Genomic DNA, 57,671 nt, shown 5'->3' with positions numbered 1-57,671 from the left:
CAGCCTACAGTAGGAATAACCCAAAGTTCGTTTCGAATGGCGACATCACCATTTTTACGTCGATAAATATTAACCTCAGGACAAGTATCGATGAAAGGAGCTGCTAATGTGTCTTCTGGTGCGTAGCTGTATTCAAGCTCGTCACTCAGGTTGGTTTTTACATTTTCAACATGAACCCACTCACCGGCATTTACCGAGTCTAATGCGTGGCCGATTGCGGCACCATATTTAATAATGTCGTCGCCTTTAGCTATGTTAACAATGGCAACTTTATGGCCTTTATCGATATCAGTGGTAGGGGTTACTTTAATATCATCAAATTGATATAAAACTCCTTTTTCTAAAGGACTTAGCGCTATGGCAACATTATCTGTTTCATGTAATTTAATTAGTGCTTTCATTATTTATACCAACGCTTCGTTTAAGGCTGTTCTAACACCTGATTTAATGAATTTCGCTAAGGCAGAAGTTACTGCAAAAGCTAAACCATCAACTTCAGTCAGATCTTGTCCCCAATGCCAGTTAGCTGATAAAACTGCGCTAACAAGTTGCTCAATGGTGATTTCTTTGGCGTGAAATTTCTGCCAAGTTGCACTAAATAAGGTTAACCATTTATCGCTATCAACGAGTGCGATTTTTTCATCATTACGAACACCGCCGTAAAAGAATATTTGACCAGCAAGTGCATGAGCGATCATTGGCGGCACGCTGTTGTTTATTTCCACATACTTTAATAACTGAGGAACTAAGCGGGTATGGAATTTAGTCATGCTGTTTAATGAAATTGCCATTAATTGGTGATGAATATACGGGTTTTCAAAACGTTTAATCACATCTTGAGCAAAGGCTTCTAGTTCATCTTTTGGCAGGTTAAGTGTTGGAATAATTTCTGTAAAAATGAGCTTGTTGATATAGCTTGATAGTAGCTCGTCAGACATGGTTTCTTTAACAGACTCTAAACCAGCCATGTAAGCAAGTGGCACCATAGCCGTATGTGCGCCGTTTAAAATAGCCACTTTTCGTTGCTTGTACGGGTAAATATCGTCAACCACTTTTATATTTAAACTGGTGTCTTTTAAACAAAGTACGTCTTCAACTGCTTTTGGCCCTTGAATAACAAATAAGTGAAAGTATTCTGCGGTAACCATAAAGTTATCTTGGTAGCCAAGTTTTTGTTGTAATGCTTGGTGTTCATCACGAGGAAAACCGGTAACAATACGGTCAACAAGGGTTGAACAAAAATGGTTAGCATGCTCTAACCAATCGACAAAACCTTGCTCTAATTGCCATAGTTGACAATATTGCAGCAAAATTTCTTTTAATTTGTCACCATTGTAATCAATAAGCTCACAAGGGATGATGATCAAACCTGCACTGTGGGCGCCATTAAAGTGTTGAAAACGTTTATATAGCCACTGAGTAAGTTTGGCTGGAAATGCTTTAGCCGGCGCATCGGTTAACTTGTCGGTATCAACAAACTCAATGCCAGCTTCGGTGGTATTTGAGAATATCACCTTAATGGTTTCGCTTTCTGCAAGCGCCATGTATTTATCAAAATTTTTATAGATAGCGATTTCTTCGTTCACGCAATCAATAATTTCTATTTTTTCAATAGCTTTTCCGCTTTCATCAATGCCACGAATAACCGTACTATATAGGCCATCTTGTTCGTTTAATAACGGGATGGCGTCATAATCAATCGGGCGAATAATACTGATACCGGCGTTTAAATCACTTTCTCTATTTAAATGGTTAATCTGCCAATCAATAAACGCCCGTAAAAAATTACCTTCGCCAAATTGCATGATTTTAGTTGGGTAGGTTGTTGATGTTGCATTTTGTCTGTTGAGCTTTTTCATAATCCATCCAATAGCGAGTTTCTTGCACCCAAAACCAATAAGTTCTGACAGCGTAAACCAAGTGTTTAAGTAATTTTAATTTATCTTAATAGCCATTGCAAATATAAAACCTGATAATTATATGTGATTTGTATTCGGTGTTAGTGAGTTTTGTTTGAATATAGTTTTTAGATGACAAAAAATGATTTTTAATTGTTATTATCTGGTTGTGATTTTAGTTAAGAAGCAAAATTTTTATCTTTGATTTGAACTACTTGTAGACTAGCCTTGTAGGGGAGATTAGTGAGCTGGACAAAATTTGCTCGATAATATGGTAATAAATAATCATTATTGATAAAAATATATATTTTAGCGTTATAGCAATTAATCAACTTAGTGCTTCATTAGCGAGCAATTGATTATTACGTTTTGTGGTTTAAATACACTTCATTATTTAATTATCGGCTTATATCATTCAATAATATTGCTACTAAATTATTTATAATATAATGATGTGTTGAATAAATTTACTAATAAGGTCTTATATTAGGGAGCGAATCTATACGCGCTCGAATAAAAATTGTCGCACCACTAGTCTTCACCTGGTGGTAGATGAAATTGATGACGATATGAAAAGCCATTGGTGTCGGTGAAAGAGCTAATAGAAATGACACAAGTTAATGGAATCATTTTATTATCGCTGGTGTCTGATGACGCATGACTATCGATATGCTACAAGAAGCTAATATCGTCTGCATAGTTAACGCTATGGCTATTGCGCTTAATATCGTTTTAAACTAGTGGCTAGTTAACGGCAGATTGAGTATTAACGCCATGGGTGTTTAAGGCGCTGCTTGGGCAACAATTCTTGATAGATTATTTCACTGTGTATATTGGAGTTGTGTCTTAAAAAATAATCCATCCTGTATTTTCTGATAAGCATAGTAACGAAATTCTAATGGCTGGTGCTATTTGCACATTCAAATTTAATTTTATTGATGTTATAGAAAAATTGTTTGCTCATGTGTTACTCATAACTAATGCTTTGCTACTTAATTTATTGTGTCACGCTAAATAATAAGCTTGCATGGTGCTACCTGATCCGATAACTAAGTCCACGTCGCTATCAGGGGGGGAGATTTTGTTGGTTACCAAATATATACCAGAAATATCTAACGATAAAAAACGCTTTTTTTCGTTAATAACGCGAATGCCAGCGGCACCTGCAGCGTTATTGCCACCACCGTCGAACACTGAGACTTCATTCATACTACAGATATTGGTAATTTCTTCATCCAAGTAGCCAGTAATGTTAGAGTCTTAACAAAGCTTAGATATGTGATAAATGGGGAAATCGGTTGCTTTTAACATTTGCGTTGACTGTTGTCTTTTATCTGCATCAAGCTAAAGGGGACCAGTGATTTCTTAAATGTCTAAGGAAAAATTGCCGGTCATTAAAGTGCGGTAAAACTAGGTATGGCAACGTTGCCGGTAATTGCTCGGTTTTGGTGCACGTTGTTCAATAGTTTTATATAGTGCTTCACGGCGAGCGTCATTCCATAAAATCGCAGGGAGAATAATGTTATTGTTGCTGCCAAGCAAGGTCGTGTCGTGTATTTGTCCGGATACGCCAATTGATTCCCCCCTTTTAGTGCCGCGTTATTTTTTGACTTTATTTGAGCAAGTGCGTCATTAGTGGCTTGCCACCAGTCACCAAGTGCGAGCTCAGAGTATAATGGTGCAAGGCTGCAAGCGTTATACTCTGACCCTTATTCAACGATTGTATCCTTGTCGTCAGGAATAATTACTTTTACGTCCGACGTGCTTAATCGATTCTTAAATACAAAACGACTCTCTGGTTTGTTAGTCAATCTTACTGATTTGTTTGTTATCGATAACATGTTGTTTTTTGTGTTAAACGAATTTTTATGTCGATATGATTCGTCACCATATTTTGGCTGAACTATAAGGTTTAACTGAAATTAGTGGTAAAAAGCACTACTGATCAGAATTGACCTTACTTATTGGTATAGCGTCGTTATGCTTTACTAAAATGGTTATTGATATAAATATAAGTTTAAATATAATGGGTGGTATTCATATATAAATGATATTTGTGTGTAATTTATGACGTGTTAGATTCAACGTATTCAAAGGTCGCTTATCTACTGGCTTTTATAATTATTTGAAATAAATGATTATTTTGGTAGGGAGTGATTTTTATGAAGGTATCAAAACAATCTTTAACGCTATATAAATAATTGCTTCAAATATTCAGATAAACTAAAAGAGAGAACCTATTACTAATGATTAAACTACTTACAAGTATTTTATTTTTGTTATTTGCACTTGATAGCTATGCTGCGAATGATAAACCAAACATATTAGTTATTCTCGCTGATGACCTAGGTTATGGCGATGTTGGTTTTACCGGCGCTAAAGATATTTTCACGCCAAGACTTGATCAATTAGCACATGATGGTGTCATCATGAAAAATGGCTACGTAACACATCCATTTTGTGGTCCATCTCGTGCTGGACTGATCACAGGACGTTATCAATCACGTTTTGGTTTAGACATTAACTTAACTAATTCAAAGTTTGATATGCACAATGGTTTACCAAATACGGAACAAACATTTGCTAAACGCCTACAAAAATCAGGCTATACCACGGGCATTATAGGCAAATGGCATCTGGGTGGTTCATATGTTTTTCATCCCAATAATCGTGGCTTTGATTACTTCTATGGTTTTTTGTCTGGGGGGCATCGTTACTTTCCTGAACAAACAGATATGATATTGCCATTGTTACAAAATAATAAACCACGCTATGGCGCCAATGAAGGTACTTTTGAACCTTTAATGCGTAATAATAATACTGGCGAATTTAATGAGTATTTAACCACCGCATTAAGTAGAGATGCTGCAAAGTTTGTCTCGGAAGCGGAAAAACCATTCATGCTGTACCTAGCCTACAATGCCCCGCATGGACCATTGCAAGCCCCTGAAAAGACAATTGCAAAATACAGCCATATTAAAAATCAACACCGACAAATTTATGCGGCCATGATCGATGAAATGGACAGTGGTATTGGTATGGTGGTTGACGCGTTAAAGGCATCAGGAAAATTTGATAATACACTGATTTTCTTTTTGTCAGATAACGGTGGCGCTGCAACAATGACAGCGGCAAATGAAAATAGTAAAGGCAAAAGAATTTATTCATCAAGTAAGCCATTTCGTGATGGCAAAAGTAGTATGCGCGAAGGCGGTTCTCATGTGCCATTCTTTGTACACTGGCCTAAAGGTATTAAAAAAAGTGGCACATTTAACGGTTTGGTTTCTGCGTTAGATATTGCGGCAACAGCGGTGGCATTGGGCGATGGCGATACCTCAGGCAAACCATTAGAAGGGAAGAATATTATTCCTTACTTAAATGGTGATAAAAAAGGCTCACCGCATAAAGCTCTTTTTTGGCGAACAGAGCAAAATAAATGGGCAGTACGAACCGAAAAAAGCAAATATCTATTAGCTCAAAAGCAAGAAAAAGCAGAGCTTTACGATATGATTAATGATCCTTACGAGAAAAATAATATCGTTGAGCAATACCCGCAACTAAAAGCTAAAATGGCAAATCTTTGGAATGAGTGGAACCAGAAAAATATGAACAATATCTTTTTATCTGCGACTCCTTACCAGCAAAGTCGATTAGATTTTTATGAAAACTTATATAATCAATTAAAAGCTAAAGCTGAAAAAGAAGAAAAGCTCATCATAAAATAGTCTCATAATGGCTTAAAAATCGAGTAACTAAAGCATCTATCCTGACCAAGTTACTCGTTTTTAAACCCAATTCGCGATAAATCTGTACCGTTGTTACTAACATAGAAATTTTTATCGCTATTGAAGCGGCTTTTCAAGCCAAGTCAAAATCTAGCACCTAACCAAATCTAGCATATAAATTATTTCCTTCAAGTTAATAACATTATCTTCTGATCAGTCGCCGTTACTCTTTCAGTATAAAAACTATTAGTTTCAGAGCATCTATTATTCATTTTCTGGAGTGTATTTTGATGATCCGCATGGCGTTTTCAGAAAATAAAAATAAGCATTATAAACAGTATACGAATGTAAACATATGATGTATAGTATTTCTCATTAAAAAGATAATCCGCTTATTTCTGTGTAAAAAGAAATAAAGCAGAACAACGGGAGAGACCATGAAACGACATTTTTTGGCCGCATCAATTGCGTCAGTATCATTAATGGCGGCTGGCTGTAGTCAGCATGACAATGCGCAAGAATCAGCAACGCAAGCTTTGCCAGCACCTGCGGTAGAAACCTTAGCAAGTGCGCAAGCGAGTGCAATTAGCCCTTTAGAGCAGCAAGCGCGTATAAAGCTGGCAACATTAACTGAAATGATGGATAACGCGCGTTCGAAAAATATCGATGTTGCGCGAGAAGAAACCATTGTTTGGTTTGCTGAACAGTTTTTAAAATTTGCTAATTGGGATGAAGCAAACCCTGAAACGATTGAAAAAGCGTTTGGTTACGAGCGTTATTATGCCGCTAATAAAAAAGAGTTAGCTGAAAAACTTCCCGATTTTGAACGTACCAAGGTCATTGAAATACTCGACAAAGGTATTGATGTACTAGGTCAAGAGCTGGGTGGCGAAATAAAACGTCGTCCAGTGAATAAAGTCGACTGGCAAGGCACCAAAGCCGGCGACAATATGTTTATCAGTAATGGTAAGCCTATTTTCCCGTACGATTATTTTTCTAAAACCGTCGGTCAGCCGCTCACAAATACTGATGTTTACAATGATCATTTAGGCGCGTTATATCACGGCGGTGAAAATTTATATCCGGTGGATCATGACCGCGCAATTAACTCGTTTTTGGTTAAAGAAGATGGCAGTTTTGATCAAGAGCTAATGAAAGAGCTCACCGGTATTCCAGATACTAATATTGGCTTTTTGGTTTATTGGATCATGGGTATTCCGCAATGGCTAGAAGCGCAAGATCCCGAAGTGCGCAAAGGACGCTCGCTATTTACCGGTTTTGATGTTGATAACCCGTTAGCACGTGATTTGTGGGGCAAAATTATTCGTGAAACCGGGCGTTTAACCAAAGATAAAAAAGTCACCGAGTTAGGTTTTGTATTGGCGAATGAACCACATTGGTTTTCAGAAAAAGACCATTGGACCTATCGCTTTAAAGAAATGAATTCAATTTCTAGACACACCTTGGCTAAATTTCGCCAGTGGTTAGATAACAAACACCAAGGCGATATTAATCATTTAAATGCTACTTGGGGCACTAGCTATGCAAACTTTGACCAAGTTGAAATTGATATACCGCTTGATACTGCGTTAAAAGGCCAACCCATTTGGTTTGATTGGATGCGCTATAACATGGACCGTGGCACCGACTGGTTTGCTTTTATGCAGAAAGAGCTTCATTCAGTAAACCCCGAGGCAGATACACATATTAAAATTATGCCGCGTATGTTCATGGACAATTCACGCTCAGGCGGTATCGATACCGAAGCTTTGGCGGAATTAACCACTATGGTTGGTCATGATGCCAAGTCGTTTGGTAGTAAAAATATTCGTCCGGGTAAATCATCAGCATGGCTTGAAAAATACAGCTATCACTGGGGCATTGTTGCCATGTTCCACGACTTTATGGAATCGGTTGCGCCAAATAAAATTAACGTTAACTCAGAGTCGCACTTTTTATCTTCAGGTCAATGGCGTGACTTAGACACCCGTACCAGTTATGTGCGCAGTGTGTATTGGCTGGCAACATTATTGGGTATGGATGCCAACATGGGCTGGTTTTGGGCACGTGATCCAGATGGCTCACCAGAAGATCGCTTAGAAGGCGACTTAGACTTTTTCGACCCAGGTTTAGGCGGCGCCTATGCAGGTTCAAATAATATGCAGCCGCATGTTACAAACGAAGTGACCCAAGTGATGTACGACTTAAACAGTTTCTCAGAAGAAATTGTAGCCCTGCGTGAACAACGTCGACCACTGCGCTTATTTTATTCAGAAACAACCGCCATCAATATTGATGACTACATGACCCAAGGCTACAAGCTTTACGAAGAACTATTCTTTGAAGGTTTCCCGATGGGATTTGCCACGAAAAATATTATTGAAAAGCAAGATAATAGCCAATGGGATGCGATTGTTGTTTATCGAAATCACTATGTAAGCGATGAAGAATTTGCCACCATTCAAGGATATTTAAGCCAAGGCGGTACCGTGATTTTAGATAATTCAAACAGCTTGTCACTGAATGAATATGGTCAAAAACGCACAGCAAAACTAAGCGCGGGTAAAGGCAAACTAATTGTGCTTGAAACAAGCGATATTGCCAAAATTAAGCAAGCGGCACTGGCAGAAGTTAATAACAACAGCTTATCGGATGTTGTACTGACACAAGATAGCGGTGTTGCTCATAAAACAACGACATGGCGCACAGTGAAACAGCCTAATGGCAGTTATTTGGTTAACATTTTAAATGTTGGTCACCACACGGCTAAAATTGACTTATCGTTAAGAACTGGCCAAAACATGGTCATTAAAAACTTAATGACCAGCAACTCACTCAACTCAAGCTTTGAACTTGAATCTGAAGGCATTTTATTGCTAGAAGTTACGCCAAAGTAAGTTCAAATCATCTCACGCTAGTTTAAACATTTTAGGCTAGCGTGCCTTTTTATTTCATTGTTTACGCAGCATAGACAGGTTATATCGTTAACGCGCTTTGCTTATCTATAAACAATAGCTTGATGGATAGCCCTATTTGAAATTTAGGTAGCCAAATGACATTGAATTTTATCATTGCATTAAAAAATATCGTTTCACCGTTAATCATTAGACGGATAGTAATGGTTATTGCTTTTGCTTTACATCCGCCGTTATTTGCTCAAGCCGTATTAACTCAGCCTAATGTTTTATTTATTTCTATTGACGATTTACGTCCTGAAATTGGCAGCTATGGCAGTAATATTGCCGTAACACCCAATATCGATAAATTAGCTTCACAGGGGATCCAATTTAACCACGCTTATGCACAACAAGCGATATGTGGGCCATCGCGCGCGAGTGTTATGACGGGCTTACGTCCAGTTACATTGGGTGTTACTCATAATTACGTTAAATTTCGAGCAAAAATCCCTGAGGTTGTTACTATCCCGCAGTATTTTAAAGAACAAGGTTACCAAACCACCTATGTCGGCAAGATATTTCATCACGGTGATTTAGACGATGAGAAGTCGTGGAGTTGGCTACCTAAAGCAAGTTGGTTGCCTTCATCTACAGCAAAACCTGTTCGGTACGCTAATGCTGGTAATGCCCAAATACAACAAACTCACCGTAAAGCCATGTTTGCTAAATATGGGCAGCAAGCAAGATTTGGTTTGGGCAGTGGACCTGCCGTAGAAGGTGAGCCAGTTGCCGATCATATCTACCCAGACGGTTATAGTACCGAGCTTGCCATAGCCGCGTTAGCACGACTAACCGAGTCTAACCAACAGCCATTTTTCTTAGCTTTTGGTATGAAAAAGCCACACTTACCTTGGATAGCCCCCAAAAAATATTGGGATTTATATCAGCGAGATAAAATAATGCTAAGCCAAGATACGCAAGCACCTCAAAATGGTGCAACGATGGGATTACATGCTTCGTTTGAATTAAGAACGTTTTTTGATATTCCCAAACAAGGAAACATTTCTACCGAGCAAGCAAAGCAGCTAAAACACGCCTACCTCGCAACTGTGAGTTATGTTGATGCACAAATTGGAAAACTAATTGCCGCGCTAGCGAAAGAAAACTTGCTCGACAATACCATTATTGTCTTGTGGAGCGATCATGGCTATCACTTAGGCGAAAAAGGCATTTGGGGAAAAGCGACCAATTATGAAATTGCTACGCGTGTGCCACTCATATTTTGGACGCCAAAACTTGCTAAACAATATCAACAAAACGCAGCTTCTGTTCGTTCAAATGCTTTAGTTGAGCTTGTCGATATTTTTCCAACACTAACCGTACTTGCCGGGTTAGAAACACCCCAAAACCTAGATGGTATAAGTTTAGTGCCATTATTTAGCCAACCAGAGCGGCAATTAAAAACGGCAGCTTATAGTCAGTTCCCAACACCTGCGCTTAGAGAGTGGGGCGCGTACCCATTAAGAAAAGGTATGAGAGAGACTTATTTTGGTCCACTGATTGAGCAAGTTGAAGACAAGATAAAAAGCCAAGTCGGGCAGCGATGGCAGCGGGAACTTTTTGAACAACACTTAATGGCCTATGCAATGCGAACTAAGCAGTATCGTCTTATTGCTTGGCAAGATACCCGTGACTATAACAAGGCACCGATGTTTGTTGAATTATATGATCATCAAAATGACCCTAATGAAACCAATAACATCGCTGCCAGTGAGCGCACAATCGCAAGCTTATTATTAAAGCAATTAAAACAACAACGTTATCCAAACTCTCATAAATGATTTAATTCAAAGGCCAGCACATGAAAAGAAGAAGCTTTTTTAAATTAGGCGCAGCAAGTCTTGCCGCAACAGGGTTAGCACCAAGTATCGCACAGGCAAGCAGTAACAATTCAATTGCCAGTCGTAGCAAAGATAAGTGGCTGCATTTAGGCAAAGGCAAGTCGATGAAACCCAATCGACAACAAAAAAAGCACGCTGATGTTGTCGTAATTGGTGGTGGCGCCGCGGGAATTTGCGCTGCCGTGTCTGCGGCAAGAAATGGCGCTAGTGTGATTTTAGTGCAAGATAGACCGGTATTAGGAGGCAATGCCTCTAGTGAGATGCGCGTTCATCTTAATGGCGTTAATCATTTAAAAAATGGTTTGCCCGAGCGTGAAACTGGCATTATCGAAGAAATGCTATTGCATAACCGCTTTGAAAACCCACAAGAGTCTTTTCCCGTGTGGGACCATGTCTTGTATGACTTTGTTATTCGTGAGCCAAATATTGAGTTATTACTAAATACTCAAGCCATTGAAGCCATTACCAATGGTGACACGCTAGAAACGGCGCGTTGCTGGCAGTTAACCACGGAAACGGAATATTTGTTGTCGGCTAAATATTTTATTGATTGTTCCGGTGACGGTTTGCTAGCGGCTTCTGCTGGTGCGGAGTATCGTACCGGACGTGAAGGCAAAGAAGAATTTAACGAGCAGTATGCACCAGATAAACCGGATGGCTGGCAAATGGGCGCATCGTTATTAATGTCGGCAAAAGATATGGGTAAACCTATGCCTTATTCGCCGCCAAGTTGGGCAATGGAATACGATCCAGAAAAAAATGGCGCTCATCAGAAACGTAAATTTCATGCTTACCACGAAGGTATTTGGTGGATAGAGGTAGGTAGCGACGATGATATTATTGCAGATGCTGAAATTAATCGTCATAAATTAATGGCTTATTTACATGGTGTTTGGCACTACATTAAAAACTCAGGCAAGTTTCCTGAGTCTGAAAATTTAGCGTTAGACTGGGTTGGATCGTTGCCCTCAAGGCGTGAATCTCGTCGTTTTATTGGCGATTATATATTGTCTGAGCCCGATATGCTCGGCTATAAACACTTTGACGACGCGGTGGCTTTTGGGGGGTGGTCGTTAGATGAACATAACCCCGGCGGTATTGAAAACCCGACTGAGCCACCGAGCTATTTTCATGCGCATTTTGAAGAAATATATCAGTTTCCATTTCGCAGTTTATATTCAAAAAATATTGCGAATTTACTCTTTGCTGGGCGTAACGTTAGTCAAACACATATTGCTTTATCGTCGAGTCGCATTATGGCCACTTGTGCACTGCAAGGACAAGCGGTTGGCACTGCGGCAAGTTTGTGCTGCGATAAAAATGTTAGTCCGAGAGAACTTGCAAGGCATCATATTTCGCAATTACAGGAAAGTTTGTTACGTGCTGATGTTTATATTCCTAAACGCCCAGCCAATGATGATAAAGATCTTGCTAAACAAACGCTTGAATTATTTGCCTCAAGCACATCTTCAGGTGAGGCAAAACATTTAATCAATGGAATCTCTCGCGATATTGATGGCAATATCAACCATTGGCAGTCGCGCCAATTACCTGCCAATGTGCAGTTAGAATGGCAAGAACCGGTGACGATTTCACAGGTTGAAATAAAATGCGATACCAATTTACAGCGCAATATTATGATGCGAAAAGATTCTCAAAACGAAGGGATATATCGTAACAACGTACCTGAAGAAATGATGAAGTCGTTAGCGGTATTGGCACGAATAAAAGGTCAATGGCAAACCGTTGCTACCTTAGACAATAACCGCACACGGCTAATTACATTGTCGTTTGCACCCGTTTTAGCCACTGCGATAAAAATTGAGCTAATACAAACCTACGGGAAAAACCAAGCAAGACTTTATGAAGTGAGAGCTTACGCCTAATGAAGTGGCTAGTGGTTGTTGCGGTTTTACTGTGCACTAGCGCTTTTTTGATTGTGCTTGATGACTTTCAAGCACAACAGGTGCAAGTGAGTTTTGGTCATGCTGCAAATTTAACTGATAAACCCATCACTAAAATATTACGTGTTAGCAGTAGTGGGTTAAACGACGATAGCAACTATTCGATGGACGTTGAATCGGTTTATTGTGGTGAAAAAGTCTGTAAAGTTGACCCAGTTACTTTGCATTGGGACCAATTTGGCCGTTATCAAAAACTCACCTTGCGAAGTGGTATTACCCTTGAAAAAGGCCAAGGGCAGGCGTTTGAACATGCAGATTATCGCAAGCTTGATCGAATTTTAAGTGATCGGGCGAATAGCCTGCAGCTATTTTACAAAGAAGAATTGGTCGCGAAAAACAGTGGTGGCAACTCGGTTGACGCTATGTCTGGCGCAACCATCGCTATTAATAAAAACGATTATGTTGAAGGCGCAATATGGACTTGTTTTACCCTATGGCACTTTGCCAACGGTGAAATTGTCGAAAAAATACGTCGCCATAGCGGGCAGAGCAAAAGCATAAAGTCGCTTTATCAATTGGCTAGATCTACTGATGAATTTCTTAAACTTTATGCTCTTGAACAATTAACCCTAAAAAGAGCGTTCGACGGAGAAAGCGCTGATATTTTGCGCCATGGAATAAATGTTAATAGTCAAAATTATTTAATGGCTTTTATTCGATATATTGAACAATTTAATAAAGCGGATTATCAACAGCAAATCGTATTTTTGCTTGAGCATGATTTACTGCCGGTGCGTCTTTTAGCACTGCAAAGTGTGCTTAATAACAAAGCGAAAACGTCTTCAGCATTTTTACATCGTATTTCTAGTCAATTATCGCGTGATTGGCAGCATCAAGAAGTGCATTTATTCGTGCAAATATTAAAAAGTAGCCACCTTGACCAGCAAGCCATTAATAGTTTGCTTGCCGCTAAAATTGAACATTTAACGATTATTTCAGCGCGAAAACTGTATTGGTATTTGGCCGAGCAAACTTTGTCTAATGATGCTCAGCAAAAAATGCATCAATTTTATCAATTACATCAGCATCGCCTCTAATGGCAACCATTGCTATCACTGTAACATTTAAGACATCTAAAAAAGAGAATAAGGAAGGGTATTTTGAAAGCTAATCAAGTTAACCAAGCTAATCATCTTAAGCGACTATTGCTTGCAGCAAGTTGCCTATTAGCAACGATGCCAGTTTATGCGCTGGCAAAAGCAACGCTTCAACACTTGCCGTTGTCTGATCCGACTAATACAGGAAACTGGGTACTCAATACCCAAGTCAGCGATGAATTTAACAGCAGTAAAGTTGATGAAGACCGTTGGTTTATTGTCGGTAAATTTAAAGACGGCAAGCCAGAATATAAACACCCAGATAAGCCTAATAAATGGGTTTGGAAAGGCCGTGCTCCGTCGCAATTTTCAGGACGAAACTATCGCTTAGAAAATGGCAAACTTATGTTAGAAGCGCGCTGGGAGCCAGACTTTCCGTTTAGCGATGAAGTGCGCAAGCCAGTTTTTGGTGAGCCAATGAAACACGAAAACATAACCGTGCCTTGTTTTATTGGTCGTCGTGGTTTTACTTACGGCTATATTGAAATTCGAAGTAAATCGGCAGATGCCGAGATCACCAGTGCCTTTTGGTCGATGGGCGATGGCCTTGAATTTGACTTTTTTGAGTCTTTTGGTGACAGCCGAGAAGACCCTAATAAAGCACACCTTGATAGTGAATTGTGGTGGTCAATTCGCGACTGGAAAAAGCCGGTTGGCGGAAAGCCTAGCTATACCGAACGCAAGCAATTAGGTTTTAGAGTAGCTGACGATTTTCACGTTTACGGCATTGAATGGCATGAAAACGGCGTCAACTATTATATCGACGGCAAATTATTTTCCTCGGTTACTGCAGAGCAAGTTACCGAGTGGGCGCATAAAAATCGCGAAGGTCTGCCAAAAAATTATAACGGTTATGTGGCAACCAAACCGATTAACTTATGGTTAGACATGGAAACATTTGCTTGGCACGGTTACCCCAACAGTAAAGCGGATTTAGAAAAAAATAGTCCCGAAGGTAAAAAAGACGATGGCGTCGTCGACTTTGAAGTGGACTATATTCGCGTATGGCAAAAGCCGCATCAGCTTGGAAAGTAGTAAAATTATCGTAAAGAGCTAATAACCTATGGCTATCAGCTCTTTGAGTATACCGTTAAGTTTGTAACCTAACCTTTGGTGAGTGATTGATATATTTCACCACCAATAAACTTTGCACGTAAGGATTGCTGATGTTGAATACGAATAAGTTCATTCCATTTCACCATGCGTTCGCTGCGTGTAAAAGAGCCAACTTTGAGTTGCCCCGCGTTAGTTGCTACGGCTAAATGGCTAATAAAAGCATCTTCCGTTTCCCCTGAACGCGCCGACACAACAGGCAGCCAACCGGCTGATTGCGTTAAACGTATTGCATCTATGGTTTCACTTACGGTGCCAATCTGATTAAGCTTAATAAGTACGCTGTTGGCGAGTTTATTTTCAATACCGTGCTGAATGCGAACTTTGTTGGTGGTAAATAAATCGTCGCCAATAATTTGTACTTTATCGCCTATTTGTTCTGTAAGTGCTTGCCACATAGGCTCATCTGTATCAGCAAAAGGATCTTCAATTGACAATACATGATATTTTTCACACCAGTTTAAAATAAGCTGCAAAAATTGTTCAGGTGAATATGATTTGCCATCTAGTGGTAGGTGATATTTGTTATCTCGGTATAAATCACTCGCGGCAATATCTAAAGAAAGCGATACATCCTTGCCCGGTACATAATTGGCTTTTTCTATAGCTTCAATTACAAATTCAAAAATTTCTTCATGCGAATTAAAGTTTGGCCAAAAGCCGCCTTCGTCTGCACAACCGGCTAATAAGCCGCGTGCTTTCAAAAGTTTTTCACCTTGCTGATATACGTTATAGGTAACTTCTAAACATTCTTGATAGCTTTTCGCGCCATTAACAATAAGTAAAAAGTCTTGAATATCTGTGCACCACTGAGCATGAGCGCCGCCGCCAACGAGTTGAATTTCTGGCAACGGGATAAGGCTGTTATCGCAGTGATTGTCTAGCGTTTGGTATAAAGGCTGCTCTAAATGTTTTGCGTTGGCATTCGCCACGGCTAAAGAAATACCTAAAATTGCATTTGCGCCAAGGCGTGATTTATTGTCGGTACCGTCAAGCTCACACATACTTTTGTCTATCAATCGTTGCTCGCTTACATCTAAACCAACAACTAAATGTGCAAGTTCACCTTTGATATGCGCTATCGCTTGTTTAACCGATTTTCCGGCAAAGCATTTAGGGTCGCCATCACGTAATTCTATGGCTTCAAATTGCCCTGTTGATGCACCCGAAGGTACTAACCCAAAGCCTTTAACGCCATTTTCTAAAGTAACAACGGCTTCAACAGTGGGTTGACCACGAGAGTCGAATATTTGGTATGCATCGATATCTTTAATTTTCATGTTGTTGTATCTCTTTTTCTAATTCGTGATAGGTCGTTATTTTTTGAGCAAATAACGTAAGTGCAAATTTTCGTACCTGTTTTTTTTCTTGTTGGCTTAAATATTCAACAGGTGATTTTCCATCGATTCTGGCCAACATCAAAAGTGCCGTAATGTTGGCAATATGATCAAAGGGCACATCAGTTAAGTAAACAGGCGTTAGCGCCGATTGATAAGCGTTAATAAATGTCCGACTGAGTTTAAGTAGCGCAGGATCGTTAAAGTGAAAATATTTTAAAAATAGGTGATGCAACATAAAAGCAACATCAAAAGCTGGATCGCCAAACCATGCCACTTCGCAATCAATTATTTTGACATCTCCTTTTTTCACTAAAATGTTTTTAGGACTGAAATCACCATGTACTAAACATAACTTTCGTCCAGCTATCTTTTGACACAATGCCGAAATAGCAGGGCGCTGTTCTGGATAACTGTCGGCAAGTGTCTCAAAGTATGGGGCAAGCCTAAGTTCTTTGAAATTATCGTCTGAGTCAAACTGATCCTTGGCAATCGGATCAAGCCAACTTTTTTGATGAATAACGCCTAAAGCATAGCCAATAAGATGTGCGGTTTGCGAACAAAACTCTTTTTGTAATAGCCGTTTTTTCCAGTCTTGATGTTGATTTCCTAAATACTCCATCACAAACAAGTTGTCATGCTCAAATGCAGCGATCACTTTAGGCGCACATTGTGGTAATATCGTGTTCAAATACTGCAAATATCTTTGCTCATACATATTACGGTTGGTGTCGGCAAACCAATCTTGTTTGACTTTGAGTTTGGCTAATGCTTGTTTAACCACAAAGCAGTTTTCACCGTCTTGTACTAAAAAAATATCGCAACTTACGCCACCAGTAAGTGATGTAAGTTGTGTATTTTTAGACAGTTCAAACCCTTTTGCTTTCAGTAGTTCGATCATTTTGAGCCCTTATTAACGAACAGATGCGATCGATTGATGACGTAAATAGCCTTCAAATGTTGCGACACTATTTACCCCGCCGCCACAACCACTTTGATTACAGGCACCATAATTGAGTCCGTATTCAAATACATTGTGTGCATTGATCCAGCTATTACCGCCAACTAAGCTGTGGGCGAGCTTTATGGCTTTATCGCTATCGGTTGTCCAGACACTATTGGCTAAACCATACGGATTTTGGTTCGCTCGGTTAATAACTTCGTCTTCATCGCTAAATTTGAGTAAAAAGGCAACAGGCCCAAATATTTCTTCTTGCGCCCATGTATTATCGTCTGAGCCTGCTAGTAGGGTTGGTTCAATGAAATAACCGTTCGCATATTCGCCATGGGTTATTCGATTGCCGCCACAAAGCACTTTTGCACCTTGCTCTTTTGCCTCCTTAATACAATTAAGCACTTGACTAAGTTGTTTTTCGGTACAAATAGGGCCCATTTCTGCTTCTGGATGCGCACCATTAAGTACTTTAGTTGATTGATATTTTGCTTTGGCTTTATCAACAAATTCTTGGTAGATGTCTTCATGAATGTACCAGCGAGATGCGGTACAACAAACTTGTCCAGCGTTTAGGGTAACTGCACCAGATAGGTTTTCTACTGCATGATCAACATTGGCATCATTACAGACGATTGCTGCGCCTTTACCGCCAAGCTCTAATTTTGCTGGCACTAGATTTCGACCACATACTTCAGCAACATGTTTACCGACAGCGGTTGAACCAGTGAATGACATGAGTTTAATTTTTTGACTCGAAATTAGTGCTTCGCCCGCAACAGAGCCTTGACCAGGCAATATATTTACTACACCTGCGGGAAAGCCTGCTTCTTGGCATAGTTTTGCCAAATATAGACTAGACAAAGGTGTTTCAGACGCGGGTTTTACTACGACGGTGTTACCCGCAGCGAGTGCCGGCGCGATACCCCAAGCACATAAGGTCAGTGGAAAATTCCAAGGAAATACAAAACCTGCAACGCCATAAGGAAGTTTAACGACGTGACTGTCTGTTGTAGTTAGGTTGTTATTGCTGGTGTATTCAAAATCTTCAGCGACATTGGCAAAATATGAAAAGCAATCTGCAGCAAATGGCACATCAAACTCTAATGCTGCGCTAATTGGCTTGCCAACATCGATACATTCGAGTTCAGCGAGTATTTGTTCATCTCGTTGAATGAGTTGTGCAAGATTACGTAAACAACGGGTTCTTAAAGTAATGCTTTGCGTTGACCAGGCGGTAAAAGCATTTGCAGCACTGTCTATCGCTTGGTCAATATCTCGGGCACTTGCTAGAGAAACAGATGCGATTTTTTCGCTGGTAGCCGGATCAATTACATCTATTGCTTGCGCTGATGTTTGCCAATCACCATTTGAAAAAAAGGGTAATTGCATTGGTTCTAAAAAATCGAGTGTAGATTTACTTAATTTGGCTTTTGTCATTGTTATCTCCCAACTTATTCATCGAATATGGTGTGGTTTGTAATGTGCGATCTTCTTGTTGTATTTTTACTTTGCCATTATCGGATAAAAATGAAGCGGCTAAAAATAGCCGATGCAAGGCTAAAATTATCAGATTGATTGTTTCAGGGTGGTATTTACCGGTGAATTTGACTAAAAATTAGCTTTCTGTAGATGATCTTTAACCGTAATTCGTTCATTATGTGACATCAAACTAGCTTGATTTTCAGCATCATAATAAACAAATGTTGGTGAAAAATTATATCGTTATTAATAAGTTAAAATATTTTTATGAAAGCAATAAAAGAAGACGTTTTATATCAATCGGGCTCGTTTAGTGCTTACTTGTATGAAGGACCGTCTTTTGATCATCCGTATCATTTTCACGTTGAGCATGAAATTGTTTTAGTTAATAAAGGCAGTGGTACTTTATTAGTGAATGATCAAGCGTGTGAATTTAACGAAGGTGATATTTTTATATTAGGCGCTAATACACCGCACTCGTTTATTAGTGCTGAAGGTGATGAGCAAGTGCGCTCACTTGTTATTCAATTTAGCGGCACTTGCTTTGGCGAAACCTTTTTTCATATTCCGGAGTTTCGAACTATCGGCAAGTTATTAGAAAGTGCGAAATTTGGCTTAAGAATTAAAAGCAATGAATCTCACGTGGAAAAGATCATTGAAAATACCTGTATTTCTAAAGGTGCTTTGTCTGTTGTTCACTTGTTAACCTTACTAACCAATATTAGCCAGCTTGAAAACATTGAACAAATCATACCAACCCAGTCGTTTACGGGCAGCCAACTCGAGTCTCATAAACTAAATGCGGCGATAGACTGGGTAAATGCCAATTATTTTTGTAGCATTGACCTAGAAGAAATTGCGGAAATTACCAACTTAACAAAAACGGCATTTTGTCGAAGTTTTAAAAAAGCGACCAGTAAAACGTTTTTGCAATACCTAAATGACAAGCGCATTGAAGAGGCGGCAACTAGGTTAATTCAAAGTGAAGATTCAATACTAAAAGTGGCTTACGATGTTGGCTTTTCTAATATTAGTAGTTTTAACCGATACTTTAAAAAGGTTAAAGGCACGTCACCCACCCATTTTCGAGAAAACTTCCGTAAACTGGTCAACTAGCTTATTTTCAATCAACTCCCTTTTAATTCGCTTGTTGAAATTAAGGCCAACTGCCGACGATAAACTGCAGGGCTAGTTTTCATTTGCTTTTTAAAACGTCGATGAAAAAAAGCCATGTTGTTATAGCCACATAAAAAAGCAATGTCTTCTACCGCTTTATCACTATTTCTTAATAAAATGCAGGCTTGACTGATGCGATATTCATTCAGGTACGTGGTAAATGTTTTATTAAAGACTTTCTTAAAAAATTTCGAAAAAGATGAAGGGGTAAGGTGGGTTATTTTGGCTAAGTCGTCAGCGGTTATCGAGTTTTGATAGTTTTGCTCGACAAAAGCGATTAGGTTTTCAATGCGTTTTGACGCTTGATGATTAATTTCAAACTCCGCTTCGTGACTGATCTTTTCGGCGTCAATCTGGCTGAGTGCTTGTAATATCTCAATAAATTGCCATAAGCGTTCAAATGAAGATAGTCGCTTAAGGTTTTCCAGTTGCTTTACCAGTGCGTTGCTTGCTTTAGCTGAGAACAATATTCCTTGATGACTTCTATCTAATAAATTGGCAATCGATTCAAACTCTGGTTTTTGTAACCAATTCTCGCCGAGCAAGTGTTCATCCCATTGAATAAAAGTTGAGGCGACACCTAGTTCGTCGCTCACTTGTTTGTTGGCTTCACTGCGCCAACAATGTGGCAAATTACGACCAACCAGTACTAACTCACCAGCACAAAAATTTCGAATAGTATTGCCAATGTACGCAATACCTGTACCTTTTTTGATATAGGTCAATTCCCATTGTGGGTGATAATGCCAAGGCGAATTGAATTGATAATGCTCAAAATTTGCGTAATGAAAAGACTGCCTAACGTCTTTAGTTATGTGTTCTAGAACAGCTTTCATTCATTTTTCCTTTTATAAAGCTTGTTTATATTAAATGAGAATCTTCATTGATAGTCAAACATTTGCTCTGGACAAAATAGTACATGTTTTTCCAGAATGAGTATTTATAGTTGCTCTCGCTTTTACCTTATTGTTAGCTCAAGTTTAATGATGAGGTTTGAGGCTTGTATGAAAGCAAAGGTAATTGTTTCAGGGCTTAATGTGGTTGATTTATTGGTGACCTTACCAAACGAGATAAAGCTCGGCGGTAAACAACAAGTTGACCATTTAGTGATCCAAGGCGGGGCGCCGGCTGGAAATGCTGCATGTGTTATGTCGACCCTTGGCGCAGCAACTTCATTTGTGGGTTATGTTGGGCAAAGCACACTCAATAAAATTGCCATAAGTGAACTTGAGCGCTGCGCTGTTGATACTTCGTTAATGATATTAAATGAAAATCATGACCCTGCCGTCGCGCTTGTCGAAGTTAATGCTCAAAACGGCGAACGTACCGTCTTTTATTCGTTAAATAATTATCAAGCGCTTGAACAAGAAGATGTAAATGAACAATGGCTTGCTAATGTCGATTTACTTTTTGTTGATGGCTACGACATTGACGGCAATATTGAATTGCTTAAATGTGCTAAAAAACTGGGTGTTACTTCGGTATTAGATATTGAAGCCGGTGAACGCAGCAAGCTTACGGAAATGTTATCACTGGGTCAGCACTGCATTTTGCCGCTTGAATGTGCGCAATTTATTGCCCAAAGCGACGACCTTAACCAGTGCTTTGACCGGCTAGCTACCATGAGTCAAGGTCAATTAATCATTACCGATGGCGCAAACGGAAGTTGGGCGTTAACGGCAACAGGCATTGTTCATCAAAGTGCATTTAATACCACAGTTGTTGATACCACAGGCTGTGGAGATTCATTCCACGGCGCATATAGCTATGCATTATTGAACGGAAAAAAACTAGAGCAACGTATGCAATTTGCCTCAGCTTATGCCGCGATTGTTGCTCAATATTTAGGTGGACGAACTTTTCACCCAAGCGAGAACGATGTTTACAACTTTATTCAATCACAGTCTTTAGGAAACTAGCCATGAGCGTGAAATTTTTACAACGAAAAGGCATTGTACAAGATGAAATGAATGCGTTGATTACCGCAGAAAAGCCGCGAAAAAATGTGCCGATCGCACTGATAGGTATAGGGCTTGAAATGCATTTTGATTGGGCAAAAGCCAAGGAAAGTTTTGTTGAAGCAATTAACCAAACCCAGCGCATATTGCCAAATAATATGCATTTAGTGTATGAAAAAGAGCCGCTGCAAACCAAAGACGAAATTTTGCGTACGTTAAATCAATATAAGCGCGAGGGTGTTAAAGGCATTATTCTTTATCAAGCGTCATATATTGCTGGCGATTTAGCACTCGCACTGGCCACTTGGTTGCGAGAAAACAACATGCCGTTGTTAAGCTGGTCGCATACCGAAGTTACTGGCGGAAATTTAACAGCCAATCGTTTTTGTGGGCAGAATTTTTTGCTCAATATTTTAGCGTCTATGCAAGTTAAGTATTCATGGGTTTTTGCCGAGTTAGGCAGCGAAGCATTGCAAACACAGTTAAATCGCTTTGCGCGTGTTGTTTATGCAAAATCGCAACTGCGCTATGCGAAATTGTTAATGGTTGGCGGCATGCGGGTGCCCGGTTTTTATGACTGTGAGTTAAACGAAATTTCTGTCGCGCAACATTTTGGACTTGATTTTGAACGGGTTGATCTTGAAACCATTTGGCAACACGGTGAAAAGTTTAGCGAAGATCAGGTAATGCCAATTGTGAGTAAACTGATCAATGCAGAAGCGTGCGCAAGTTATTTGGTGAAAGAGCAAGAGTTATTTCTCAGCGTGCGTTTAGCGCTAGGTTTGGCTGACTACGTGCGCGAACATGATTACTTGGGCGTGGCATTAAAAAATTGGCCTGAATTATTTGACCGTTATGGCATAGCAGGCGATGGCGCTGGTGCCTTGGTGCAAGATCTTGGCATTGTTGTTGCCGATGAATCAGACATGGGCGGCTTGTTGACCATGGTAACTTTCAATGAACTTTGCCAAGGCGAAAGCTTACCGACATTAATGGACATGTCATTTCTCGATCCAGACAATAATTATCTTGGTATGTGGCACTGTGGCGGCTCGTCGACCAAATTAATGAAAAAAGGCAGCCAACTGCAAGTGCGTAACCATAGCATTTTAGACAATTTTGACGAAGACACTTCCTGCGGCATGTTGTTTGAATTTCTTCAAGAATTAGGGCCCGTTACTATCGCCAAATATCAATATCCGCATGCATCTTCTGTGTTTGCTTTTGAAGGCGATATTGTAGCGTCTGAAATGCGTTACCGCGGCTGTTATGGTGAAATAAAACCGAAAAATACCGATACCCAATCTATTATTCACACGGTACTTAGCAGCGGGCTAGATCATCACTGGATTGTCGGTCGAGGTCATTTCTTAGAAGACTTACACGAATTTAATCATTGGGCAGATATCACGCCTATTTCTATGTTATCGCCGAAAATAAGCGGGCGAAGCATCAATAAAAACATGAATTATTAGGGGTTATCATGACCATGAAATTGGCGCAATTACTTAAAAACTATCGAGCACAGCAGCGCTGTTTAGCAGGTTTTAACGTGAACGATATTTACGATATTAATGCCGTTGTTAGTGCGGCAAACCAAATCGACTTACCGGTTATGTTAATGACTTACGGACCTGTGGTTGAATTAAACAGCACCCTTATTTGTCGAAAAATGGTTGATGGTTTTATGCCAAAAGCGAATAACCCTTTGTATTTGCATTTAGACCACTCAACCTCGGTCGATTTATGCAAGCAAGCGATTGACGACGGCTATGACTCGGTAATGATCGATGGCTCTCAGCAAAGCTTAAAAGAAAATATCGCCATGACTAAAGAAGTGGTGAATTACGCACGCAGCGCAGGGGTCGCGGTAGAAGCTGAAATTGGTAAAATTATGGGGCGCGATGTACAAGTAAACTCTGAAGATGATTACTTAGCCAGTGTTGCTGATGTTGTCGCGCTATACGAAGAAGCAGGGCCAGATTCAGTGGCCGTAGGCATAGGTACCGCTCATGGTTTTACGCCAACTACGCCAAAAATTCATTTTGATCGACTCGCTGAAATTGCCCAAGCGGTGCCAGCACCATTAGTATTGCACGGCGGAACAGGGATACCAGATGCTGATATTCAAAAATCAATTCCTATGGGTATCGCAAAAATTAATATTGGCACCATAGTACACTCTACCTATATGCGTGCAATGCATGCTGAAATTGGCAAAGATGTTGCCAGTGCCTATCCACCATTTGTTGCTCAAAACATTATTCCTGAAATTGCCGAAGTTGTTTGTTCAAGATTGCGTGCTATTACTTAACTTCCTAGTCTTAACTTTGTTATTAAGATGATAGCTTTAGATCGTTATTAAAGCTTTCAAATTCTGAAGCGGTTGATTGGGTTAACCGCTTTTTATTCTATTGGTATCCCGTATCCCTTTCCCGAACTGAGGTGTGGCTATTTATTTAGCGTTACACTTGTTTTGACAATTAACGGTATAAAAGTGTCGGCAGCCACATTGAAAGGCTTGGAATGAAAGTGACCAGTAATAATACTGTCACTAAAGGGATCAAAAATGGAACCGTTGCTTTTGCACACTCTTCAAAAGGGACTTTTGACACACGAGATAATACGTATAAGACCATACCCACAGGTGGTGTTAATAAGCCTATCATCAGGTTAAGTACCATCATCACACCAAAGTGCACAGGGTCAATGCCCAAACTAATTGCGATAGGCAATAATACCGGCGTTAATATCGTAATTGCGGCAATGGTTTCCATAAAACAACCAACAACAAATAATATCAGTGTCATAAGCAATAAAATGGCGGTTTTACTTTCTGTGATCGTTAACATCCATGTGGTGAAGTCTTCGGTTACTCTTTGACTGGTTAATACCCATGAAAAAATCGCAGCTCCGGCAATAATAAGTAAAATAATACTGGTCGTTTCAATCGTTTCCATGCTGACTTTAACCAGTTTTTGCCAGTTTAAGGTGCGATAAACAAAAGCACCTAATACAAGGGCATAGACAGTTGCGGTGATGGCGGCTTCAGTAGCTGTAAAAATACCAAATAAAATACCACCAATAATAATGACAGGAGTCATTAAGGATAAAAAGGCCGACTGAAACGTGGTGGTTATACGCGTCATGCAAAAGCCAGCATCTTTAGGGTAATTTCGTTTTTTGGCGTAAAAATAAACCATGACCATTAAAGAAATGGCCATTAATAAACCTGGAATAAAGCCAGCGGCAAATAATTGTCCAATAGAAGCACCAGCCATTACGCCGTATATAATCATGGGTAAACTTGGCGGGATAATAGGGCCTATCGTAGACGAGGCTGCGGTAAGACCAACTGAAAAGCCCGCATCATAGCCCTTATTGCGCATTGCTTTTACTTCGATAGCGCCTAAGCCGCCCGCATCTGCAACGGCAGCACCAGACATACCGGCAAACATGATAGAAGCGCTGACGTTTACATGACCTAAGCCACCACGCATCCAACCGACCAAAGCATTGGCAAAATCAAATATGCGATTGGTAATGCCTGCTGAGTTCATTAACGCACCAGCGAGTACAAAAAATGGTATTGATAACAATGGAAAACTGTCCATACCACCCACCATGCGATGTAAAACCACTAATTCAGGCACTTGCCCGTCAACCATTACGGCGAGTAAAGCTGAACCTGCCAAAGCAAATGCCACTGGAAAGCCCAGAATGACCATAATAATAAGAGAGATAAAAAGCGTAGCAATAACCATGTGATTTCCTAATAAGATTTAATCGCAGCTAGCTGAGCTATTTTGATCGCACAATTGCTGAGGGTTAATAAAAATACTGAATAAGTATTGGCTGCTGCGTAATAACATGATTAATAAACTGGCAAAAATAACCCCGTATAACACGCTGATGGGTAAGGCAACTGACGCCATTTTATGTATATGTAATAAAGGCATTATTTGCCATGCAAAGTATGCTAATGCTGCGATAAATAAGACATTACATACCGCAATTACTTTATATAAATTTACGGAAACTTGTTTTGGTAACCACCGATGAAATAGTGCGACAAAAATATGAGTGTTTTTGCGAATACCGACACATGCGCCTATAAATCCTAAACAAACGAGTTGGTAACGCGCGACTTCTTCGGTCCAACCCAGTGGCGCTGAAAATACATAGCGGCTTACAAATTGTGAAAACACAGTGATCGCTAATAACCAAAATAAAACAAAGGCTAGCCAATCTTCTATTTTATAATCTGAATAAGCGAAGTGTTGTTCTTCTTCATTGAAGCTAAAAGCATTGCTTTCTTGTGGTGCTAAATTATTGGATATTTTGTAATCTGTCATAAAACTCAGCCCCTAAAGCGTGTTTAACTTGTGCGTGTTGAGATAATGTTTTTTCACGGAACAGGTTACGGTCAACCGTTAATATTGTTGTTCCTTGTGCTTTAAACCAGTCAATTAGCGCTAGTTCTGACTTTCTCGTATCGCTAGATACACCGTTAGCAGCGGCTTTAAATACGTGAATAAATATCTTTTTATCATCTGTATTTAGCGATTCCCACAAGCGGTTGCTGGTAACTGAAAGAATTGAACCTTGTAAGTGTCCAGTTAAGCTGATGTATTTTTGTACTTCATAAAATTTCTTCGCTTTAATGGTAGGTAGTGGGTTTTCTTGTGCGTCAACCACACCTTGCTGCAGTGCTAAATAGACTTCTGAAAAAGCAATAGGACTGGGGTTTGCGCCGACAGCTAGCGGGAACATTTTATAGATGGTCGCGTTAGGAACACGCAGCTTAAGGTTATGCATATCTGCTGGCGTGTTAATGGGCTTATTTGAAGTTAAATGGCGTTGACCATAATAATTATTACCAACAATTTGATTTCCTCGCGTCGACTTTTTATACCCAGCGACCATTTCGTCAAATAAGCTACTGTCAGTAAATGCTTGCCAATGTTGATAATCTCGAAAGATATACGGGAGTTCTGATAAGGCTATTGGAGGATAATTTTGCCCAGCAAAACTGGTGCCGGTATAAATAATATCAACCGTGCCTAAACTTAAACTTTGATTTAGTTCGGCTTCTTTTCCCATTATTGATGTTGGAAAAACCTCGATTACATATCGGCCTTGGGTTTGTTTTTCTATTTCACTCGCTGCCCACAATGCCCACTTATGCAATGGCTCTGAGGTTTCGTATACATGCGCCCAAGTTAACTTTATAACTTTATTTTCTGTCGCATTTGTTTGATAAGAAAATAATAAGGTTAATAGCAGTATTGTATACAGGCAAAACAATTCGAACTTGCACACTACGTGCTTACTGAGCGCAGGTGATTTTTTAAAAAAAATAGGTGAAATAAAAGTCATTATTAAAATAATTATTTTGTTTATTGTTAACATTTAAGCATATGAGTATTATCAATAGCAACTAAACTAAGCAAACCATTTTTACATCGCTACTAAATAATGCCAATGAATTACCCATACAGTAAATTAATGAGTACTTAAGATGATCAAACTAAATGTGAATAACCAAGTGCATCAAGTTGATGCTCCAGACGATATGCCGTTGTTGTGGGTACTGAGAGATTTATTACAACAAACGGGTACTAAATTTGGCTGTGGAGTAGGGCAATGTGGCGCATGCACGGTTCATATTAATGGTGAAGCGATGCGATCATGCATTACCCCTGTTGTCGTGGCTAAAAATGCAAAAATAACCACGATTGAAGGCATAAGTAAAAATAGTGATCATGAAATACAAATCGCATGGCAAGAAAATAATGTACCTCAGTGTGGGTATTGCCAATCAGGCCAAATAATGAGTGCATTAACTTTACTGGCGCACAATAAAATGCCGACAGATGAAGATATTGATAATCATATGTCAGGTAATATTTGTCGCTGCGGTACTTATCCGAGAATTAAAAAAGCGATTAAACAAGCGGCTATTGTGTTAGCAAAAAGTGAAGGGGTGGCATAATGGAGTTATCTAAGCTAACACGACGAGAATTCCTAACCTATAGTGGTGTTGCTGGCAGTGGCTTATTGTTAGCCTGTAGTGCTGTGCCTAAGTTAAAATCAAAAATTGCACAAAGTGCTGAGTATAGTGCGACGGAACCGACGCAAAGGTTAAACCTATTTGTTGCTATTGAGCCCGATGGTACCGTAGAAATTGTCACTCACCGTGTTGAAATGGGGCAAGGTTCTAAAACGGGTATTCCACAAATAGTGGCAGACGAATTAGAGGCAGATTGGCAAAAAGTTAAAGTGATACAAGGTTTAGGCAATAAAGCTTATGGCAACCAAAATACTGATGGCTCAACAAGTATTCGTTTATTCTTTGATAAGTTACGGGAGATGGGCGCATCAGCGAGAATGATGCTAGAGCAAGCTGCTGCCAATTATTGGCAGGTATCAATTGATGATGTTTACGCTAAAGCCAATGTTGTTATCAATAAAAATTCTCAACAGTCTTTGTCGTTTGGTGACTTAGCGGAACTTGCCAGCATGCAACCTTTGCCCGCGCTAAAAAACTTACGTTTTAAATCTCCCAAACATTACAAATTTATTGGCAAGTCGGTCCCCATCGTTGATTTAAAAGACATGACTAGTGGGCGAGCAAATTACGGCATTGATAAAATGTTACCCAATATGCTTATTGCCTCGATTGAACGTTGTCCAGTAATTCATGGCAAAGTTAAGTCGTTTGATGCCAGCGCGGCGTTAAAAATACCAGGTGTTGTTGATGTAATAAAAATGCCGGAAACAAGAGAAACCGTCGTTTACTTTCCATTGTCTGGTATCGCTGTTTTAGCGACCAATACTTGGGCGGCATTACAGGGCAGGAAAGCACTAAAAATTGAATGGGAATTAGGTAAAAATCAAGCATTTGATTCGGCAACAGCCTTTAGTCAACTTCAAGAAGGTTTAAAAAAATCAGCTCAGTTGGTAAGTACTAAAGGCGATGTAGAGCAGGGGTTTAAAGAGGCAGCTACTATTATTGAAGCAAGCTATCAAACACCTTATTTAGTGCATGCGCCGTTAGAGCCACCTATGGCAACCGCTTGGTTTCATGATGGTATTTGTGAAGTATGGGCTTGTGTGCAAGATCCTCAATCGGTAATGGCTAACGCGGCTAACATGATGAAATTACCTCAAGAAATGTTCGTGGTGGAACCGACGTTATTAGGAGGCGCTTTTGGCCGAAAATCAAAATCAGATTTTGCAAATGAAGCTATATTTTTAGCAGATAAAACCAAACGACCCGTTAAGGTTGTATGGAGTCGAGAAGATGATATTCAGCTAGGCTATTACCATGCAGGCGCCGTAGAAAACTTAAAAGCTGGCATTAATAACGACGGTAAAATTACCAGCTTGCATGGTCAAGCGAGTTACCCAAGCATAGCCTCAACTTTTAATCACCAAGCCAATAGTCCAAAAGATTTTGAACTAAGTTTAGGATTTGCTGACATTCCTTATAACATTGACCATGTCTTAATGGAAAAAGGTCAAGCTGAAGCTTATGCACGTATAGGCTGGATGCGTTCAGTGTGTAATATTCAGCATGCATTTGCGATCAACAGTTTTTTTGATGAAATCGCTCAGCAATTAAAAATATCAACGGCTGAATTAATGTTAAAAACGCTCGGGCCAGATCGTAATATTGACCACAAAGCCGAATACGGGTTTAACTTTACTAACTATTCAGAAAAGTTAGCACGTCATCCTTATTCAACTAAACGTTTTCGACAAGTACTGGAAAAACTGATGGCACAAACACCGATTAATGAGACCTTACCAAAAGGGCAAGGGTGGGGAATTGCTGTACACCGAAGTTTTGCCAGTTATGTTGCTGTTGCCAGTAAAGTGACAGTGCTAGGCGACCGGCTAAAAGTTGATGAAGTACATTGTGTTATTGATTGCGGACTGGCGGTAAACCCTGACCGAGTACGTTCACAAATGGAAGGGGCGATGATCTTTGGTTTATCGATCGCTTTAATGGGGGAAATTGAATTTAAACAAGGTCAGGTCGTGCAATCAAACTTTCACGATTACCCTGTGCTGCGCATGTCTCAATCGCCACAAATCAAAGTGCACATTTTAAATCCAGAAGAAAATGCACCTGGTGGTGTTGGTGAGCCAGGAGTGCCTCCGGTTGCTCCAAGTATTACCAACGCCATTTTTGCGGCGATAGGTAAAAGACATCGAGCCTTGCCGTTGAACCATTATTTCTCTGTCTAGACCTTGTTTTATAGTGCTTAATATTAAGGTTTATATTACAAAATTTTAGAAAATTGCGAGTGAATAGGTACTGCTATTTTACCCGTAAGTGATTAATTTATAGTTGGCGATCATTTTCAAAAATTTCGTTTGTAAACTATATATTGAGTATTCGGTTTACTTTCAACCATGGTTGTTATTTTTGCACAATATAATTATCTGTTTGATTTTTGTATTTCTTTCTGGGGCTGCTCATGGTTTTGCGGTGACCAAGCAAACGACAATAACATTGTCGATGCATGCTGATGGCGGTTTACATAAAGAGCAGGTGCATGCGCTAATTGATGAATTTAACGACAAGCATGAAAACATCAAGATAAAGTTAGTTGCGAGTCGCGGCGCTTATGCGTATTCGAGAAATTTCGAGCGTTGGCTAAAAGAAGGTGAAGGACCAGATATTGTGTGGTGGTTTGGCGGCTCTCGCGTCGAAAAACATGCAAAAATTGGTCAGCTTCAGGAATTAACTGATTTTTGGCAAAGCACTCCTAATAGAGATAAGTTTCCTTCTGTTGTACTTAATGCAGCAAAGTACAATGGCAAAATTTTTGCATTACCCATTTCTTACACTTTGTATTCACTGCATTATCGAAAATCTGTTTTTGAAAAATTAAACATTGCGTTGCCGCAGACATGGCCACAATTACTGGCCAGTTGTGCGGCATTATCAGAGCAAAATAAAAGTTTGTTTGCCTTAGGTACAAAAAACTCTCAGTGGATTTTGCATAGCTGGTTTGATTATTTAAATTTGCGTTTGCATGGCTTAGCATATTATCAAAAGCTGCAATCTGGCCAGTTGTCATTTTTAGATGATCGTGTTCGTACCACGTTAATATATTTTAAAACGCTAGTTGATAATCAGTGTTTTAATCAATCACATGCAAGTTTAAGCACCTGGGATGCTTTTCCCTCTATTTTAAGAGGTTATAGCGCGATGATATTGGCGTCGAGCATGCCAGAAAAAGTCCATTTTAAGCAACTTGATGATATTGGTTTAATACAATTTCCCGAAATAGTGGCAGGCATTCCGAAATATACAGTGACACCGGTCGATGTTTTTGTGGTGCCTTATTACGCTAAACTAACTGCAGAGTTAGAAACGGTACTCGCGTTTTTGCTAAGTGAAAAGTTTCAGCTAAGTTATGTTAATCGTCAACAACATATGCCAGCAATAATGATAGGTAAGAAGTTTGAAAATCCGTTAATGCAGGCAGTAACGACTATTGTGGAAAATTCACCCGGCGGGACGCAGTACTTTGATCGTGATGTGAATATTGATTTTTCAGGTCAAACACCAATAATATTTGCAGAATTTATTGAACAGCTTGATATAGACGCGACCATGAATAAACTAGAGCAATTAAGGTTACAGGTGTTTGGCATTAAGCATTGACGATAAATTATCATCAATGCTTAGTGCTTGTTTTAGCGAGTGGTGCTTTACCACCAAGTACCATAAATGGCGACAAGAATAATGACACAGCCAAGAGCTGCTAGATTAAATGACTTATTGGTCGCAAAACTAATATTGTCGATATTAACCGAGTGGTCGTGATCGCTTGGTTTATCTCTTAGCGATACGATAACAGATACCAGAATACACACTAGAAATACGATACCTATACGGTCCATAAAGGGTAACTCAGGCCATAAAAATTTAAAGCCGACTGAAAATACCGCTGAACCAATTGCCGCAGCCAATGCGCCCGATGAGGTTGTGCGTTTCCAGAACATACCCATAATAAATATGGCGGTAATGCCCGGCGAAAATAACCCAGTAAATTCTTGAATATATTGAAATGCTTGGTCAAATTTACCTAATAGCGGCTCTGCAGTAATCAGCGCCAATGATAATGCAACTAACGTGGTTATTCGGCCAATGTGCACATAATGTCGTTGGCTTTTGTTTGGTTTGATATGTTTATAAATATCCATGGTGAAGATAGTCGAAATACTATTGGTCATCGATGCTAGCGATGAAACAATTGCGGCGACAAGGGCGGCAAACACTAAGCCTTTGATACCTGTAGGCATTAAGCCCATCATCGAAGGGTAGGCTTGATCAGGTGCAGTTAAATGTGGGAATAAGATAATGGCGGCAATACCTGGTAATACCACAATAAACGGCATAAGCAGTTTTAAATATGCTGCAAATACAATACCTTTTTGCGCTTCTTGAATATTTTTTGCTGCTAATGCTCGTTGAATAATATATTGGTTAAAGCCCCAGTAGCCAATGTTCATTACCCATAAACCGCCAATAAGTACGGAAATGCCCGGCAGGCTCATATAATTTGGATTCTCTGGTGACAAAATCATATCAAAGTGTTCAGGTGCATGTTCAGTAAGTACTTTAAAGCCTGCCAGTAAACCTTCACCATCTGACACTTTAATTAGCGCTAAATAGCTTAAAAACAAACCGCCAAATACTAGTAAAACCACTTGAATGATATCGGTAAAGGCTACGGCTTTAAGACCACCATATAAGGAATAGGCTACGGAAAATACTGCGAGAAAGATCATGCCAAACATCCAGTCGACACCGGCAACGGTTTGAATTGCTAAACCACCTAGCCATAATACTGACGTTAAATTAACAAATATAAATACCGCTAACCAAAATAGAGCCAATATGGTTTTTACTCTGCCGTCGAAACGTTGCTCAAGGTATTGCGGCATGGTAAAGATTTTATTTTCTAAAAAGATTGGCAATAAATATTTACCTACCAATATTAACGTAATTGCCGCCATCCATTCATAAGAGGCTATTGCTAAGCCAATTGCGTAGCCAGAGCCTGACATTCCAATAATTTGCTCTGCAGATATGTTAGCTGCGATGAGGGATGCACCAATAGCCCACCAAGGAAGTGATTTACTGGCTAAAAAATAGTCTTCGGTATTTCTATCACCTTGATGATCATTGCGAGAAATCCATAGCGCAATGCAAAGCAAGCCAATTACGTAGGCGATAAATACGGTGAAATCGAGTTGATCTAGTGTCATTGATGTTACCTTGTTATTTTTATTAGTAATAAATTGGAGATATTACTTTTTAGTTATTCTTAGGTTTATTTTTCTACACTTATTGAATCATAAATCAGCGGGAAAACATGTCGTTATTGTTGCGATAAATGTCAAATATTTGCTCGTTATAACTTAACCTTATGCTTGTTAATCCATATAGTGTCAAGTATGTGTCGGTTAGTATTTAAAATAGAATATTCTCTCAATTTTGATTGAAAAGTAATGCCATCGTTTAACTTTTATGATGTATTTATGACATCAGATAGTAAATCTAAAATAGCATCATAGTTACATAATTTATTTTTTTACTTGTTGTATGTGATTTTTTGTTTATTTCATGTTGTTTTACACTGTTGGTTACATCGAGTTAACTTGTTAAATAACAATGTGTTGCTATGTTTGTTTGCACTTTTATTTATATTTGTCTTATTTATTGTATATTGTGGTGAAGAATTTCCGCAAGCATATATATGATATTTATACATGGGAAAATGACAGTAATCTCGAGTACTCTCTCATATGATTTGATTGTGCGTTATTTGTTCATTTTAGATAACGCTGCTTTGGGAAAGCACAGAAAAGTTATATTGAGTTATTGTCGATTTAACGAATTTAGTTATAGGAAAACAAAAACTGAATAGACTTTTTATAACAATAAATAATTGAAAACCTTGAGGAAGTCTAATGAAAAATCTTGGGAATTATAAGTTACTCTCGCTAACCGTTGCTATTTCAGCCGCGTTTAGTTCATATCAAGCGAGTGCAGCACAAGAAGTAGGGGGAAATACCGCGGATGAATCAGTCGAAGTTATCCAAGTAACAGGCATACGTAGCAGTTTAACCGAAGCTATGGAACTAAAGAAAAACGCTTCGTCAATTCAAGACAGCATTGTTGCAGAAGATATTGGTAAGTTTCCAGATCAAAATGTCGCGGAATCATTACAACGTATTCCTGGTGTCATGATCTCTAGAACCAATGGTGAAGGTACAGCGATCACAGTGCGTGGTTTAGGTCCTAAATTTAATGCCGTAAAACTAAATAACCGTACGATTGCAACATCTGAACGTGGTCGTGAATTTGACTTCCAAATTCTACCTTCTGAATTAATTTCTGGCGCTGATATTATTAAGGCTTCTCGGGCAAATATTGCTGAAGGTGGCATAGGCGCTTATGTTACGGTTAATACAGCTAAACCTTTAAATAGCCCTGGCGAGCATATCGCTGGCTCGGTCAACGTGAAATACAATGATTTAGCGGAAGAAACTTCGCCGCAATTTTCAGGTATTTACAGTAATACGTTTAATGACGACAGCTTTGGTATTTTATTAGGCTTTTCCTATGTTGAATCTACCAATAGAATCGATGCCCATGAAGGCGTATTTTGGGATAAGTTTGTTGTTGGTGATAACCAACGTGCACCGGGACCTGTTGAATATGAAGATGGCAGCGCAGTTGCCGATGGTCAAACTGTTTGGTATCCAGGCCGTGCTCAGTTTATGACCGATGAAGAAGAGCGGGAACGTACAAGTGCCAATATCACATTGCAATGGGCGCCAACGAGTGAAGTTACCCACACAATAGACTCTTTTTATACTGATTTTGATCGTTCAGCATTTAGTAATGGTATGCAAGCGCCACTTCACCGTGATGGTTTTACTGATGTTGTGGTTTCACGTAATAATACCGTATTGGCAGCTACTAAAAATTCTGATCCCCTTGATGGATTATTTCAAACTCGGGCAGAAGCCTCGCAAACCTTTGCGCTTGGCTACAATGTGATGGTATTGCGTGATAAGTGGACCTTTGCTGGTGACGTAGCTTATTCAAAAGCTGAATCTACGCCACAACGTAACTGGTATGTGCCTAATATTGTAAATGACGGTGGCTTAACGGATGACGATTATATTAAGTTTGATAGCCGAGGTACTGATGTTATAAATGTCGATTCATCAATTGCTTGGGATGATCCGGCAGGTGTAAAAGCGCACTGGAACTTTTTCTCTAATGATGTTTTGGAAGATGAAGTAACGGAAGTGAAATTTGATGCAAATTATGAACTTGACTCAGGTATTTATCAATCTGTCGATATTGGTATTGCCTATACCGACCGTAAAAAAACAATAGATAAGTACGATTCGACTGATACGCAGTGTGGTTCAACAGTATTCACCTGCGGAACGTTAATCGATATGAGTGATGATTTATTTTCTATCAACACTGTCGGTAATTATTTATCGGATGTCAGTGGTCAGTTTCCACGTGATTTTATCTTCATCAATAACATTAATGATTACGTTGAAGAAATGAAAACCATTTCACAAGACCCAAACTGGGGGACACCTGTATTACAACCTAACTCGTCGGTTGAAAATACTGAAGAAATTCTTGCCTTATATGCGCAATTAAACCTCGAAGGTGAAACAGACAGCTTTATTTGGCGTGGTAATGTTGGCATGCGTTATGTTGACAATGAAAGTGTATCGAATGGTTTTGCGATCCAAGTTTTAGACATTAGCATGAACGACCAAGTAACCGATGATGGTGAAGTTATCGATATTACGTTATCCGATCCAAGTTTTACTTCAGCGCGCAATACTTATAGCGAGTTTTTACCCAGTGCCAATGTTAGCTTAGATTTTAGCAACGGTTGGTATGTAAAAGGTGCGGCAGCAAAAGTAATGACACGCCCAGCATTGGAAGATGTTGGCGTTGATATGACAGTTGGTGGTGCACGTTTGTCGGATTATAGCCGCAGCCAAGGAAACCCATACTTAAATCCTTATTTGGCGACACAGTTTGACCTATCACTTGAGTTCTACCAAGAAAACGGTAGTAGCTATAGCGCCAACCTTTTCTACAAAGACTTTAGTAGCTGGATTTCGACTCAAACCTTTGTGCAAGACACTGAGTTTATGGTCGACAGAAATTTTGATGGCATTGATGAAACGGTTGTAGAGGAAACGGTTACCCAAAAAAGTAACCGAAGTGGTGTAAAACTTAGTGGTATCGAGCTAGCTGCGCTACATTATTTTGACTATTTACCTGGCTGGATGAGTGGCTTTGGTGTGCAAGCAAACTATACCTATACAGATAGTAGCGATAGTGATGCTGACATTTTTGACCAACCTGGTGTTACCTCTCCTGGAAGCGGTGTAGAAGGGTTCTCACCAAATGCCTTCAATATTATAGGTTTTTATGAAAATGAAGAATTTCAGGCAAGACTTGCCTATAATTGGCGCGAATCCTTCCTTATCCAACGTCAAAGTGACATCGGTGGCGGGTTGCCAAAACATGCCGATGATTATGGCCAATTTGACTTTAGTACTTCGTATGATCTTAATGAGACGTTTACGATAAATATGGAAGTGATTAACCTAACTGACGAGAACATATTAGAGTATGGTGATGTGCGAGAACGAGTATCTTTAGTTCAGTATTCAGGTCGTCGTTACCAAGTAGGCGTTGCTTTTAAATTCTAAATAACAGTTAAATTGTTGCAAATACGAATGCACTTATCAGCTTGATAAGTGCATTTTTTGTCTAATCCGTTAATAAAAACTTATCTATTCTACTTAAAAGCTCAAGCCTTTCGCACTGCGCTTTCAATTTTACATTTGTCGAAGCTTTGTTTGCGGTTGGACAACAAAAAACACAGTAATTCAACGACAATTTCATTATTTACGTTATTACACTTCTTAAGGCTTAATTATTACGACTTAATTCGTACTATTGTATATTGAAAATTGTTAACAAAATATCATTGACAAAGGTATTGCTATCGGAATAAAGTGAAGGTATAAATGAATCAACCATAGTTATTCTTTGTGTTTATCGTTTATAAAAGCATCAAGTTTACAAGAACAAAACAATAGATAAATTATAAAGCGTGGGAACTAAAACCCTAGGGGATGTATAATGATTAGTCCAAAAAGAACATTCAATTTAAGCCCAGTATGCCTAGCTTTGCTAGCTGCTACTGGGTTTAATGTAAGTGCTCAAGAAGCTGATGAAAAAGCAGCTTCAGCAAAAACTGATGACATAGAAGTCATTGAAGTTACCGGTCTTCGCGGTAGTTTGAAAAAATCAATGAACGATAAACGTTTCGCTACCAACGTGGTTGATACTATTAACGCGGAAGATGTTGGTAAAAGTACTGACCAAAACATCGCCGATGCTTTAGGTCGAGTAACGGGTGTTACTGTTGTTAGCCAAGACGGTGAAGGTTCACAAATTACGGTACGTGGCGCGTCATCAAATCAAAATAAAATTACCATCAATGGTCAGCAAATGACCTCAACTGATTTTAGCCAATCAGTTGATTTGAGCTCTTTTTCTGCCGACATCCTATCAAAACTTGAAGTTGTTAAAACACCGAGTGCAAACCATGACGAAGGCTCATTAGGTGCAAGTGTTAACTTAACAACGGTTCGCCCGTTATACCAAGAAAATGATGTTCGTTCTGCTACCATTCAAGGTCGCTACAATGACTTTTCTGAAGAAGAAGACTACAAAGTTTCGGTTGCTATTTCTGAAAAATTTTTGGATGAAACTTTTGGTGTTGCGTTGTCGCTTTATGATGAAACCAATACCATTCGTCGCGACCAATATCGTGTAGAAAATTTTATCACCTCAAATGAAATCCGTTCAGCTCGAGATCAAAATGGTGAAATAATTTCGGGTGTAAAAGCTATCCAACACCAAAATACAAATTATGAATTATTTCAAAATACCAGTGACCGTACTGGTGGTACATTAGGTCTGCAATGGCTGCCAAGCGATGATACCGAAATAATGTTTGATGCAACTTATTCAACTCAAGAAAAGAGAACAGCAAGAGATGCAATTAAAAGTCGTCATACCGCATCAAACAACTTCTTCGAGGGCGAACAGTCAACTGCATTTGTAAATACGCCCGATCCATTTACTGATCCACAAGCTGATTGGTACACGGTTGATACAGACACACAAACATTAACCAAATACATCAACCGCTATGGTAGTGGTGATTTATTTCGTAATGAGGGTGGTGATGAACGCGAAAACTTCAGCTTAAGCTTGCAACTAGAGCACGCATTAACTGAATCATTAATGATGAAAGTTGCCATTGGTCACTCGAGCAGTACCTCTGAAAGTATGCCAAATGCATCAACTAATATGCAAAACTTTGTGCAACTGCCAGCAAGAATTATGAATGAAGCAGGCAGTGCCATTGAGCCGGTAGGTTACGACTGTACTAGTGGCATGTGTGAGATTGTTAATGGCGAAGGCTTTGTTGACTTAGGTGAGAATATTTACGACTGGACTGATGAAGAGGGTGCTTTTCATCCTGGCCACGAAGACAATACGGGTACAACGGGGTTTAACCCGCGCGATATTGACTCATTTCATTTAGGTTATATTGCAAACAACGATGTTGATGTTGAAGATAAAATAAGCAATGCCCAAGTTGACTTTCAATATGAAACTGATTTTGCCGGTATTACCGGAATAGAGTTTGGTGCTAAATATACACAACGTGAAAAATTTGTAGATAACCAACAATATAGATATAGCTCTTCAGCAGCTTCTGAAGTATTAGAAGATGAAGATGGTAATATAGTTACCGTTCCTGGTGGCACACTAACAGGTATTCGCGGCAATATGATTGCTAGCGACGGTTTAGCTTATGACGATTTTATGAGTTCGTTAGGCTACGACCGTAATTTTGCTACCACAGGTTGGACGCCAATTGATGTATTTGCAGCATCAGATTTAGTGTTTGGCGGCGAAGATATTGTTAGAACAACTGATAATACTCAAACACGTGGTGCAGATTTTGATACGCAAGCAGCTTACCTGAAGTTCAACTTTGAATACTTCGACGGTAAGTTAACCGGTGATATCGGTGTACGTTATGTGAAAACAGATGTAGAAACTACGGGTTATTCCGGTGCCAACTTCTACACTTTTACTGATAATTTATACCGAGAATTTGACCGAGTACATTTACGTGACTTACGTGATACTTCGCTACCGGCATGTCAACTATCAGGTGCCATGGAGCAAGGTTATGAAAAACGTTTTGGCCGTGTTGATGGTCAAGGTTGGGATACTAGCTCGGGCCCAGATCCGCAAAATTGGACACCAGTACCTGATCAAGGTGCCTGTCATGATCCAAATTATGCACAATGGGCAGCAGACACCATTGCTGGCGTAGAACGTCCTGAAGGTTCTTGGAACCCAGGCTGGGATGTAATGTGGCAATACGCTGATGTATCTACTAATGACAACGCAGGTTGGGAGTCAGGTGTTCAGTGGGATGGTTCTGCAGCAGAGTTGCGAAACTTTACTGGTTATAGCTTTAACGAATTAACCGATAAATCGTTAAAATCATTTAAATCTACCGGTAAACATAGCTATGAAAATGTATTACCAAGCCTGAATTTAAACTATGCATTTTCAGATGAGTTTATAGGCCGTTTTGCTACTTCAAAAACCATGACTCGTCCTGAAATTGATTTAATTCGCCCAGGATTTTCGGTTAATGAAAATGGCTATTGGGGTTCAGGAAATCCGCAAGTTGGCCGTGTAAGCATGTATAACACACAACTTGACCCACTAGAGTCGAACAACTTTGATGTTTCAGCTGAGTGGTACTTTAACGATGCGTCATTGTTAAGTGTTGCTTTGTTCTACAAAGACATGAAAAATTTTACCACCAACGATACAGCGGCAACTTATATTGTTGATTTACGTACAATCGAAGGTGAAATCGCCAGTGACGATATCGTCATGCTAGCTGATGAAAGTGACGCAGATGGTGACGATCATGGTTTAACGGGTTGTATGCCGCAACGTGCGACAGCTGATTTTGGCTGGTTATCGGCTGATCCAACGCGATTAAGTAACGATTTACGTGACTTATGTGGTCAATACAGTGTTAGTAAAATTGTTAACGGTAAAGGCGCAAGCATTGCCGGTGTCGAGTTAGGTTATACGCAAAGTTATAACTTCTTACCTGGCTACTTCTTAAGTGGTTTAGGTGTTTCTGCTAACTATACCTATCAAGACAGTGAGTATGATGCTGATATCTCTTCAATTACCGGTAAAGCGTTGCCTACCTATCCAGTAGCGGATACGCCAATTCATACTTATAACTTCACTGCATTTTGGGAGCAAGACGGTCATCAGGTACGTTTAAGTTACCGAGGCTCTAGTGACTCTCTTGTTGGAACTGATTACAACACTGGTCAAAGTGGTCGTACTTGGAACCAAGGTTCTATTTGGAATGAAGGTCGAGATACGCTTGATTTATCAGCTACTTATAAAGTGAATGATAATGTTATAGTTGTGCTTCAAGCCACCAACTTAACTGATTCAGCATACCGTACTTACTACACCAACCGTGAGTTAGAAGTACAACGTGTTTATGCCGACAACGCTGTAGGTTACGAATTTGTTGCTATGGAAGAAGGTAACCCGTTAAAGGGTGATGCTCCAACATCTCGAACTTACACCAACTATAAAGTGGGTACTTCATACCGTTTAGGTGTTCGCGTTAATTTCTAATAATAAATTGAGAATGGCATGGGCTAAGGTCCATGCCTTCACTAAATAATTCTATGGTGTTTAATTATGAAAACATTACTAAAAGCTAAAACAATAATAGCGTCTGCCGTTATCGCAACACTTACTGGTTGTGGCAGCGAAAGCTACAGCCCCGCAGAGAAAGAAAATTTATACGCGCCAGAGCATGGCGGTGATATTTCGTTAACCTTAAGTGAAAAAGAAGAATTTGGATTTGTCTATGCATTAGGTGCATTAGATGGTCGTGCTGGTGGCGAAGGTGTTGCCACCGACATGGATGGTGATATTCTGCTGGTTCGAAACATGACCATGACACCAGCTGATGCGGTAGGTGTTGAAATTTCGGGTGGCACTATTGGCCTTCGCGCCTCAGAAGTTGCGCCACTTATTGATACAGGTGAGACCTATACAGTAGAACTCTCTTACGATGTATCAGATGGTACTAACGCGACGCCACGTAATATGACCATTACCTTTGTTGGTGAAGATGCAGCGCCAGAATTCGAAACCCCATTTACTTCGGTATTTACCAAATTTGAAGATGTACAATCAATAGATTTACTTTCAGGTGTTACCGATGCTGATGAAGAGCCTCTATCAATAAGCGATGTTGTCATAAGTGCTAGCGCTGATAATGTTGCTGGTGCTGCTACGGTTACTGACAATATGGTAACGGTTGATATTCCAAGTATTGCAGACCTAATTCCATTGGGTACCAAGGCAGTTTTCACAGTGACTTATAATGTTGAAGATCACAATAACAGCTTGCCAAGAACCGCTAATATTGAAGTACGTGGTGTTACATTAGATCCACTTCCACCAATTGTCGATGGTGTGAAAACCGTTTCGGCAAATACCAGTGGCACTCGCGTTGTAGTAAATTTAGCGGCAGAGCCAGAAATTTTAGAGCCTAACGGTGAAGATGTTATTGCCGATTTAACGACAATTACTCCTGTTGGTGATGCGCCAGCATTTGAATTTGCCGCGTCAATGGATAACGAGCTGATCTTTGATCCTGTAGTCTTTAGTGCCCATGTTGCGAGCGCAGAAACTAAAACTTTTACCTATACCTATATGGTTAACGATGGCGAGCCATTAAACAATGTTGAAGCAACCATTGAAATTACAATTACCAATGACGGCGCGGAAAATGTTATGCCCAATGGTGGTTTTGAAGATGGTTTAAGTGGTTGGAGCCCAGCGGGTATCGGTTTAGTGTCAGCGGTAAGTTCTTCCGCGTTAGGACTAGATTTTGAAGGTAGTCAATTAGCGGCATTTAGCGCTGAAGAAACTCTATCTACTAGCCTTGGTGATTTAGAACTTGGTGCGACTTATGTTTTAGAGTCGCGTGCCAAACATGCTGATGGCTGGGGTGGTGGCTCAACGGCAAGCGTAACAGGAACTTTATTAGAAGATGATGGTTCTGGTGTTATAGTTGAAGTGCCAAATAGCCCAATTACCAGTAACAACTGGTATGAGCATGGTGGTGGCAATCGAACTAATGCTGTATCTTTTACCGCTGTTGATGCAATGAGCGTTGCGGTTAATGTTGCCCAAGCGGTAGATATGGATGACTTTAGATTATACAAAGTGGCTTTTGAACAAGCGAATAACTTAATCTCAGAAGCCGATTCTACTTTTAATGAAGGTGCTGGCAATTGGACCTTATCAGATAGCGCTTCGGTTTCTGATACTGACGCTATTAGTGGTGCGATGAGCCTTCACTCAGGTAAAGGTGGCGATAAGCGCAACATCTTAGCATTAGCAGATGGTACCCTTAAAGATGGTAAACGCTACCTAGTGACTATGGATGTTGAAATTGATGAATACTCAGCAGCTAACCACCCACTTAGGGTGTCTGTAGTTGACCCATCGAATACAGATGTGACTGTTATTGGTCATGCCTTTAAAGGTGTATATTTCTTAAATCAAGCAACACAAACCTTTACCGCAGTACTTGATTTACCGCGTGACTCAGAGCATAGCGATTGGTCGACTCGCGCGCAAGAGCTACATGTTGGTACTAACGTTTGGGGACCGGGCTTTAATTACCGTATTGATAACGTACGTATAATTGAGATCCCATAATCGTGTTTCTTAACAATAAGCAGCTCTTAATGGGTTAATTGAAAAAGCCTTCTGAACCAAGTTTAGAAGGCTTTTTATGCTTATAAATGCCCAAATTTATAGTGAGCCAAGTGTATTAAGATGCTTTGAGGTAGCGATGAAAAATGTAATCAAATCGATAGCCATTGTCGGTGGCGGCTCTGCAGGATGGCTAAGCGCTGCGATCATTGCGGCTCGTCATCAAGCGCGCATTGAAAAGGGTGAGCTTACTATCACCTTAATCGAGTCTGAAAATATTGCCACGGTTGGCGTAGGTGAGGGAACTTGGCCAACAATGCCGCAAACTTTGCGCAGCATTGGTGTGTCAGAAACCGACTTTATTCGTGAATGTAACGTATCGTTTAAACAGGGCTCAAAGTTTGTTAATTGGGATGATGAATCAAAAAATAATTTTTATTATCACCCTTTTAATGTACCAGATGGTGCACTTCAAGGTGATACGGTTGAATACTGGCTTGATCAAAATAGTAGTGACTCTTTAGCTAAATTATTTACCAGCCAAGAAACGTTATGCCAGCAACAACTCGCACCTAAAACCATAACGACACCTGAATATGCCGGTTATGCAAATTATGGTTACCATTTAGATGCAATAAAGTTTGCCGCCTTTTTACAGCGTCATTGCGTCGAAAAGCTTGGTGTTAAACACCAAATTGCAGATGTTGAAAATGTTCAGCTTAGCCATACGGGCGATATCGACAGCGTAATCACTCAGTGCGGTAAAACGCTATCAGCTGACTTCTTTATCGATTGCACAGGCTTTAAGTCATTATTACTTGGTGATGCTTTAGGCGTTAAATTTAAACCGATAGACGATGTATTGTTTGCTGATACGGCGCTTGCTGTGCAAGTTCCCTATAACCATGCAGAAGATGAAATCGCTTCGTATACCCAGTCAACCGCGCAAACAGCAGGTTGGATTTGGGACATAGGCTTACCTACTCGTCGTGGTGTCGGTTATGTTTTTTCAAGCAAGTACCAATCACAAGAAAGTGCTGAAAGCGATTTACGCCGTTACATTGAAAATACCGGTGTTGATGCTAGTGATTTAGCGATCAAAAAAATCAGTTTTCAAGCCGGTCACCGTGACAAATTTTTTCATAAAAATTGTGTCGCGATTGGTTTGTCAGCAGGCTTTTTAGAACCGCTTGAAGCGGCTGCGTTAATGATGATTGAGCAATCTGCAACCATGATCGCCGAGCAGCTTCCTAAAACCACCAGTGTCTTGCCTATTATCGAGCAAAGATTTAATGAAACGTTTCATTATCGCTGGCAGCGAGTGATTGAATTTTTAAAGTTACATTATGTGCTGAGCAAACGAGAAACACCCTTTTGGCAAGACAACCGTAAAAGCAACACCATACCTGAGCGCTTGCGAAAACAACTGCAACTTTGGCAATACAATGTGCCCACCCAATTAGATTTCAACCGTATTGGTGAGGTGTTTCAAGCGGCAAGTTATCAGTTTGTTTTATATGGTAGTCAGTTTAAAACCGAGCAGTTATTTTCATTAGACCCTGCTATTAGTAATGCCGTAGCACAACAAGTTAATTCTAATTTACAAGCAACAAAACAATTAGTTGCTTCACTACCGACCAACCGTGAGCTAATACAAAAAATACATCAATACGGTTTGTCGAAAATATAACAAGATGGAGATCTCAATGTCCGCAAATAATATCGAATTATTACACCCAGTCGCACACCGCGATTTAAGGGTAAACACGAGCAAATATAATGTTGAACAAAACCAAGTAAATTCAAGCATGGTGATGTTAAGTGAACTCAGTAGTTTAGTGCACGAATACCCAATTTTTATTACTAAAAATACCAGCACAGGTCAATTTCAGTTAACGGCAATTTTGGGCTTTGAACAAGGTGAAAACTTGTATTTGCAAGGTGATGCGTGGCAGGCGACTTATTTACCTTTAGACATACTCAGACGCCCATTTCGTGTGCATTTACCTGAAGGTGAATTTGACTCAGGTGCTAAATTGGCCGTTGACTATGCTAGCCCGCTATTTCAACGAAAAGTAGGTGAACGCATATTTGATGAACAAGGCGCACCAACGCCATATTTAGATCGTATTCAACAAACATTTTCACAACTCATGACCGGTACTACGCAAACGAGAAATCTATTACAACAAGCCAATGAACTTGAGTTGTTATCGCCAATTAACCTAAATATTGACTTGGCTGAACAAGGCAATATTGAGTTAAACGGCTTATATACGTTTGACCAAGAAGCGATCACCAATTTAACCGGCAGCAAGCTTAAAACCTGTCATCAATCTGGCATTTTACAGGTTTGTCATTTACTGCTTAGTTCTGCAATACATCTAGATAAACTGATTAAGTTTAAACGAAATAAAAATATGCAAAAGGTAGGCTAATCATGGCTCATAAATTTTCGATTTCAGGTGTTATCGGCGCAAGCTTATTGTGTTTATCAACAACAATTTTTGCGCAAACCAACGCACATGTTGACTATTTTGTTGATGGTCAAAGTGTCGGCCCTTGGGATTTTAGTTTGCAATTTGGCAAAGTAAAATTGGAAAACAATAAGGGCAAAACACTAAGAGGCAGTTTAACGGCAAAGCCAACCAGTAAAAATGCTGACAACGACGCCATTCGCTTAACTTGGAAACCACGTGGTATTAAAAACGAATGGGGCAGTGAAGATAAAAATATTTTAACGGCTTCCTTACTCAATACTCAGCACGTGGTTGATTTAAGCCAATACATTGACAATGGGGTATTACTCATCGATATGAAGGTGGTTAAAGCACCTAAAAAACTTGTTGAACTTACCATGGAATGTAATTGGGATTGGCGCTGTCGCAGTACATTCCCATTAAAGAACGGTTTAAAAAAATTACCTAAAAATGAGTGGGTCAGTGTGCCTGTTCCAATTAAATGCTTTGCTAAAGACAACTTTGATTTAAGTAAAGTGACCACGCCATTTATGGTCTACACCGGCGGAAAAATGACCATTGAAATTGCCAATATTCGTGTGGTGTCATCGAATGACAATTTAAGTTGTTAACAATAAGTCGCGTACCAAAACCTTCAAACTTTCAGGGTGACTGGTAATACGGTCACCCACTTATCGTTGTCGAATAGCCTTAGGTTATTAACATTTATTAAATGGCTTTTTAACAACCTTGTTTATTATTTCGACATAGTTATCTCATTCTAAAAAAGCGAATACTTATTAATTGAAAATTGTTAACAATAATGCCTTTACAAAAACCCGCTAGAAGTGTAAATTGTTAACAATAATATTTAAGAGAGTAAAACATGAGCACAAAAGCTAGCGTAATTGACGCAGTAAATATTCAGTACTATCAGGTGCCTTTAGCTGAAGTGTTAACCGATGCAAAACATGGTGCCCACACTCACTTTGAACTAATTGTTTGTACTATTCGTTGCTCAGATGGCACCGAAGGTGTTGGCTATACCTATACTGGCGGTAAAGGTGGTCGCGCAATTTATTCGTTATTAAATGACGAAATGCGTCCTAAGCTTATTGGTAAAGATGCCGCAGAGATATATGCCATTTGGGATTGGTTACAATGGGAATATCATTACGTAGGTCGCGGCGGTTTATTAAGCTTTGCTATCTCGGCGGTTGATATTGCCTTATGGGATATTAAGTGTAAGCGCTTAGATCAGCCTTTATGGCAAGTTGCTGGTGGCGCAAATAATACTACCAAATGTTATGCCGGCGGTATCGATCTAAATTTCTCGCTTGAAAAGCTATTAGATAATAACCAAAACTATTTAGACAAAGGCTTTAAAGCGGTAAAAATTAAAGTGGGTAAAGAAGATTACCGTGAAGATGTTGCCCGTGTTGCAGCTGTTCGCGAACTTATTGGGCCTGATGCTATTTTTATGGTGGATGCCAATTACTCAATGACCGTAGAGCAAGCCATTCGTTTTGCCAGAGCGATTGAACCCTATAATATCAAATGGTTCGAAGAGCCGACTATTCCTGATGATTATCAGGGGTTTGCGCGTATTGCCGATGCGATAAACATTCCTACCGCAATGGGCGAAAATTTACATACTATTCACGAGTTTACTTATGCAATTCAACAAGCCAAGTTAGGTTTTTTACAGCCTGATGCGTCAAACATTGGCGGGATCACAGGTTGGTTACAGGTTGCTAAAATGGCGTATGCTCACAACTTACCAGTGTGTAGCCATGGTATGCATGAACTTCATGTTTCTTTAATGGCATCTCAGCCAAATGCTGGTTATTTAGAAGTTCACTCTTTCCCGATAGATGAATACACGACGACGCCACTTACCATTGTTGATGGAAGAGCGGTCGCGCCGAATATCCCAGGTACAGGGGTTGTTTTTGATCAGCAACTTCTCAAGCCTCATTTAATTAAACAGTCATAAGGCACAACCATGCAAGCAGCACAATATATTGGTAATAAATCTTTTAACATCGTTTCAGGGCAGACTGTTGCACCAAAAGCTGATGAAGTTCGTTTAGACGTTGGTTATGTTGGTATTTGTGGCACCGACATGCATATTTATCATGGGGTTATGGATGCGCGTGTTAAGCCGCCACAAACCATAGGTCATGAAATGTCAGGTACGGTTGTTGAAGTTGGCAGTGCGGTGACCAGTCATAAAGTGGGTGATCGTGTTGTAGTACGTCCACTTGATTGGTGTGGTGAATGTCCAACTTGCCAAGCAGGACACACACATATTTGTCAAAACCTAAAATTTATGGGCATAGATACACCGGGTGCGTTTCAATCAAATTGGACAGTGAAAGCGCGTACATTACATACCTTGCCTGCAGGTGTTAACTTAAAACAAGGCGCATTAATTGAGCCTTTATCAGTGGCCTGTCACGATGTGCGTCGCTCTCGCCTACAAGCGGGTGAAAAAGTCGTTATTTTAGGTGGTGGTCCTATCGGTCAGTTAGTTGCTGCCGTTGCTAAAAGCGTTGGCGCTGAGGTATTAGTGTCTGAACCTAATGAGTCTCGTCGTGCTTTTGCTGAAAAACTAGGGGTGAAATCTGTTAACCCAATAGATACCGATTTGGCTGAATTTGTTGATGATTGGACCAATACTAAAGGCGCGGATGTCGTTTTTGAAGTTTCAGGCGTAAAACCTGCCATTGATGCTATGACACAAGTTGCAGGTCGTCGTGGTCGTATCGTTATGGTCGCAATTCACTCAGAAGCGCCACAAATTGATTTATTCCAATTTTTCTGGAAAGAGCTTGAACTATTAGGCGCTCGTGTTTACGAAGCAGCTGATTACGACTGGGCAATTGAATTAATTGCACAAGGCAAAGTAGAAATTGAATCATTCATTAGCTCTGTTACACCGTTAAATGATATTGGCAGCGCATTTGCCGCAATGGACGGCAACCCGCAAGGCATGAAAGCCCTTGTAGAATGTAATGCAGAATAGTTAAAGATTAACCACAAGGTTGTAGAAATGAATAACATGTTAGAAAAGTTTAGTTTAACTGGCAAAGTCGCACTCGTTACTGGTTGTAAGCGCGGTATTGGTAAAGGCATTGCATTAGGTTTAGCCGAAGCAGGCGCCGATATTATTGGTGTATCTGCTAGCTTAGAGCTTGAAGGTTCACAAGTTGAAAAAGAAGTGAATGCTTTAGGGCGTAACTTTAAAGCCTATCAATGTGATTTTAGTAACCGAGATGCGTTATATTCGTTTATTGAACAAGTAAAAAGTGATTTTCCTAAAATTGATATTCTAGTGAATAACGCTGGTACGATTTTACGTGCCCCTGCTGCAGAGCATGGTGATGATTTATGGGATAATGTGATCGACGTTAACCTTAATTCGCAGTTCATTTTAAGTCGTGAAATAGGTAAAGACATGGTTGCACGTGGCGCGGGTAAAATTATTTTCACCGCATCATTGTTAACGTTTCAAGGCGGCATTACCGTACCTGGCTATGCGGCGAGTAAAGGTGCAATTGGTCAGCTTGTTATGGCGTTGTCTAACGAGTGGGCAGGTAAGGGCGTAAATGTTAACGCCATTGCGCCGGGTTATATTGATACTGATAATACCGAAGCGCTGCGCAATGATCCTGAGCGTTCAGCTCAAATTTTAGGGCGCATTCCACAAGGTCGTTGGGGTAACCCGGAAGACTTTAAAGGCCCGGCTGTATTTTTAGCCTCTGAAGCCGCAAGTTATGTAAATGGCGCTATCTTGTTAGTAGATGGCGGATGGATGGGAAGATAAAACCATGAGTGTCTCAAATCTTAGTTTTAAAAATAATGTTAACTTCATCAATGGTGAATATGTTTCATCAAAAGCTGACGGCATTATTGATATTTTAAGCCCGTCAACGGGCGAAAAAATTGGCGAAATTCCAAAAGGTTGTGCAGAAGATGCACAATATTCGTTAGAGGTTGCCAATCAAGCGCAAAAAGCGTGGGCAAAACTTACTGCGCGTAGTCGCCAAAGCATTCTTCGCAATTTTGCCAATAAAATTCGTGAAAACAAAGCCATTCTTGCACCTATGCTAGTTGCTGAACAAGGTAAATTATTGTCGGTTGCTGAAATGGAAGTTGATGTAACGGCTACGTTTATTGATTACGCTTGCGACAACGCGCTAACCATTGAAGGTGATATTTTACCGTCTGATAATCAAGATGAAAAAATTTACATTCATAAAGTACCTCGTGGCGTTGTTGTTGGCATTACCGCGTGGAATTTTCCATTAGCACTTGCGGGTCGAAAAATTGGTCCGGCGCTAATTACCGGTAATTCAATTGTTTTAAAACCAACCCAAGAAACACCACTTGCGACTACAGAATTAGGTCGTTTAGCCAACGAAGCTGGGATTCCTGCTGGTGTCTTAAACGTGATTAATGGTTCAGGCTCGGTAGTTGGTCAAGCACTATGTGAAAGCCCAATTACCAAGATGATCACGATGACGGGCTCTACAGTTGCCGGCAAAATGATCTACAAGACTAGCGCTGAATATATGACGCCAGTTATGTTAGAGCTAGGCGGAAAAGCGCCTATGGTGGTAATGGACGACGCCGACTTAGACCAAGCAGTTGAAGGCGCACTTTGGGGACGCTTTGCCAACTGTGGTCAAGTGTGTACCTGTGTTGAACGTTTATATGTGCATGAAAATGTTTATGAAAAGTTCATGGACAAATTCCTACCAGCGGTTAAGTCATTAAAAGTTGGCGACCCTATGAACCCAGAAACGCAAATGGGTCCTAAGTGTAATCAACGTGAAATCGATAATATTGACCACATCGTACAAGAAAGCATTAAGCAAGGCGCTGTTGTAGCCACTGGTGGTAAAACTGCGCAAGTTGATGGTTTTGAAGGTGGTTGTTGGTACGAACCAACGCTATTGGTTGACGTTAAGCAAGACAACATTGCCGTTCATGAAGAAACGTTTGGCCCAATTTTACCTATTGTTAAAGTTGCTAGCATGGATCAAGCGATTGAATACTGTAACGACAGTATTTACGGATTAAGTGCTTATGTTTATACGCAGAATTATTTTGATATTAATAAAGCTATTAACGATTTAGAAGTTGGTGAAGTTTACGTAAACCGTGGTATGGGTGAACAGCATCAAGGTTTCCACAATGGTTGGAAGCAAAGTGGTTTCGGTGGTGAAGACGGTAAATTCGGTCTTGAACAATACCTAGAGAAGAAAACCGTTTATTTAAAAGAAACCAAGTAGTTTTAACGGTTCCCCCCGTTTAGCAGTGATTGGCATATTAGGTCGCTGCATTTTTATGAGTTGATGCCTGTTTTAACATCAATACCATTAGCGATATTGGCAATGTTAGAACAGGCACTTAATTGCCATCAATAACGATTAGAAAACTTTACAAAACGCATAAAAAAACTCGGTGATAATTATCAGTATAAGCTATCTAGTTTTATGTTTTTATTGATAAATTACACTCGACTAAAACTAAAATTATTATAATAAGCTGCCGACATTTACAAAGGTGCTGAGCAGTCAATAAGGGTTGTAATGAATAAATATACCAAGGCTGCATTTACCTACGCGGCCATTGTCACCTTAGGTGGATTTGTCTTTGGTTTAGATGCTGCGGTTATCTCAGGCACCTTAAAATATATTGCCATTGAATTTGCGTTAGACGATATGCAAATTGGCAATGTCGTTAGTGCTCCGGCACTCGGTGTACTTATCGCATTAGTAGTTACGGGCGTTATTTGTGAAGCATTTGGCCGTAAAAAAACACTTATCCTCATCGCGCTCTTATATATAGTCTCCGCCATTACATCTGCGATTGCACCGAGTTACGAAACACTTGTCGCGGCACGTTTTCTTGGCGGTTTAGCGTTTACCTCTTTGTCGTTAGCTTCTATGTACATTGGTGAAATTGCTCCTTCTGATCAGCGCGGCAAATTGGTATCGATGAACCAAATTATGATCGTTGTTGGTTTAACCACAGCTTATTTTTCTAACTATATGTTAGTGAATATCGCTGATGGTGAAAGCAGCTGGTTAAACGAGCAAGGTTTGTGGCGTTGGATGCTGGCAATGGAAATTGTTCCAGCACTGATTTGGGGAATATTACTAACCTTCATTCCTGAAAGTCCTCGTTGGTTTATGAGCAAAAATCGTGAACAACAGGCACGTGCAAGTTTAGCGAAATTAATGCCAACAGAAAAAATTGATAGCGAAATTAGCGCAATTAAAGAAAGCATTGAAAACGACAAACCTAGTGAAGATGATGGCAGTATTTGGCAACAAATTAAGCAACTTACTAGTGCTAAATTTCGTTTAGCCATTTTAGTGGGCGTTATTTTTGCTGCGGTGCAACCGTTAACGGGTGTAAACCCAATTCTATTCTATGCGCCACTTGTTTTTGAACAAACGGGTATTGGTACTAATGCAGCGTTTGCTCAAAGCTTAATTATTGGTGTTGTTAGTTTTGTTTTTACCGCGTTAGCTATTGTATTGGTTGACCGTATAGGGCGTCGTCCTTTGGTAAATGGTGGCTTAATTGCGTCAGTGGTTTGTTTAATGATGTGTGTTACTGCATTTTATCAAGCAAGCTACACATTAGAGCAAGACGATGTTATTCAGTTAACTAGCACGACCGAAATAACGGCCGAGCAGTTAGCACCGCTATTGAATCAAACCTTTGACAGCGATACTGAATTTAAAGATGCGGCAATTGCGGCGATGGGCAAATCGGTGTTTCGCGCTCACTCAAGTGAAATTATTCAATCGGTTATTTCCATTAATGCCATGCTCGTGTTATTTGGTGTTATTGGCTTTATTGCTGCATTTCACTTATCGATTGGACCTATTATGTGGGTTGTTTTTTCTGAAATCGTGCCAACACAAATTCGTGGCGTTGCTATTCCAATGTTTGCGTTTATCTCAAGTACGATATCGTATTTTATGCAAAAGTTTTTCCCGTGGCAGTTAAAACACATGGGCTCGGGCGATATCTTTTTATCGTATGCGATTGCCGGTATTGTTGGTCTATATTTGTTATACCGTTACTTGCCAGAAACGAAGAACTGTTCGATAGAACAAGTTGAAGCCTTATTAGCTGCCAAAGCCAAAGGGTAGGCGTAGCTAATGACGCAGCAAGCAACAACAAGCCTTGACCCACATGGACAAATTGTTGGGCAAGGCGAGTTTACCTATCAAGTTAATTGTCATTGGGGCGAGTTAGATCCGCAGAAATACCCCGTTGAAAATTGTCATGACTTTGCCATAGATAAAGCAGGTCGTATTTATATGGCAACCGACCAACCTAAAAATAACGTTATTGTTTACGATGCTGATGGTAACTTATTAGATACTTGGGGCACAGAGTACCCGGGGTTACACGCGATTGAAATTGTTCAAGAAGGTGATTATGAGTTTATTTACCTTGTTGACAGCGGCTGGAAAGTAAACCGACATTGGGATGGCGTTTCAACTGAGGCGTGGGATTCTCCTTATAATCGTGTTATCCCTCAATCGGGTTCAATTACCAAATTAACGCTCGATGGTCGGGTAATTTTTACCTTAGGTCATCCGCAAACTATTGGCATTTATCGCCCTGATATGCCGTTTAATCCAACAGATATTGCCGTTGCTGACAATGGTGATATCTACGTAACTGACGGTTATGGCTCAGACTATGTCATTCACTATAACAATCGCGGTCAATATATTGATCATTGGGGCGGGCACGACAATAAAAATAATCAACAAAATTTACATAACGCTCATGGCATAGCGCTTGATAAACGAGATGCTGAGCAAATTAAGCTGATTGTTAGCTCTAGAGCAGAGCAGTGTTTAAAAGCATTTTCACTGCAAGGTGAGTATCTGTTTACGATTGAAACGCCAGGCGCGTGGATCCATGGCCCGGTATTTATGGGCGACTATTTTGTGGCTGCGGTTTGTTGGTCAGACATAGACAATAGTAACGTGGCTGATTCTGGTTTCTTATGTATTTTTGACAAAGAAAATAAGGTCATTAGCACCATTGGCGCTCAGCCGCCAGAATATATTCATGGCGAACTACAGCCGTTAACGACTAATTGGCAGCTCTTTAAACATGCTCATGGCGTGATTGCAGACCAAGATGGCAATTTGTACGTTGGTCAATGGCAAGCAGACAATAGCTATCCGTACAAACTTGAGCGCATTAAAAGTACTTAGTGGTGAGCTAACTTCTTAGCCAAATTAGTGCCTTTGAAGAAACAAAAAAAAGGTTTTGCTAATTAACGAGCAAAACCTTTTTTATTGTTTTTTTAACCTTTACAAGACAGACAAGACAAGCTTTAGCTTATGCTTGCCACGCTAAAATTTCACTGTCTTCAACCTTGTGCAACGGACGATATTGCAACGAGTTTTCTTTAAACGGCTTGGCACTTTCAGCGCAGTAGGCTGGGATCATAACCCAACGAGGTTCCGTTGAGCGATTTTGATTGGACTTGTGTAATAAATTACAGTGGAAAAACAAGGTATCGCCGGGCTCTAGTTCGACTTTCACTAATTCATGATGCTTTAACGCTTCCTCTACAAATGTCATGTCTGCGCCTTTTTGATCACCGGTTTTATTGTGATTGATACGACCAATATGATGTGAGCCTTTTAATACTTCTAAACAGCCGTTTTCAACAGTGGCTTTATTAATGGCGATCATGCAGCTAACCAGTTTAGGGTAGAGATGAAAATTATCGGTTGCCCAATAGCCATAATCTTGATGCCACTCCCAAGCGCCGCCAACAAGTGGTTCTTTCATCATTATTTTGGTGGTGGTATGAAATACCGGCTCTCCCAATATTTTTTCTACAGAATCGGTTAAGCGTTTGCCGCGTGAAAACATCGAATAAAAATCATCGCCTAGCTCTTGCCATAAACATACTTTACTGACCGTACCTGAGGCATCTTTTTTATCCCAAGCGCGCTCGTATAAGCTGTCATCATTAAAGGCTTTATCTTGTAGTTTTTGCACTTCTTCTTGGTTGTAAAAACCTTTGATTATGACATAGCCATCGCGGTTAAAATCTTCAACTTGTTTATCTGTTATCAGTAATTTATTCATAAATTAACTCCTTCTCTGTAAATTGTTAACAATAATTGATCATTTAATGTGTTTTGACAATATTTATTTTTATACAAATTTATCATTTATATAAAAATACAGACTAGGTGATTGTTTCTCGTAATTAATTGAGTGGTTAAATAAAACGCTAGTAAAAAAATAGCAACAAGTGTAAGTTGTAAACAATTAACATTAAATCAAGAGTTGTTATGAAAGTTCTAGAAATATCTCATCTAATGAGGTTTATCCTTGTTTTTATCACGAGTTTGTTAGTGATGAGTTGCGGTGGTGAAAGGCAAGTAGCCTTGCCGATACAATTAACACCAAGTGCTACAACTGACATCGAATACCAAGTTACCGGCACGTTAACTAAGCGATTGACACTGGTTATTAATAACCCTGCGCAATATGCAAGCTTAAGTGTTTATGCGAATAAGCGCCTTATTATCGATAGCTTAAATATTCCAAAAAAGGGGGAGCAAACAATAAATGCGATGGTGAAATTTAAGCAACTAGGACCAGTTAAGCTGACCTTAGTTGCCAAAGATTCCGTATTGACGATTAATCAGTATACATTTTCTGATATTAATGAACTGAGCTTTATTGATTTTCAAGACAGCTCCATTAAAGCCGGTCTAGATAAAGCCAATTCAATCAAATATGGCGGACCAACCGTTGCCGATATTGATAACGATGGAGATTACGACTTAATTGTTAATAATCATAACGCCGAGCCAAGCAAGCTTTATTGGAATAATGGTGACGGCAGCGTAAGTAAACACGGTAAAGATTTAGCGCGTTGGTTTATGCACGATTTACATGGTACTGCCGCAGGCGATTACGATAATGATGGTGATTTAGATCTGGTGGTCACTATGGGCGGTGGTAATGGTAAAAATCCGTCAAAGGCGAACTTTTATCAAAACAAAAACGGCACCTTAGTGTTAAATACTGGCGATGTTGGCATTGATAAAGGCGGTCGTGGTCGCGGAGCAAAATTTGTTGATATGGATCTTGATGGCGATCTTGATTTAATGCTGATTAATGAAGCCAGCTTAGACCACGCTAAACCCCAACATTTTTTCTATAAAAATTTAGGTGACGGTCGTTTTACTTATACTCCTGTAGAAGGTTTGCAAGATCAAGAGCCGTCACGTGCGCTTATTACTGACGTTAATAACGACCACATTGACGATGTTATTTTATACAGCCCTTTGTCGATATGGCAGGGTAATGGCGATTTTACCTACACCAATATTACTGAGCAATTGCCTGAATATGTCGCTAAGCTGCATGATGTAATGGCCATTGCCGATATCGATATTGATAATGACGGTGATCAAGACTTATACCTTGCTCGTGGTAAAGTCTTTGAAAACGGTTTTGGTGAAGCACCATCGGTTGATCACGACCCAATTAGCCAAGAATTTTCTATTAAGCCGCGTGGTTTTAAAGGTGTAGATGAATTTGAATTTGTCGCCGACGGCGCGATAAAGTTTTATAAATATAAATTTTTAACACAAGGGACATTTCGCGACAAAGACTACCCGATATTTTTAGGCGCTAACAAAACTTCTCACATTTTAGATATTGGTGAATCACTTGATATTTTGCCTACATCAGCACAAGGTTGGCCTGACGATATTTCAGAAAATGGCGTTTATTTTGGCTATTTGGGCAATGGTAAATGGAAGTCGGCGTTAGTGCGCAATGGCAATATATTTTGGACATTCCGCTTTTCACTTGCGGGTGTAAAAGACGTTACGCTCGGCTTTGAACCTGAAAATAGAAATATCGCAGACATCTTGCTACGAAATGATAACGGAAAGTTCACCGATGTTTCTAAACAATGGAACGTACCTACTGGTGGTAATGCCTTAGGCGTTACTGTGGGTGATTTTAATAATGACAGTTTGCAAGATTTGTTTGTTTATCGCTGGGGACAAATTGGCGCAAGAATTTCAGATTTTGTTTTACTAAATAACGGCAATCAATTTGAAATTACCACTATGCATGGTGCAAACGACGTTGGCGGACCGGGTAATGGCGATATGGGCCAAGCATTCGATTTCGATTTAGATGGCGATATCGACTTACTCAACGGCAGCGAAGACGGCCAATGGTATTTGTATGAAAACACCTTAACTCAGCCGAACAAGACCAAAGTAAACGATAACCACTACGCACTCGTTAGGGTCGGGTATTCACCCAAAGATAATGTTGATGCGATTTCAGCGCAGGTTATTGTTAAAACACCCACTCAGGAATATCGTAAATTAGTTGGTTCTGCGGGCGCAGTATTTTCGCAAAGTTTACTCAATATTGTTCATTTTGGCTTAGGTAAAGAAGATACAATCGAATCTATCACTGTTAGGTGGCGTAATGGCGAAAGTCATGTGTTTAGCAATAAAAAAGCCGATCAGTTATTTGATACCAATAAAGTAGACCCTACTGAGATTGATGTTGAGCCAGCAACACTTTCGTTACGTGAAAATGCCACTAAACAACTGATTGCCAATATCTTGCCAAATCATGCCGACAAATCCTTACGATGGCAATCGAGTGATCCCCAAGTGGTTAGTGTCAATGAAAATGGCGTTATTCACGCGACAGGACGTATTGGCGAAACCGCAACCATTACTGCGAAAAGTACTGCGAAAAGTGTTACGAATAAATTAGCGGGTCAAAGCAAGGTAACTATTGTGCCATGGTTTGCCAAACCGCTTCAAAAAGTTGCTTTGTATGCCGATACTACTGAACTAATTGCAGGCGATAATGTAACGATTAAGGCAACATTAATCCCTGATGATGCTGATGATAAAACGCTAATCTGGACCAGTAGTCAGCCAAATGTAGCCAGTGTAAACGCAAAAGGTGAGGTGACGACGCATCAACAAGGTCAAGCGATAATCGAAGCAGTCTCAGCAAAAAATAACCAAATAGCTGCTCAAGTGAGTCTAACTGTTGCACCACTAATTAAACCCTATATCGAAATTAGCAATGCCGCGCAGTTTCAAGAAAAGCCCTTGGTGGTTGGCGAAAAGTTTACTGTTAAGGTCAACTATCACGCAGGCTCAGGCAATAAAGTGATTGCCTCAGATGAAGGCGGTATTCGTTTTTGGTTACGCGAATTTAAATACAAGTGGATCCCTGCCAAAGACATTGTTTTAACCGAACCCAAAGCGGTAAGTACGCAGTCGGGGCAAGCACAAATGACATTTTCACTCGACGGTATAACACCATCATCAGAACTTGCTGATGGTCACTTTTATTATTTAAATGCCTCGTTTGCCTCGAGTAATGGCAGCGTTTACAAGCATGAAATTTACCCGATAGAGATTATTAAGAAGGAGAACTAAATGAAAGCACCATTCGTTGTGTTGTTGATTTTTTGGGCAAACGTGATCTTCACCAATGCTTTTGCGCAAGATGAACGACCAAATATTATTGTTATTTTGGCTGATGATTTAGGTTATAACGATGTTGGCTTTACCGGCAAAACAGCCATTCAAACGCCTAACCTTGACCAATTGGCAAATAATGGTGTTATTTTCACCAATGGTTACGTTACTCATCCTTATTGCGGACCAT

The 57,671-nt window shown here is 39.9% G+C and carries 40 protein-coding genes (2 of these 40 cut by a window edge); 27 read left to right on the top strand and 13 right to left on the bottom strand.

The window, feature by feature from the left end; translation table 11 throughout:
* From ACRRSQ_RS12125 to ACRRSQ_RS12110, 4 genes are all read right to left on the bottom strand, one after another.
* Positions 1-401, bottom strand: the 5' portion of a protein-coding gene (locus ACRRSQ_RS12125; RefSeq protein WP_440876006.1) for a UxaA family hydrolase. 1,090 nt of this gene lie to the left of the window's left edge; the window shows 401 of its 1,491 coding nt (coding positions 1-401); its start codon is at positions 399-401; its stop codon lies off the left edge, out of view.
* Positions 402-404: 3 nt separating this feature from the next.
* Positions 405-1,859: a tagaturonate reductase gene (locus ACRRSQ_RS12120; protein WP_440876005.1), complete on the bottom strand. Its 1,455-nt coding sequence runs from the start codon at positions 1,857-1,859 to the stop codon at positions 405-407.
* A gap of 1,044 nt (positions 1,860-2,903) precedes the next feature.
* Positions 2,904-3,107 carry a hypothetical protein gene (locus ACRRSQ_RS12115; protein WP_440876004.1) on the bottom strand — a complete coding sequence of 68 codons (204 nt, stop codon included), beginning with the start codon at positions 3,105-3,107 and terminating at the stop codon, positions 2,904-2,906.
* A gap of 201 nt (positions 3,108-3,308) precedes the next feature.
* Positions 3,309-3,473: a hypothetical protein gene (locus tag ACRRSQ_RS12110; RefSeq protein ID WP_440876106.1), complete on the bottom strand. Its 165-nt coding sequence runs from the start codon at positions 3,471-3,473 to the stop codon at positions 3,309-3,311.
* Positions 3,474-4,144: 671 nt separating this feature from the next.
* Between ACRRSQ_RS12110 and ACRRSQ_RS12105 the strand changes: the two genes are divergently transcribed.
* From ACRRSQ_RS12105 to ACRRSQ_RS12080, 6 genes are all read left to right on the top strand, one after another.
* On the top strand, positions 4,145-5,623 hold the full coding sequence (locus tag ACRRSQ_RS12105) for a sulfatase family protein (RefSeq protein WP_440876003.1): 1,479 nt from the start codon (positions 4,145-4,147) through the stop codon (positions 5,621-5,623).
* 437 nt (positions 5,624-6,060) lie between these two features.
* Complete coding sequence (locus ACRRSQ_RS12100; protein ID WP_440876002.1) at positions 6,061-8,520, top strand: alpha-amylase family protein; 2,460 nt, start codon at positions 6,061-6,063, stop codon at positions 8,518-8,520.
* 155 nt (positions 8,521-8,675) lie between these two features.
* On the top strand, positions 8,676-10,361 hold the full coding sequence (locus tag ACRRSQ_RS12095) for a sulfatase (protein ID WP_440876001.1): 1,686 nt from the start codon (positions 8,676-8,678) through the stop codon (positions 10,359-10,361).
* Positions 10,362-10,381: 20 nt separating this feature from the next.
* The gene (locus ACRRSQ_RS12090; RefSeq protein ID WP_440876000.1) at positions 10,382-12,307 is read left to right on the top strand and encodes an FAD-dependent oxidoreductase; all 1,926 of its coding nucleotides are present in this window, start codon (positions 10,382-10,384) and stop codon (positions 12,305-12,307) included.
* Complete coding sequence (locus tag ACRRSQ_RS12085; protein WP_440875999.1) at positions 12,307-13,422, top strand: hypothetical protein; 1,116 nt, start codon at positions 12,307-12,309, stop codon at positions 13,420-13,422. Before ACRRSQ_RS12090 ends, ACRRSQ_RS12085 begins: the two co-directional genes overlap by 1 nt.
* A 63-nt stretch (positions 13,423-13,485) precedes the next feature.
* Entirely contained in the window at positions 13,486-14,517 is a 1,032-nt protein-coding gene (locus tag ACRRSQ_RS12080) for a family 16 glycosylhydrolase (protein ID WP_440875998.1), read from the top strand.
* A 68-nt stretch (positions 14,518-14,585) separates the two neighbouring features.
* On the opposite strand, the gene eno is transcribed toward ACRRSQ_RS12080, so the two are convergent.
* The 3 genes from eno to ACRRSQ_RS12065 are packed head-to-tail and all read right to left on the bottom strand — an operon-like array spanning position 14,586 to position 18,324.
* Positions 14,586-15,875, bottom strand: coding sequence for a phosphopyruvate hydratase (eno, locus tag ACRRSQ_RS12075; protein WP_440875997.1), 1,290 nt, complete (start codon positions 15,873-15,875; stop codon positions 14,586-14,588).
* Complete coding sequence (locus ACRRSQ_RS12070) at positions 15,865-16,833, bottom strand: phosphotransferase family protein (RefSeq protein ID WP_440875996.1); 969 nt, start codon at positions 16,831-16,833, stop codon at positions 15,865-15,867. Before ACRRSQ_RS12070 ends, eno begins: the two co-directional genes overlap by 11 nt.
* A 12-nt stretch (positions 16,834-16,845) precedes the next feature.
* A complete protein-coding gene (locus ACRRSQ_RS12065) occupies positions 16,846-18,324 on the bottom strand; it encodes an aldehyde dehydrogenase family protein (RefSeq protein ID WP_440875995.1) in 1,479 nt (492 codons plus the stop codon).
* Between the two features lie 309 nt (positions 18,325-18,633).
* Between ACRRSQ_RS12065 and ACRRSQ_RS12060 the strand changes: the two genes are divergently transcribed.
* The gene (locus ACRRSQ_RS12060) at positions 18,634-19,482 is read left to right on the top strand and encodes an AraC family transcriptional regulator (protein ID WP_440875994.1); all 849 of its coding nucleotides are present in this window, start codon (positions 18,634-18,636) and stop codon (positions 19,480-19,482) included.
* Between the two features lie 11 nt (positions 19,483-19,493).
* Here the strand turns inward: ACRRSQ_RS12060 and ACRRSQ_RS12055 are convergent, their stop codons facing one another.
* Positions 19,494-20,378: an AraC family transcriptional regulator gene (locus ACRRSQ_RS12055; RefSeq protein WP_440875993.1), complete on the bottom strand. Its 885-nt coding sequence runs from the start codon at positions 20,376-20,378 to the stop codon at positions 19,494-19,496.
* Between the two features lie 168 nt (positions 20,379-20,546).
* Between ACRRSQ_RS12055 and ACRRSQ_RS12050 the strand changes: the two genes are divergently transcribed.
* From ACRRSQ_RS12050 to ACRRSQ_RS12040, 3 genes are read left to right on the top strand one after another with little or no spacing between them, the layout of a single operon-like run.
* Positions 20,547-21,461: a carbohydrate kinase family protein gene (locus ACRRSQ_RS12050; protein WP_440875992.1), complete on the top strand. Its 915-nt coding sequence runs from the start codon at positions 20,547-20,549 to the stop codon at positions 21,459-21,461.
* A 2-nt stretch (positions 21,462-21,463) separates the two neighbouring features.
* Entirely contained in the window at positions 21,464-22,975 is a 1,512-nt protein-coding gene (locus tag ACRRSQ_RS12045; protein ID WP_440875991.1) for an L-fucose/L-arabinose isomerase family protein, read from the top strand.
* An 8-nt stretch (positions 22,976-22,983) separates the two neighbouring features.
* A complete protein-coding gene (locus ACRRSQ_RS12040) occupies positions 22,984-23,814 on the top strand; it encodes a class II fructose-bisphosphate aldolase (RefSeq protein WP_440875990.1) in 831 nt (276 codons plus the stop codon).
* 169 nt (positions 23,815-23,983) lie between these two features.
* Here ACRRSQ_RS12040 and ACRRSQ_RS12035 read toward each other — a convergent pair whose 3' ends face one another.
* From ACRRSQ_RS12035 to ACRRSQ_RS12025, 3 genes are read right to left on the bottom strand one after another with little or no spacing between them, the layout of a single operon-like run.
* Positions 23,984-25,264 (bottom strand): TRAP transporter large permease, encoded by a 1,281-nt coding sequence (locus tag ACRRSQ_RS12035; protein ID WP_440875989.1) that lies wholly within the window; start codon positions 25,262-25,264, stop codon positions 23,984-23,986.
* A gap of 18 nt (positions 25,265-25,282) precedes the next feature.
* Entirely contained in the window at positions 25,283-25,855 is a 573-nt protein-coding gene (locus ACRRSQ_RS12030; protein ID WP_440875988.1) for a TRAP transporter small permease, read from the bottom strand.
* The gene (locus ACRRSQ_RS12025; RefSeq protein ID WP_440875987.1) at positions 25,830-26,879 is read right to left on the bottom strand and encodes a sialic acid TRAP transporter substrate-binding protein SiaP; all 1,050 of its coding nucleotides are present in this window, start codon (positions 26,877-26,879) and stop codon (positions 25,830-25,832) included. Before ACRRSQ_RS12025 ends, ACRRSQ_RS12030 begins: the two co-directional genes overlap by 26 nt.
* A 142-nt stretch (positions 26,880-27,021) precedes the next feature.
* On the opposite strand from ACRRSQ_RS12025, the gene ACRRSQ_RS12020 reads away from it, so the two are divergent.
* The 3 genes from ACRRSQ_RS12020 to ACRRSQ_RS12010 all read left to right on the top strand — a co-directional run bounded on the left by ACRRSQ_RS12020 (position 27,022) and on the right by ACRRSQ_RS12010 (position 31,185).
* Positions 27,022-27,495 (top strand): (2Fe-2S)-binding protein, encoded by a 474-nt coding sequence (locus ACRRSQ_RS12020; protein WP_440875986.1) that lies wholly within the window; start codon positions 27,022-27,024, stop codon positions 27,493-27,495.
* On the top strand, positions 27,495-29,756 hold the full coding sequence (locus ACRRSQ_RS12015) for a molybdopterin cofactor-binding domain-containing protein (protein WP_440875985.1): 2,262 nt from the start codon (positions 27,495-27,497) through the stop codon (positions 29,754-29,756). Before ACRRSQ_RS12020 ends, ACRRSQ_RS12015 begins: the two co-directional genes overlap by 1 nt.
* A gap of 181 nt (positions 29,757-29,937) precedes the next feature.
* The gene (locus tag ACRRSQ_RS12010; protein WP_440875984.1) at positions 29,938-31,185 is read left to right on the top strand and encodes an ABC transporter substrate-binding protein; all 1,248 of its coding nucleotides are present in this window, start codon (positions 29,938-29,940) and stop codon (positions 31,183-31,185) included.
* Positions 31,186-31,232: 47 nt separating this feature from the next.
* Here the strand turns inward: ACRRSQ_RS12010 and ACRRSQ_RS12005 are convergent, their stop codons facing one another.
* On the bottom strand, positions 31,233-32,795 hold the full coding sequence (locus ACRRSQ_RS12005; RefSeq protein WP_440875983.1) for a sodium/sugar symporter: 1,563 nt from the start codon (positions 32,793-32,795) through the stop codon (positions 31,233-31,235).
* 705 nt (positions 32,796-33,500) lie between these two features.
* Here ACRRSQ_RS12005 and ACRRSQ_RS12000 point away from each other — a divergent pair.
* The 12 genes from ACRRSQ_RS12000 to ACRRSQ_RS11945 all read left to right on the top strand — a co-directional run bounded on the left by ACRRSQ_RS12000 (position 33,501) and on the right by ACRRSQ_RS11945 (position 53,191).
* The gene (locus ACRRSQ_RS12000; protein WP_440875982.1) at positions 33,501-36,296 is read left to right on the top strand and encodes a TonB-dependent receptor; all 2,796 of its coding nucleotides are present in this window, start codon (positions 33,501-33,503) and stop codon (positions 36,294-36,296) included.
* Positions 36,297-36,732: 436 nt separating this feature from the next.
* On the top strand, positions 36,733-40,365 hold the full coding sequence (locus tag ACRRSQ_RS11995; protein WP_440875981.1) for a TonB-dependent receptor: 3,633 nt from the start codon (positions 36,733-36,735) through the stop codon (positions 40,363-40,365).
* 66 nt (positions 40,366-40,431) lie between these two features.
* Entirely contained in the window at positions 40,432-42,471 is a 2,040-nt protein-coding gene (locus tag ACRRSQ_RS11990) for a hypothetical protein (protein ID WP_440875980.1), read from the top strand.
* Between the two features lie 136 nt (positions 42,472-42,607).
* Positions 42,608-44,158 carry a tryptophan halogenase family protein gene (locus ACRRSQ_RS11985; protein WP_440875979.1) on the top strand — a complete coding sequence of 517 codons (1,551 nt, stop codon included), beginning with the start codon at positions 42,608-42,610 and terminating at the stop codon, positions 44,156-44,158.
* Between the two features lie 16 nt (positions 44,159-44,174).
* Positions 44,175-44,906: a SapC family protein gene (locus tag ACRRSQ_RS11980; RefSeq protein WP_440875978.1), complete on the top strand. Its 732-nt coding sequence runs from the start codon at positions 44,175-44,177 to the stop codon at positions 44,904-44,906.
* A 2-nt stretch (positions 44,907-44,908) separates the two neighbouring features.
* Positions 44,909-45,559 (top strand): putative glycoside hydrolase, encoded by a 651-nt coding sequence (locus ACRRSQ_RS11975; RefSeq protein WP_440875977.1) that lies wholly within the window; start codon positions 44,909-44,911, stop codon positions 45,557-45,559.
* A gap of 254 nt (positions 45,560-45,813) precedes the next feature.
* Positions 45,814-46,923 (top strand): mandelate racemase/muconate lactonizing enzyme family protein, encoded by a 1,110-nt coding sequence (locus tag ACRRSQ_RS11970; RefSeq protein WP_440875976.1) that lies wholly within the window; start codon positions 45,814-45,816, stop codon positions 46,921-46,923.
* A gap of 9 nt (positions 46,924-46,932) precedes the next feature.
* Positions 46,933-47,955, top strand: a complete 1,023-nt coding sequence (locus ACRRSQ_RS11965) for a zinc-dependent alcohol dehydrogenase (protein ID WP_440875975.1) — start codon at positions 46,933-46,935, stop codon at positions 47,953-47,955.
* A gap of 36 nt (positions 47,956-47,991) precedes the next feature.
* Positions 47,992-48,756, top strand: a complete 765-nt coding sequence (locus tag ACRRSQ_RS11960) for a 2,5-didehydro-3-deoxy-L-galactonate 5-reductase (protein WP_440876105.1) — start codon at positions 47,992-47,994, stop codon at positions 48,754-48,756.
* Positions 48,757-48,760: 4 nt separating this feature from the next.
* The gene (aldA, locus tag ACRRSQ_RS11955) at positions 48,761-50,227 is read left to right on the top strand and encodes an aldehyde dehydrogenase (RefSeq protein WP_440875974.1); all 1,467 of its coding nucleotides are present in this window, start codon (positions 48,761-48,763) and stop codon (positions 50,225-50,227) included.
* A gap of 300 nt (positions 50,228-50,527) precedes the next feature.
* Positions 50,528-52,105: a sugar porter family MFS transporter gene (locus ACRRSQ_RS11950; protein ID WP_440875973.1), complete on the top strand. Its 1,578-nt coding sequence runs from the start codon at positions 50,528-50,530 to the stop codon at positions 52,103-52,105.
* Between the two features lie 9 nt (positions 52,106-52,114).
* The gene (locus tag ACRRSQ_RS11945; RefSeq protein WP_440875972.1) at positions 52,115-53,191 is read left to right on the top strand and encodes a 6-bladed beta-propeller; all 1,077 of its coding nucleotides are present in this window, start codon (positions 52,115-52,117) and stop codon (positions 53,189-53,191) included.
* A 127-nt stretch (positions 53,192-53,318) separates the two neighbouring features.
* On the opposite strand, the gene ACRRSQ_RS11940 is transcribed toward ACRRSQ_RS11945, so the two are convergent.
* The gene (locus ACRRSQ_RS11940) at positions 53,319-54,080 is read right to left on the bottom strand and encodes a phytanoyl-CoA dioxygenase family protein (protein WP_440875971.1); all 762 of its coding nucleotides are present in this window, start codon (positions 54,078-54,080) and stop codon (positions 53,319-53,321) included.
* A gap of 209 nt (positions 54,081-54,289) precedes the next feature.
* On the opposite strand from ACRRSQ_RS11940, the gene ACRRSQ_RS11935 reads away from it, so the two are divergent.
* Positions 54,290-57,439 carry an FG-GAP-like repeat-containing protein gene (locus ACRRSQ_RS11935; protein WP_440875970.1) on the top strand — a complete coding sequence of 1,050 codons (3,150 nt, stop codon included), beginning with the start codon at positions 54,290-54,292 and terminating at the stop codon, positions 57,437-57,439.
* Positions 57,440-57,671: the start of a sulfatase family protein gene (locus ACRRSQ_RS11930; protein ID WP_440875969.1), read on the top strand. The gene runs 1,214 nt beyond the window's last position; only the first 232 of its 1,446 coding nucleotides appear in the window; its start codon is at positions 57,440-57,442; the stop codon falls past the right edge of the window.

The organism is Thalassotalea sp. PLHSN55 (assembly GCF_052030545.1).
In the GTDB taxonomy this organism is placed as follows: domain Bacteria; phylum Pseudomonadota; class Gammaproteobacteria; order Enterobacterales; family Alteromonadaceae; genus CANMXU01.
This window is presented reverse-complemented; position numbering and strand designations above follow the sequence as displayed.

Bases quoted from the DNA above. Each gene is read 5' to 3' on its own strand.
- eno (WP_440875997.1), bottom strand. From the start codon at position 15,875: ATGAAAATTAAAGATATCGATGCATACCAAATATTCGACTCTCGTGGT.
- ACRRSQ_RS11940 (WP_440875971.1), bottom strand. From the start codon at position 54,080: ATGAATAAATTACTGATAACAGATAAACAAGTTGAAGATTTTAACCGC.
- ACRRSQ_RS12040 (WP_440875990.1), top strand. From the start codon at position 22,984: ATGACCATGAAATTGGCGCAATTACTTAAAAACTATCGAGCACAGCAG.
- ACRRSQ_RS11980 (WP_440875978.1), top strand. From the start codon at position 44,175: ATGTCCGCAAATAATATCGAATTATTACACCCAGTCGCACACCGCGAT.
- ACRRSQ_RS12005 (WP_440875983.1), bottom strand. From the start codon at position 32,795: ATGACACTAGATCAACTCGATTTCACCGTATTTATCGCCTACGTAATT.
- ACRRSQ_RS12030 (WP_440875988.1), bottom strand. From the start codon at position 25,855: ATGACAGATTACAAAATATCCAATAATTTAGCACCACAAGAAAGCAAT.
- ACRRSQ_RS12035 (WP_440875989.1), bottom strand. From the start codon at position 25,264: ATGGTTATTGCTACGCTTTTTATCTCTCTTATTATTATGGTCATTCTG.
- ACRRSQ_RS12020 (WP_440875986.1), top strand. From the start codon at position 27,022: ATGATCAAACTAAATGTGAATAACCAAGTGCATCAAGTTGATGCTCCA.
- ACRRSQ_RS11970 (WP_440875976.1), top strand. From the start codon at position 45,814: ATGAGCACAAAAGCTAGCGTAATTGACGCAGTAAATATTCAGTACTAT.
- ACRRSQ_RS12105 (WP_440876003.1), top strand. From the start codon at position 4,145: ATGATTAAACTACTTACAAGTATTTTATTTTTGTTATTTGCACTTGAT.
- ACRRSQ_RS12025 (WP_440875987.1), bottom strand. From the start codon at position 26,879: ATGACTTTTATTTCACCTATTTTTTTTAAAAAATCACCTGCGCTCAGT.
- ACRRSQ_RS12085 (WP_440875999.1), top strand. From the start codon at position 12,307: ATGAAGTGGCTAGTGGTTGTTGCGGTTTTACTGTGCACTAGCGCTTTT.
- ACRRSQ_RS11950 (WP_440875973.1), top strand. From the start codon at position 50,528: ATGAATAAATATACCAAGGCTGCATTTACCTACGCGGCCATTGTCACC.
- ACRRSQ_RS12055 (WP_440875993.1), bottom strand. From the start codon at position 20,378: ATGAAAGCTGTTCTAGAACACATAACTAAAGACGTTAGGCAGTCTTTT.
- ACRRSQ_RS12065 (WP_440875995.1), bottom strand. From the start codon at position 18,324: ATGACAAAAGCCAAATTAAGTAAATCTACACTCGATTTTTTAGAACCA.
- ACRRSQ_RS11975 (WP_440875977.1), top strand. From the start codon at position 44,909: ATGGCTCATAAATTTTCGATTTCAGGTGTTATCGGCGCAAGCTTATTG.
- ACRRSQ_RS12045 (WP_440875991.1), top strand. From the start codon at position 21,464: ATGAGCGTGAAATTTTTACAACGAAAAGGCATTGTACAAGATGAAATG.
- ACRRSQ_RS12070 (WP_440875996.1), bottom strand. From the start codon at position 16,833: ATGATCGAACTACTGAAAGCAAAAGGGTTTGAACTGTCTAAAAATACA.
- ACRRSQ_RS11960 (WP_440876105.1), top strand. From the start codon at position 47,992: ATGTTAGAAAAGTTTAGTTTAACTGGCAAAGTCGCACTCGTTACTGGT.
- ACRRSQ_RS12120 (WP_440876005.1), bottom strand. From the start codon at position 1,859: ATGAAAAAGCTCAACAGACAAAATGCAACATCAACAACCTACCCAACT.
- ACRRSQ_RS12050 (WP_440875992.1), top strand. From the start codon at position 20,547: ATGAAAGCAAAGGTAATTGTTTCAGGGCTTAATGTGGTTGATTTATTG.
- ACRRSQ_RS12095 (WP_440876001.1), top strand. From the start codon at position 8,676: ATGACATTGAATTTTATCATTGCATTAAAAAATATCGTTTCACCGTTA.
- ACRRSQ_RS12090 (WP_440876000.1), top strand. From the start codon at position 10,382: ATGAAAAGAAGAAGCTTTTTTAAATTAGGCGCAGCAAGTCTTGCCGCA.
- ACRRSQ_RS12015 (WP_440875985.1), top strand. From the start codon at position 27,495: ATGGAGTTATCTAAGCTAACACGACGAGAATTCCTAACCTATAGTGGT.
- ACRRSQ_RS11985 (WP_440875979.1), top strand. From the start codon at position 42,608: ATGAAAAATGTAATCAAATCGATAGCCATTGTCGGTGGCGGCTCTGCA.
- aldA (WP_440875974.1), top strand. From the start codon at position 48,761: ATGAGTGTCTCAAATCTTAGTTTTAAAAATAATGTTAACTTCATCAAT.
- ACRRSQ_RS12115 (WP_440876004.1), bottom strand. From the start codon at position 3,107: ATGAATGAAGTCTCAGTGTTCGACGGTGGTGGCAATAACGCTGCAGGT.
- ACRRSQ_RS12000 (WP_440875982.1), top strand. From the start codon at position 33,501: ATGAAAAATCTTGGGAATTATAAGTTACTCTCGCTAACCGTTGCTATT.
- ACRRSQ_RS11990 (WP_440875980.1), top strand. From the start codon at position 40,432: ATGAAAACATTACTAAAAGCTAAAACAATAATAGCGTCTGCCGTTATC.
- ACRRSQ_RS11965 (WP_440875975.1), top strand. From the start codon at position 46,933: ATGCAAGCAGCACAATATATTGGTAATAAATCTTTTAACATCGTTTCA.
- ACRRSQ_RS12100 (WP_440876002.1), top strand. From the start codon at position 6,061: ATGAAACGACATTTTTTGGCCGCATCAATTGCGTCAGTATCATTAATG.
- ACRRSQ_RS11935 (WP_440875970.1), top strand. From the start codon at position 54,290: ATGAAAGTTCTAGAAATATCTCATCTAATGAGGTTTATCCTTGTTTTT.
- ACRRSQ_RS11945 (WP_440875972.1), top strand. From the start codon at position 52,115: ATGACGCAGCAAGCAACAACAAGCCTTGACCCACATGGACAAATTGTT.
- ACRRSQ_RS12060 (WP_440875994.1), top strand. From the start codon at position 18,634: ATGAAAGCAATAAAAGAAGACGTTTTATATCAATCGGGCTCGTTTAGT.
- ACRRSQ_RS11995 (WP_440875981.1), top strand. From the start codon at position 36,733: ATGATTAGTCCAAAAAGAACATTCAATTTAAGCCCAGTATGCCTAGCT.